50 protein-coding genes (1 of these 50 running past the window's edge) are annotated in these 57053 nt (G+C 71.9%); 18 read left to right on the top strand and 32 right to left on the bottom strand.

The window, feature by feature from the left end:
- A protein-coding gene (locus O3X23_RS02035; RefSeq protein WP_269269285.1) for a hypothetical protein crosses the window boundary here: on the bottom strand, positions 1-317 show its 5' portion. It extends 112 nt beyond the left edge of the window; only the first 317 of its 429 coding nucleotides appear in the window; the start codon lies at positions 315-317; its stop codon lies off the left edge, out of view.
- Between the two features lie 126 nt (positions 318-443).
- Here O3X23_RS02035 and O3X23_RS02030 point away from each other — a divergent pair, with 126 nt between their 5' ends.
- The 4 genes from O3X23_RS02030 to O3X23_RS02015 all read left to right on the top strand — a co-directional run bounded on the left by O3X23_RS02030 (position 444) and on the right by O3X23_RS02015 (position 3156).
- Complete coding sequence (locus tag O3X23_RS02030) at positions 444-1604, top strand: helix-turn-helix domain-containing protein (protein ID WP_269269284.1); 1161 nt, start codon at positions 444-446, stop codon at positions 1602-1604.
- Between the two features lie 14 nt (positions 1605-1618).
- A complete protein-coding gene (locus O3X23_RS02025) occupies positions 1619-2065 on the top strand; it encodes a GNAT family N-acetyltransferase (protein WP_269269283.1) in 447 nt (148 codons plus the stop codon).
- A 77-nt stretch (positions 2066-2142) separates the two neighbouring features.
- Complete coding sequence (locus tag O3X23_RS02020) at positions 2143-2694, top strand: hypothetical protein (protein ID WP_269269282.1); 552 nt, start codon at positions 2143-2145, stop codon at positions 2692-2694.
- Between the two features lie 162 nt (positions 2695-2856).
- Positions 2857-3156: a 4a-hydroxytetrahydrobiopterin dehydratase gene (locus O3X23_RS02015; RefSeq protein WP_269269281.1), complete on the top strand. Its 300-nt coding sequence runs from the start codon at positions 2857-2859 to the stop codon at positions 3154-3156.
- A 60-nt stretch (positions 3157-3216) separates the two neighbouring features.
- Here O3X23_RS02015 and O3X23_RS02010 read toward each other — a convergent pair whose 3' ends face one another.
- From O3X23_RS02010 to O3X23_RS01995, 4 genes are read right to left on the bottom strand one after another with little or no spacing between them, the layout of a single operon-like run.
- A complete protein-coding gene (locus O3X23_RS02010) occupies positions 3217-4203 on the bottom strand; it encodes an NADPH:quinone oxidoreductase family protein (protein WP_269269280.1) in 987 nt (328 codons plus the stop codon).
- Positions 4204-4218: 15 nt separating this feature from the next.
- Positions 4219-4818 carry a TetR/AcrR family transcriptional regulator gene (locus O3X23_RS02005; protein WP_269269279.1) on the bottom strand — a complete coding sequence of 200 codons (600 nt, stop codon included), beginning with the start codon at positions 4816-4818 and terminating at the stop codon, positions 4219-4221.
- A 55-nt stretch (positions 4819-4873) separates the two neighbouring features.
- The gene (locus tag O3X23_RS02000) at positions 4874-6523 is read right to left on the bottom strand and encodes a class I adenylate-forming enzyme family protein (protein WP_269269278.1); all 1650 of its coding nucleotides are present in this window, start codon (positions 6521-6523) and stop codon (positions 4874-4876) included.
- Positions 6520-7296 carry an SDR family oxidoreductase gene (locus O3X23_RS01995; RefSeq protein WP_269269555.1) on the bottom strand — a complete coding sequence of 259 codons (777 nt, stop codon included), beginning with the start codon at positions 7294-7296 and terminating at the stop codon, positions 6520-6522. The genes O3X23_RS02000 and O3X23_RS01995 overlap by 4 nt, the downstream gene beginning before the upstream one ends.
- Before the next feature lie 175 nt (positions 7297-7471).
- Here O3X23_RS01995 and O3X23_RS01990 point away from each other — a divergent pair, with 175 nt between their 5' ends.
- Positions 7472-8800 carry a serine-threonine protein kinase gene (locus O3X23_RS01990; RefSeq protein WP_269269277.1) on the top strand — a complete coding sequence of 443 codons (1329 nt, stop codon included), beginning with the start codon at positions 7472-7474 and terminating at the stop codon, positions 8798-8800.
- A gap of 38 nt (positions 8801-8838) precedes the next feature.
- On the opposite strand, the gene O3X23_RS01985 is transcribed toward O3X23_RS01990, so the two are convergent.
- The 3 genes from O3X23_RS01985 to O3X23_RS01975 all read right to left on the bottom strand — a co-directional run bounded on the left by O3X23_RS01985 (position 8839) and on the right by O3X23_RS01975 (position 14195).
- Positions 8839-11664 carry a penicillin acylase family protein gene (locus O3X23_RS01985; RefSeq protein ID WP_269269276.1) on the bottom strand — a complete coding sequence of 942 codons (2826 nt, stop codon included), beginning with the start codon at positions 11662-11664 and terminating at the stop codon, positions 8839-8841.
- A 154-nt stretch (positions 11665-11818) separates the two neighbouring features.
- Positions 11819-12607, bottom strand: coding sequence for an aminotransferase class IV (locus O3X23_RS01980; protein ID WP_269269275.1), 789 nt, complete (start codon positions 12605-12607; stop codon positions 11819-11821).
- Between the two features lie 13 nt (positions 12608-12620).
- Positions 12621-14195 carry a hypothetical protein gene (locus O3X23_RS01975; RefSeq protein ID WP_269269274.1) on the bottom strand — a complete coding sequence of 525 codons (1575 nt, stop codon included), beginning with the start codon at positions 14193-14195 and terminating at the stop codon, positions 12621-12623.
- A gap of 181 nt (positions 14196-14376) precedes the next feature.
- Here O3X23_RS01975 and O3X23_RS01970 point away from each other — a divergent pair, with 181 nt between their 5' ends.
- Together O3X23_RS01970 and O3X23_RS01965 are read left to right on the top strand one after the other, a co-directional pair.
- The gene (locus tag O3X23_RS01970; protein WP_269269273.1) at positions 14377-15810 is read left to right on the top strand and encodes an amidase; all 1434 of its coding nucleotides are present in this window, start codon (positions 14377-14379) and stop codon (positions 15808-15810) included.
- A 118-nt stretch (positions 15811-15928) separates the two neighbouring features.
- Positions 15929-16390, top strand: a complete 462-nt coding sequence (locus tag O3X23_RS01965; RefSeq protein ID WP_269269272.1) for a MaoC family dehydratase — start codon at positions 15929-15931, stop codon at positions 16388-16390.
- 37 nt (positions 16391-16427) lie between these two features.
- On the opposite strand, the gene O3X23_RS01960 is transcribed toward O3X23_RS01965, so the two are convergent.
- Together O3X23_RS01960 and O3X23_RS01955 are read right to left on the bottom strand one after the other, a co-directional pair.
- Entirely contained in the window at positions 16428-17045 is a 618-nt protein-coding gene (locus O3X23_RS01960) for a TetR/AcrR family transcriptional regulator (protein ID WP_269269271.1), read from the bottom strand.
- 72 nt (positions 17046-17117) lie between these two features.
- A complete protein-coding gene (locus O3X23_RS01955) occupies positions 17118-18266 on the bottom strand; it encodes an acyl-CoA dehydrogenase family protein (protein WP_269269270.1) in 1149 nt (382 codons plus the stop codon).
- 52 nt (positions 18267-18318) lie between these two features.
- Between O3X23_RS01955 and O3X23_RS01950 the strand changes: the two genes are divergently transcribed.
- Positions 18319-18978 carry a TetR/AcrR family transcriptional regulator gene (locus O3X23_RS01950; protein ID WP_269269269.1) on the top strand — a complete coding sequence of 220 codons (660 nt, stop codon included), beginning with the start codon at positions 18319-18321 and terminating at the stop codon, positions 18976-18978.
- Positions 18971-19477: a DUF402 domain-containing protein gene (locus O3X23_RS01945; RefSeq protein WP_269269268.1), complete on the top strand. Its 507-nt coding sequence runs from the start codon at positions 18971-18973 to the stop codon at positions 19475-19477. Before O3X23_RS01950 ends, O3X23_RS01945 begins: the two co-directional genes overlap by 8 nt.
- 155 nt (positions 19478-19632) lie before the next feature.
- Here O3X23_RS01945 and O3X23_RS01940 read toward each other — a convergent pair whose 3' ends face one another.
- The 4 genes from O3X23_RS01940 to O3X23_RS01925 all read right to left on the bottom strand — a co-directional run bounded on the left by O3X23_RS01940 (position 19633) and on the right by O3X23_RS01925 (position 25275).
- Positions 19633-20715 (bottom strand): Zn-dependent alcohol dehydrogenase, encoded by a 1083-nt coding sequence (locus tag O3X23_RS01940; RefSeq protein WP_269269267.1) that lies wholly within the window; start codon positions 20713-20715, stop codon positions 19633-19635.
- Positions 20716-20806: 91 nt separating this feature from the next.
- Entirely contained in the window at positions 20807-22207 is a 1401-nt protein-coding gene (locus O3X23_RS01935; protein WP_269269266.1) for an aldehyde dehydrogenase family protein, read from the bottom strand.
- 135 nt (positions 22208-22342) lie between these two features.
- On the bottom strand, positions 22343-24553 hold the full coding sequence (locus O3X23_RS01930; RefSeq protein WP_269269265.1) for a molybdopterin-dependent oxidoreductase: 2211 nt from the start codon (positions 24551-24553) through the stop codon (positions 22343-22345).
- 128 nt (positions 24554-24681) lie between these two features.
- A complete protein-coding gene (locus O3X23_RS01925) occupies positions 24682-25275 on the bottom strand; it encodes a TetR/AcrR family transcriptional regulator (protein WP_269269264.1) in 594 nt (197 codons plus the stop codon).
- 120 nt (positions 25276-25395) lie between these two features.
- Here O3X23_RS01925 and hmgA point away from each other — a divergent pair, with 120 nt between their 5' ends.
- The 3 genes from hmgA (at position 25396) to O3X23_RS01910 (ending at position 28895) form a co-directional block, all read left to right on the top strand.
- Positions 25396-26703 carry a homogentisate 1,2-dioxygenase gene (gene hmgA / locus O3X23_RS01920; RefSeq protein WP_269269263.1) on the top strand — a complete coding sequence of 436 codons (1308 nt, stop codon included), beginning with the start codon at positions 25396-25398 and terminating at the stop codon, positions 26701-26703.
- Positions 26700-27446 (top strand): GntR family transcriptional regulator, encoded by a 747-nt coding sequence (locus tag O3X23_RS01915; RefSeq protein ID WP_269269262.1) that lies wholly within the window; start codon positions 26700-26702, stop codon positions 27444-27446. The genes hmgA and O3X23_RS01915 overlap by 4 nt, the downstream gene beginning before the upstream one ends.
- A 132-nt stretch (positions 27447-27578) precedes the next feature.
- Entirely contained in the window at positions 27579-28895 is a 1317-nt protein-coding gene (locus O3X23_RS01910) for a type ISP restriction/modification enzyme (RefSeq protein ID WP_443047678.1), read from the top strand.
- 174 nt (positions 28896-29069) lie between these two features.
- Here O3X23_RS01910 and O3X23_RS01905 read toward each other — a convergent pair whose 3' ends face one another.
- Positions 29070-29333 (bottom strand): hypothetical protein, encoded by a 264-nt coding sequence (locus O3X23_RS01905; RefSeq protein ID WP_269269261.1) that lies wholly within the window; start codon positions 29331-29333, stop codon positions 29070-29072.
- 266 nt (positions 29334-29599) lie between these two features.
- Entirely contained in the window at positions 29600-30394 is a 795-nt protein-coding gene (locus tag O3X23_RS01900; protein ID WP_269269260.1) for an SGNH/GDSL hydrolase family protein, read from the bottom strand.
- A gap of 243 nt (positions 30395-30637) precedes the next feature.
- On the opposite strand from O3X23_RS01900, the gene O3X23_RS01895 reads away from it, so the two are divergent.
- Positions 30638-31828: a DUF5925 domain-containing protein gene (locus O3X23_RS01895; protein ID WP_269269259.1), complete on the top strand. Its 1191-nt coding sequence runs from the start codon at positions 30638-30640 to the stop codon at positions 31826-31828.
- 95 nt (positions 31829-31923) lie between these two features.
- Here the strand turns inward: O3X23_RS01895 and O3X23_RS01890 are convergent, their stop codons facing one another.
- The 4 genes from O3X23_RS01890 to O3X23_RS01875 all read right to left on the bottom strand — a co-directional run bounded on the left by O3X23_RS01890 (position 31924) and on the right by O3X23_RS01875 (position 37585).
- A complete protein-coding gene (locus O3X23_RS01890) occupies positions 31924-32298 on the bottom strand; it encodes a GntR family transcriptional regulator (RefSeq protein ID WP_269269258.1) in 375 nt (124 codons plus the stop codon).
- A gap of 152 nt (positions 32299-32450) precedes the next feature.
- Positions 32451-33077 (bottom strand): CGNR zinc finger domain-containing protein, encoded by a 627-nt coding sequence (locus tag O3X23_RS01885; protein WP_269269257.1) that lies wholly within the window; start codon positions 33075-33077, stop codon positions 32451-32453.
- Positions 33078-33156: 79 nt separating this feature from the next.
- Positions 33157-34668, bottom strand: a complete 1512-nt coding sequence (locus O3X23_RS01880) for a carboxyl transferase domain-containing protein (RefSeq protein WP_269269256.1) — start codon at positions 34666-34668, stop codon at positions 33157-33159.
- A 40-nt stretch (positions 34669-34708) separates the two neighbouring features.
- The gene (locus O3X23_RS01875; protein WP_269269255.1) at positions 34709-37585 is read right to left on the bottom strand and encodes an NACHT domain-containing protein; all 2877 of its coding nucleotides are present in this window, start codon (positions 37583-37585) and stop codon (positions 34709-34711) included.
- A gap of 213 nt (positions 37586-37798) precedes the next feature.
- On the opposite strand from O3X23_RS01875, the gene O3X23_RS01870 reads away from it, so the two are divergent.
- Complete coding sequence (locus O3X23_RS01870) at positions 37799-38818, top strand: lytic polysaccharide monooxygenase (RefSeq protein ID WP_269269254.1); 1020 nt, start codon at positions 37799-37801, stop codon at positions 38816-38818.
- A 72-nt stretch (positions 38819-38890) separates the two neighbouring features.
- Here O3X23_RS01870 and O3X23_RS01865 read toward each other — a convergent pair whose 3' ends face one another.
- Complete coding sequence (locus tag O3X23_RS01865) at positions 38891-39319, bottom strand: MarR family winged helix-turn-helix transcriptional regulator (protein WP_443047675.1); 429 nt, start codon at positions 39317-39319, stop codon at positions 38891-38893.
- A 103-nt stretch (positions 39320-39422) separates the two neighbouring features.
- On the opposite strand from O3X23_RS01865, the gene O3X23_RS01860 reads away from it, so the two are divergent.
- Positions 39423-39797, top strand: a complete 375-nt coding sequence (locus O3X23_RS01860; protein ID WP_269269252.1) for a cupin domain-containing protein — start codon at positions 39423-39425, stop codon at positions 39795-39797.
- Here the strand turns inward: O3X23_RS01860 and O3X23_RS01855 are convergent.
- From O3X23_RS01855 to O3X23_RS01820, 8 genes are all read right to left on the bottom strand, one after another.
- A complete protein-coding gene (locus tag O3X23_RS01855) occupies positions 39790-40650 on the bottom strand; it encodes an esterase/lipase family protein (RefSeq protein WP_269269251.1) in 861 nt (286 codons plus the stop codon). The genes O3X23_RS01860 and O3X23_RS01855 overlap by 8 nt on opposite strands.
- Before the next feature lie 109 nt (positions 40651-40759).
- Positions 40760-42010 carry an MFS transporter gene (locus O3X23_RS01850; RefSeq protein WP_269269250.1) on the bottom strand — a complete coding sequence of 417 codons (1251 nt, stop codon included), beginning with the start codon at positions 42008-42010 and terminating at the stop codon, positions 40760-40762.
- A 71-nt stretch (positions 42011-42081) separates the two neighbouring features.
- Positions 42082-43086, bottom strand: coding sequence for a slipin family protein (locus O3X23_RS01845; protein ID WP_269269249.1), 1005 nt, complete (start codon positions 43084-43086; stop codon positions 42082-42084).
- 159 nt (positions 43087-43245) lie between these two features.
- Positions 43246-44214 (bottom strand): helix-turn-helix transcriptional regulator, encoded by a 969-nt coding sequence (locus O3X23_RS01840; protein ID WP_269269248.1) that lies wholly within the window; start codon positions 44212-44214, stop codon positions 43246-43248.
- A 140-nt stretch (positions 44215-44354) separates the two neighbouring features.
- Positions 44355-45383: a S1 family peptidase gene (locus O3X23_RS01835; protein WP_269269247.1), complete on the bottom strand. Its 1029-nt coding sequence runs from the start codon at positions 45381-45383 to the stop codon at positions 44355-44357.
- A gap of 223 nt (positions 45384-45606) precedes the next feature.
- Positions 45607-46344, bottom strand: coding sequence for a DUF1684 domain-containing protein (locus O3X23_RS01830; RefSeq protein ID WP_269269246.1), 738 nt, complete (start codon positions 46342-46344; stop codon positions 45607-45609).
- A gap of 142 nt (positions 46345-46486) precedes the next feature.
- Positions 46487-47422 carry an LLM class flavin-dependent oxidoreductase gene (locus O3X23_RS01825; protein WP_269269245.1) on the bottom strand — a complete coding sequence of 312 codons (936 nt, stop codon included), beginning with the start codon at positions 47420-47422 and terminating at the stop codon, positions 46487-46489.
- 494 nt (positions 47423-47916) lie between these two features.
- Positions 47917-49089: a DUF5685 family protein gene (locus O3X23_RS01820; protein WP_269269244.1), complete on the bottom strand. Its 1173-nt coding sequence runs from the start codon at positions 49087-49089 to the stop codon at positions 47917-47919.
- Positions 49090-49379: 290 nt separating this feature from the next.
- Here O3X23_RS01820 and O3X23_RS01815 point away from each other — a divergent pair, with 290 nt between their 5' ends.
- Together O3X23_RS01815 and O3X23_RS01810 are read left to right on the top strand one after the other, a co-directional pair.
- Positions 49380-49823 carry a cell division protein SepF gene (locus tag O3X23_RS01815; protein WP_269269243.1) on the top strand — a complete coding sequence of 148 codons (444 nt, stop codon included), beginning with the start codon at positions 49380-49382 and terminating at the stop codon, positions 49821-49823.
- Between the two features lie 233 nt (positions 49824-50056).
- Positions 50057-50812, top strand: a complete 756-nt coding sequence (locus tag O3X23_RS01810; RefSeq protein WP_269269242.1) for a polysaccharide deacetylase family protein — start codon at positions 50057-50059, stop codon at positions 50810-50812.
- Positions 50813-50845: 33 nt separating this feature from the next.
- On the opposite strand, the gene O3X23_RS01805 is transcribed toward O3X23_RS01810, so the two are convergent.
- From O3X23_RS01805 to O3X23_RS01795, 3 genes are all read right to left on the bottom strand, one after another.
- The gene (locus tag O3X23_RS01805) at positions 50846-52048 is read right to left on the bottom strand and encodes an acyl-CoA dehydrogenase family protein (RefSeq protein ID WP_269269241.1); all 1203 of its coding nucleotides are present in this window, start codon (positions 52046-52048) and stop codon (positions 50846-50848) included.
- A 53-nt stretch (positions 52049-52101) separates the two neighbouring features.
- A complete protein-coding gene (locus O3X23_RS01800; protein ID WP_269269240.1) occupies positions 52102-53826 on the bottom strand; it encodes an MFS transporter in 1725 nt (574 codons plus the stop codon).
- Positions 53827-54038: 212 nt separating this feature from the next.
- Entirely contained in the window at positions 54039-55694 is a 1656-nt protein-coding gene (locus tag O3X23_RS01795) for a glycosyltransferase family 39 protein (protein WP_269269239.1), read from the bottom strand.
- Positions 55695-56070: 376 nt separating this feature from the next.
- On the opposite strand from O3X23_RS01795, the gene O3X23_RS01790 reads away from it, so the two are divergent.
- On the top strand, positions 56071-57053 hold a 983-nt coding region (locus tag O3X23_RS01790), incomplete at its 3' end, for a phosphatase PAP2 family protein (protein WP_443047672.1).

The following is a 57053-nucleotide window of genomic DNA, read 5'->3' as shown; positions in this document are numbered from 1 at the left end:
TCCGCGTAGAGGAGCCGGCCGGGTCCAGAGGCTCCAGGCCGGAGCCCGATGGGTACGGCCGCCGGGGTGAGGATCGCGTCGTGGCAGTAGTGACACCACGCGTGCGGCTCGGCGACGACGCTCGCCTCGCAGGACGGCTCGCACGCGTACAGCTCGACGTGGTCGGCGTGCACGCCCGTACCCATCGGGAACGATCCGAGCAACCGGGCACGGCGGAGACGCGCCCTGCAGAGCGCGCAGTTCAATCCCTGCAACTGGTTGATCGCCAGCCGTTCCGGGTCGATCGCCGGCGGCTGCTCGATGTGTTCCGTGCCCACGACTTCTCCCTGTCACCATGAGTGATCGGCTTATGGGAGTAGCGTGACGTTCACGGACGGCAGGGCCTAGGAGATGCGCGTCCGCTGCCGTCCGCACCCCTGCGGACACTGCGGACACCGAGGGCGATGATGAACGAAGAGACGTTCGGGCAGGCACTCCGTCGGCTGCGCGGCAGCCACTCTTTACGGGATGTCGCACAGCTTGCCACCTGCGGGAAGTCCTACGTGGCCGATCTGGAGACCGGTCGGCGCCGTCCGACGGAGGCCATCGCCGTCGCCCTCGACACGGCCCTCGACGCGCACGGCGAATTGATCGCCCTCGCCGCTGTCCGCGCGGACATGCCCGTCCTCGCCCAAGCCGCGGCCCTGCAACGTGGGTTGTCCGACGCTCTCGCCGCAGGACCCATGACGGACGCGGGCCTCAACGAGTGGGAGTACACCGTCGCGCGGCACGGGCGGGCGACACGGTTCCGGCCCGAGGGCGAACTGTTACCCGAGCTGCTCAGCGATTTCGCCGACTTGCAAAGGCTCCTCGGGCACCGCCATTCCGTTCACGTCCGGCGTCGGCTCACGCTGGCCGTGGCGCACATGTCCGGGCTGATGGCCCTCACCCTGCTCAAGCTCGGCGACGCTTCGAGCCGCGACTGGTGGCGCACCGGCCGGGCCGCCGCGGCGGCGGTGGAGGACCGGGAGGCCCTGTCATGGATGTACGCGCAAGAGGCGTACCAGCACTACTACGGCGGTGACATGGAGGGTGCCGTCGAGCTGGCGTGTCGCGCGCAGCAGCTCGCAGGCGGCCTGCCGTGCGTCGGGCCCGCCCTCGCGGCTCCGCTGGAGGCCCGCGCTCACGCACTGCTCGGCCGCCGAAAGGAAGCCTGCGCGGGGCTTGCAGCAGCGGAGACCGCGCTCGGTCGGCTCGATCCGGCCCACCGGATCGGTAGCGCCTTCGGGTACAGCGAGTCGCAGTTCCGGTTCCACAGCGGCAACGCCTGGACCCACTTGCGGGAGACATCACGTGCCGGTGAGCAGCAGGCCCGCGCGCTGGAGCTGTACCCCCTCGGCGACCACACGGACCGCGCGCTCGTCCACCTTGATCAGGCCGTGTGCCTCGCAGCCGCTGGAGACCCCGCGGGGGCCGCCGTCCTGGCGACCGACACCATCGTGACCCTGCCCGTGGACCACCGCTCCGCGCTGATCATCTACCGCGCCCGGGAGCTGGCAACTAGTGTTCCCGAGGCACGGGAAGTACGGGCGCTGCGCGAGGCGTTGGCGCTGCCCCCCCGGTGAGAGGGACAGCTGACATGGTGACCATCGAGCGGGCGACCGCAGCTGACGCCGAGACGATCTCCGAACTCCTCGGTGAGATCGAGGCGTACTACGGCGGCGAGGCAGTACCCGGCGACATCGGACAGATTCACGCGGCGCTGTTCAGCGCGCAGCCCATGGCTACGGTTCTGCTCGCGCGCGATGGCGGCGATGTCGTCGGCCTGGCCAGCTACTCGTTCCTGTGGCCTGCGGCCGGCGCTGATGCGTCGCTCTATCTGAAGGAGTTGTACGTCCGGGAGACGGCCCGCCGCCGTGGTGTGGCTGGTGCGTTCATGGCCAAGCTACGTGAGGCTGCCGACGAGTCCGGCTGCACCCGGGTCGAGTGGACGGCCGACCGGGACAACCCGCCTGCCCTAGAGTTCTACGCCGCGTTCGGTGCGGAACCCCGAGACGGAAAGGTGTTCTACCGGTGGGGGAAGTGATGTCACGGTCCGACCAATGAGCCGCCGGGTGCTCGCCTCGTCGATAGCGTGAGGTGCTCACCAACCGTGGGGGAACCGTGCGCAGTATCGCCATCGCTGTCTCTGCCGTACTCACAGCCAGCGTTCTTGCCGGGTGCAGTTCGCCGAGCACCGGCGAGCCGAATCACCCGGTCAGCACGACCACAGGCCAGCAGGCGCCTGGTGCCGAGAAGTCGGCCGGCCCGCAGACGGCCGAGCAGGTCACGACGGCACTGATCAAGGCCGTGCCGAGCGTGAGGACGCTCGTCGTCTACAACGAGACGACCGACCCGAACCACGCAATGGGCCGGCCACACCAGTACGTGAGCAAGACCGCTTTCGCGGATTCACGGATCAATCGCGCGGAGGCGAAGAAGGACGACCGTGGCCGGTCCGACGCAATCGCCTACGGCGGGACCGTCGAGGTCTTCGCCAACGAGGCCGACGCGAAAGCGTGGGCCGACAACATCGACAGGCTGTCGCAGGCCGTCGGCGGACTCATCACCCCCGACTACCTCTACCGGTCCGGCCAATACGTGATCCGCGCGTCCAGTCACCTGATCCCGACGCAGGCACGGCAGTATCAGGCTGTACTGACCAAACTCGTTTGAAAGGACCGGCCGCACGAGCCGGATCGACGACATCGCGGCCACGTACGAAGCCACCTGCGGCGCCGCCCCAGGGTGCGTCACAAATTGCGCCGCGGGACAAGCTGCCTCGATTGGCCGGGACCTGGCTGAGGTGCTGGCACCAGTCGGTGGGAGGAATTGACCGTGGCTGAAGCGCTGTGGACGGAGGAGATCCAGGAACGCATCAAGGACTTGGCGGGCTGGACGACCGACGGCCGCAAGGTGGAGCGCTCGTACTCGATTCCGCACATCCAGGGCGCCGCGTTCATCGTGCACATCGCCGCTATTCAGGACGAGCTGGGCCACCACTCGGACGCGACGCTCGGCTACCGGACCGTGCGGGTGTCGTTCAGTTCGAGCGACCTTGGCGGATATGTCGCGGAACACGACATCGAGCTTGCGCGTCGCATCGAGGCCGCGGCGGCCGGTCACGGCGCCCGGTAGACCCCGGGCGTCCGCCGAGGTCCCGCCCGTGGGGCGGGACCTCGGCGGACGGTCGGGTCATCAGGCGTTGACGACGACCACGCGGCCCGTCGTCTTGCCGTCCGCCACCCGCTGGACGGCTTCCGCCGCTTCGGTGAGGGGGACGCGTTCGCTGATGTGGGGCTTGATGCTTCCCTCGGCGGCGAGGCGGGTGAGGGTTTCGTGGGCCTGGAGGACCGCTTGGGGGTCCTTGGTGTTGTAGAGGCCCCAGTGCAGGCCGAGGATCGAGTAGTTCTTGACGAGGGCGTGGTTGAGGCCGGGGGTCGGGACCGTGCCGCTGGTGAAGCCGACGATGACGATGCGGCCCTCGAAGGCGATGCACTTGGTCGACTTCGTGTAGGCGTCGCCGCCGACCGGGTCGTAGACGACGTTCGCGCCCCGGCCGTTGGTGGCCTCCTTGACGACGGCCACGAAGTCCTCGCTGTAGCGGTCGACGACGATGTCGGCGCCGAGGTCGCGGGCGACCTTCGCCTTGTCGGGGCCGCCGGTGACGCCGATGACGGTGGCGCCCGCGGCCTTGCCGAGCTGGATGGCGGCGCTGCCGACGCCGCCCGCGGCGGCATGCACCAGGAGGGTCTCCCCGGGCTGGAGGGCGGCCCGGCGGTGGAGGCCGAACAGGCCGGTCTGGTAGCCGATGTGCAGGGCCGCGGCCTCGGCGTCGTCGAGGGCCTCGGGGGCCGGCAGTGCCGACGCGGCGCTGATGACGGCCAGTTCCGCGAACGCGCCGTGCGGCAGGGAGGCCGGGGAGATGATCCGGGCACCGATGTCGAGGCCCGTCACCCCCTCGCCGAGGGCGAGGACCTCGCCGCACAGCTCGACGCCCGGGGTGAACGGCAGCGGCGGGCGGATCTGGTACTGGCCGCGGCACAGCAGGGCGTCGGGGAAGTTGATGTTCGCGGCGCGTACCCGCACCAGCACCTCACCGGGGCCGGGCTGCGGGTCCGGTACCTCGTCGAGACGCATCGCCTCGCGCGGCTCCCCGTTCTCGTGCACGCGCCATGCCTTCACCAGGTACCTCCAGGGTTATCGGGGCTGCCGCACCGAGTGCAGCAGCATGTCTGCGAAGTCCTCGGCGACCGTCGTGGCGGACAGCGGGCCGTCCGCGCGGTACCAGGTGCCGAGGTGGTGCACCGAGCCGAAGAAGTAGTCGACGACGAGGTCGGGCCGCAGCTCGACGCGGAAGATCCCCTCGCGCTGGCCCTCCTCGATCAGGGCCCGGAACTTCTCGTGGTAGCGGCGGCGCTCGGCGCGTACCGCCTTCTGCTTCTCCGGGCTCAGCTGGTGCATGGACCGGAAGAAGATCTTGGTGTCGTCCAGGTTCTCGATGCTGGTGACGACGACGTCGGCGGCGGCCTCGGCCAGCCGGGTGGAGACCGGGGCTTCCTGGGCGGCGATGGAGTCGAGGCGCTCGGTCTGCAGGCTCAGGACGCGGCCGTAGATCTCGTGCAGCAGGTCGTCCTTGGAGCCGAAGTAGTGGTACAGCGCTCCCTTCGTCACCCCGGCCGCCTCGACGATCTCCTGCACCGAGGTGCGGTCGTACCCGCGCTCGGCGAAGAGGCGGGTGGCCTCGGCGAGCAGCCGCTCAGGAACTGCGGTCGCCTTCGTGGTCGTGCTGCGTGCCATGGCCTGCCCTTTCTCCGCACCGATGCGCCGGCCGACATTCCGACCGGTATGGACCCTATCCGGCCCGGGCCTTCAATTCGCGCCGGAGGATCTTGCCGGTTGCGGTCTTCGGCAGCTCCTCGATGACCTCCACCTCGCGCGGGTACTTGTAGGCGGCGAGCCGCTCCTTGCAGTACGCGATGAGATCCGCGGGTTCGGCGGCCAGGCCGGGGCGCAGGCTGACGTACGCCTTGACGCTCTCGCCCCGGTAGGCGTCGGGGATGCCGACGACGGCCGCCTCGCGGACGGCGGGGTGGGTGTAGAGCACGTCCTCGACCTCGCGCGGCCAGACCTTGAAGCCGGACGCGTTGATCATGTCCTTCTTACGGTCGACGACGTACAGCCAGCCCGCCTCGTCCATGAAGCCGATGTCTCCGGTGCGCAGTTCCCCGCCGGGCAGGGATGCGGCCGACTCCTCGGGGCGGTTCCAGTAGCCGGGGACCACCATCGGGCCGCGTACGCCGATCTCGCCGTGCGTGCCGAACGGCACCTCCGCGCCGTGTTCGTCGATGATGCGCACCACGGTGTCGGGGCCCGGGACGCCGACGGACAGGGTGCCGGACTCCGGGTCGACGGGTGCCTCCTGGCCGGCCGGCACGCTCGCACAGGGCGCGGTGCACTCGGTGAGGCCGTAGCCGTTGCGGATGTAGGGCCCGAACCGCTCGCGGAAGCCCTCGACGATGGCGGGCGGCAGGGGTGCGCCGCCGGAGTAGATGTAGTGGAACGACGTGAAGTGGTCCGGGGTGGCCTCCGGGCGGGCCATCAGCGCCATGAAGGCGGTGGCGGGGCCGACGGTGTAGGCCGGGCGGTACTCCTGGAACGCCTCCAGGACGACGCCCGCCTCGAAGCGGTTGGTGAGCGCCAGGGTCGCGCCGTTGGCGATGGCCGAGGAGAGCTGGGCGACCATGCCGGTGATGTGGAAGAGCGGCGCCAGCGCGAAGATCACCGAGCCGTCGGGCAGGGCGAGCATGACGCGCTGCCGGTCGGCGTTGTAGGCGATGTTCCCGTGGGTGTTCATCGCGCCCTTGGGGGCGCCGGTGGTCCCGGAGGTGTAGCTGATCAGCGCGGTGCCGTCGCGCTCGGGAAGCGCCGTGGGCTTCGGTCCCACGGCGGCGCGGGCCGCGTCGAGCAGGTCCTCCGCGTCGGTGGCGGGGAACCGGCCGGTGGGCAGGACGCGGCGGTCGTCGCGCGTCTGCAGGTCCAGCTCGCTGGTGACCAGCGCGATCGTGGCCTGCGATCCGGCGACGGTCTGCCGGACGTAGCCGTCCCAGGCCCGGTCGGAGCAGACGACCGCCCGGACCCCGGCGTCGGCGAGGATGTGGGTGAGCTCGTGCGTCTTGTACATCGGGTTGACCGGCACGACCACGCCGCCGGCCTTCCACGCGCCGAGCAGGCTGACCACGAACTGCGGGATGTTCTGCAGCATGACCGCGAGCCGGTCGCCGGGTGCGAACCCGCGTGCCGCCAGGTGGTTCGCCAGACCGTCGGAGAGTTCGTCGACCTCGCGGTAGGTCAGCCGCCCGTCGAAGTAGGCGAGGGCGGTCCGGTCCGGGACGCGGGCGGCCGAGTCCCGGAACGCGTGCAGCACGCTCGGCGGGGCGGCCGGCAGCGCGCGCTGCTCCTCGGTGAAGTGCCGGAGCCACGGCTTGGCCGCGTACGAGATCACGCGCGGTCCCCGTTCTCCGTCGCGCGCTCCAGTTTCTTCTGCAGGCGGTTCATGCCGTCGATCCACTGCTCGGGGTCGGCGGCGCGGGCCGCGTAGTACTGGGCGACCTCGGGGTGCGGCAGGATCAGGAACTGCTCGGCGGCGATGCCGGCCATGACGGCGTCGGCGAGCTCCTCCGGCTCGATCGCGGTGGGCGCGAGCACCAGCTCGCCCGCGGCGCCGGCCGCCCGCATCATGTCGGTCCGCACGCCCTGCGGGCAGACCGCGTGCACGCGGATGCCGCGGTGCCGGTAGGTGAGCGACAGCCACTCGGCGTAGGCGTAGGCGCCGTGCTTGGTCACCGAGTACGGCGCCGCACCCACCATGGTGAGCAGCCCGGCGGCGGAGACCGTGGCGACGAACCGGCCGCTGCCGCGCTCCAGCCATTCGGGCAGCAGCGCGCGGGCCGCCCGGACGTGGCTCATGACGTTGACGTCCCAGGAGCGTTCCCACTCCTCGTCGGTGGCGTCCGGGCCGCCGGTGCCGATGCCGGCGTTGGCGCAGAAGACGTCGATCGTGCCGCCGAGCGCGTCGCGCGCCTTGCCGACGACGTCGGAGGCGTCGCCCGGCACCGCGATGCCGCCGATCTCGTCGGCGACGGCCTGCGCGGTTCCGGCGTTCAGGTCGTTGACCACGACCCGCGCGCCCTCGGCGGCGAATCTGCGGGCCAGCGCGGCACCGATGCCGCCACCTGCCCCGGTGACGACCACTCGGGCATCGCGCAGGTTTTCCACGGCCACGATCGTGTCTCCTTCGACTCGACTGGGTACGGCTCGGTACGACTCCTTCGCATACTAAGCGGTCGGTCAGGCACACGGAAGGGCAAAATCGTATGCGCGGGGTATAGCCGGTCTCCTCCCTGTTCGGGATGATGCGCGCACATGGCGCGGATCGAAGAGGGGAACCGCCGTGACAGTGACGAGTGTGCGGCCGTACTGGGAACTGACCTTCGACGCGGACGGGGATGTCGACGTGCGGCAGCGTGATCAGCTGCTGGCGGGCGCGACCGCCGCGGGAGTCACCGATCTGGTGATGTTCGCGCACGGCTGGAACAACGACCAGTCCATGGCGAACTGGCTCTACGACCGCTTCTTCGCGCCCTTCCCGGGGCTGCTCGGCTCCGGCACCCGCGTGCGGCTCGGTTACGTCGGGGTGCTCTGGCCCGCGATGCGGTTCAGCGACGAGCCCATCCCGGACTTCACGCCCGCGCTGACGATCGCCCCCGACCCGGCCGGACGGACGGAGCTGAGCGAGGAGACGTGCCGGGCCCTGACCACCATGTTCCCCGAGCAGGGCACGACGGTGGGGCGGCTGGCGGAGCTGCTGCGGGAGTGTCCCGACTCCCCCGAGGCGTTCGCGGAGTACGTACGCCTGGTCCGCGAGCTCGTGGAACTGCCGGAGGGCTGCCCCGCCGCCGGGTTCGCCGCCGACTCCGACGACGGGTCGCAGTCCGACCCGGCGATCCTGCTGGACGACCCGGTCGCGCTCTGCGCGGAGTTCACCGCCGCCCTCCAGGAGACCGGCGTCGACTGCGGTTCCGACGGGCCCGGCGAACCGCAGCTGTTCGGCGGGCTCCGCAGGCGGCTGTGGAACGGCGCGCACGAACTGCTGCGGCAGGCCACGTACTTCGCGATGAAGCGGCGGGCGGGCACGATCGGCCAGCGCGGCCTCGGCCCGGTGCTGGGCGGGCTGGCGCAGACGGCGACCCCGGCACGCGTGCACCTGGTGGGGCACAGCTTCGGTGCCCGGCTGGTCTCGTTCGCCCTGCTCGGCCTGCCCGCCGCGGCGCACAACGTGAAGTCCGTGACGCTGCTCCAGGGCGCGTTCTCGCACTACGCGTACGCGCGCCAACTGCCCGGCGACGCCTCGCGCTCGGGGGTGCTGCGCGACGTCGGGAACCGGGTGGACGGGCCCGTGGTGTCCTGCTTCTCCCGCCACGACACGGCACTCGGGGTGATCTACCCGCTCGCGTCGCGGCTGTCGCGCGACGACTCCTCGCTGCTCGGGCTCGGCGACCGCTGGGGCGCGATGGGCCACGACGGCATCCAGGCCGTCGCCGGCACCCGGCGGGCGACGGTCGAGGACGCCCGCACCGGCCGGTTCCCGGTGTCCGGGTGCGTGAGCGTGGACGTGTCGGCCGTCGTGCGCAGCGGCCCGCCGCCGGCGGGCGCGCACAGCGACATCTGCCACGAGGATCTGGCGCGCGTGGTGCTCGCCGCGGGACGGGTCTCGCACTGAGTCCCGTCCCGCGGCACGCGCCCGTTCACCGTGAGCCGCTACCGGTGTGCGGGGAACTCCACGACCTGCTGGAACGTCGGCCGGTTCTGCCAGCTGATCTTGTCCTGGGTGATCCCGCCCAGCGGTCGCTGGATGATCGTGTCGGAGCACCACTGGTCGCCGGCCGAGCAGCTGGCGTCGCCCGGGTAGACGGCGCTCGCGGGCTTCGCGACCGCCTGCTTCAGCGTGGCCAGCAGCACGTCACGGCAGCCGCCGATGGTGCCGCCGCCACAGAAGGCCTGCGGCGTCCAGCCCTGCACCGGGTCGCCGAGGACCTTCCGCAGGTCCTTGTCCGCGTAGCCCCACCAGCCGTACTGGAACGCGCTGCCCGCGTGCGCCCCGGTCGGTCCGTGGCCGGCCGACGGTGACTCGTCGATCCACAGGTTGGAGGTCAGCGCCGCGTACAGGCCGTCGCCGAGACCGGGCCGGAACGCGCCCTCGATCAGCAGCGGCCACCACGCGTCCATGGTGCGGACCGCGTCCGCGTCGGCGTACACGTGGGAGCCCGCCGCGGTCTCCCTGCGCTTGCTGCCCGCCGCGCCCCAGTCGGACAACTGCTGCACCGCGGTGACCAGTTGCGGGTCGGTGACCGGCGCGCTGCGCAGCACGCGCAGCAGCTCCGGCAGGACGTCCTCACCGCGCAGGTCGGTCAGCGCGGCGTCGGCCATCGCCTTGGTGAGCGCGGACCGGGTCACCCCGCCCGCGGCGACGAGCTGCTTCACCCGGTCGTTCAGCAGGTCCCCGCGGTGCACGGGGCCGTTGCCGAATCCGGCCGAGGCGAACTCCTTGGCCTGCTTGTTGTTCCACGAGATGTAGTAGTCCTGGTCGACGGATTGCGGGTGCTGCGCGGGCGGGGTGTAGGTGGCGGTGTTCGTCACCGGGTTCCAGCCCTGCCACTCGTAGGCGGCTTCCGCCTTCACCGGGAACGAGGGGTCGACGCCGGCGGCGCGCACCGGATTCGTCCCGCTGTTGAAGTAGGCGGTCTGCCGGGAGTCCGCGTAGAACCAGTTGAAGGTGTAGTTGATGTACTGGGTGGCCTGCTGGAACGAGGCCGCGTCATGGACGTAGCCGGGGTCGTTCAGCATCTGGAACCCGATGATCGAGTCGGCCTCGTGCCGGTACGAGCTGCGCAGCGTGGTGTACGCGACCGCCCTGCCGCCGACCGTCGCGCGGTACGACACCGGCCCGTACGCCGTGCGGTAGACCTGCATCCGGTAGGAGCCCGCGGCGGTCGAGTCGGCGACCGTGGGCTTCCAGGAGTTGACGCGCTCCAGCTTCTCCATGGCCGTGCAGACGCCGTGGTAGACGTAGTGCACGGCGTCCTGGCACAGCTCGACGGCGTAGGTGTCGGTGATGTCCTGGCCGGCCGAGGTGGCGCTCCAGGCGTAGTCCTGGCCGCGGCCGAGTTCCACGTACATCCCCAGCCCGGCGAACGAGGCGCCGCGCGCGCTGATCCCCGGGCCCTGGAGCTCCTGGAGCATCAGCAGCTGCGGTGCGAAGTAGCCGGTCTGCGGGCCGAACACGGCGAGCGGATGGCCGCTGGCGGTGTGCGCGCCGCTGACCACCAGTGCGTTGGACATGCCCTTCTTCGTGGAGAACAGGTTCGCCGGCAGCGCCCCGTCGTCGAAGATGCCCTGCGCGGCCTTGAGCGGGCCGGCCTTGACCGGTGTCTTCGCGGCGGTCGCCGCGCCGCCCGTCTGGTCGTAGACCAGCGGTTCCGCGACGACCGTTCCGGGCGCCGGCAGCGCCGCGCCCTGCGGGTTGGCGGGCTTGCCCGCGTACGGGAAGCTGGATCCGTCGTGCAGCGTCAGTGTGGCCTCGGGGTCGTTGCGCTCGCGGAACGTCTCCCAGACCGCGGTCCCTTGCGTGACGCCGTACTTCTGCTGGGCGGCGAGCAGCGAGATCGCGCTCTCCACCTCACCGCCGCCGCCGGAGCCGAACAGCGCGCCGATGACCGAGCCGAGCGCGATCAGGTCGGTGAGCTTGAATGGCTGGATCTCGCCTGCGTTGGTGACCGCGTCGATCTGGCCGGTCAGCACGTACTCGCCGGGGAAGTACCGGCCGTTCTTGGACGCCGTGATGTAGGCGTTGATACCGGCCACGTACGCGGTCACGTCGGCCAGCGCCTGCTGTCCGCGCGGGCCGCTGTTGGCCGTGAGCTGGTCCACCTGGGCCTGGAGGTCGGCCTCCGTGTACGGGGCGGCCCGCCAGAACTGCTGCTCCAGTTCCCGGTTGGCGGCCGCGCCGCCCGCGAAGGACGACAGCTGGCCGCGTCCCACGTGCCGGAACAGGTCCATCAGCCACAGCCGGTCCTGAGCTGCCGCGTAGCCCGCGCCGAACTCGGTTCCGTCGCGGGTGGTGCCCTTGATGTGCGGGACGCCGGTCTTCTTGTCGCGGGTGATGGTGACGTCGGCGCGGGGTGTGGTCACGGACGCGACCTGGCCGGAGGGGACGCCGAAGGAGGCGTCGTTGAAGAAGGAGGTGATGGAGGCGTCGGTGAGCGACGGATAGCCGGTCGCCAGGTTGGCGTACGGCCCGAGTTGGTCGGCGGCGTGCGCGGGGCGGGTGCCGAAGACCTTGTGGGCCAGGATGTCGGCGAGCGTCGCGTTGCCGTTCTCCCCGGCCGGCAGGATGTCGCCGCACCGGCCCTGGCAGTAGTCGGTGACGGGGTCGGCCGCCTGGGCCGCTTGCGGCAGCGGTACGACGAGGGTGACGCCGAGTGCGAGCAGCGCCGCGGCGGTCACCGTTCTGAACTTGCGGGTGACTGCCTTGCCCTTGCGGGCGCCTACCTTGCCGGTGCGTAGTTTGCCGGTGCGTTGTGGCATTCCTGCTCCTCCCGGAGGCCGATGCGCCGGAGGTTACCGCCGGTACGGCCAGGCCGGAAGGTGAACATGCGTCACCTTTTTGTTCGGCTTTTCCCATCGGCAACGGGTTTACCGGCACCGGAAGGCCGTCCCCGCACGTCCGCCGCCCACCGGCTCACAGCGCGTCCCACGGAGCGGACTCGAAGAGCGAGATCACCCGCTTCACCAGATCCGAACCCGTGGGCAGGATCAGCTCGTCCAGCCGCCCGACCGGAGCGATCCCCCGCGAGTTGCAGGCGAAGGCGCCGTCGAACGAGGCCACCTCGGCCACCGTGACCCGCCGGTGCCGCCACGGCACTCCGGCCGCGTCCATCTCCCGCTGGATCACCCGCATCGTGATGCCGTGCAGGGCGGGCGCGTCGGGCCAGACGACCGTGTCGCCGTCCGCGAAGCCGACGTTGGTGATCGACCCCTCGGCGATCACGCCACCGGGCCCGACGAGCAGCGCCTCGTCGAACCCGGCCTCGCGCGCCGCGTTGCCGAAGTACCCCTGGGCGAAGCCTCCGACGTGCTTCACGTGGGCCACGGGCCGCTGGTAGTCGACGGACAGCAGGCTCTGCGGCCCGCCCGGTCCGGGCCCCGGACCCCGGACCGACACCAGGAGGGAGACGTCATCGGCCCCGTCGGGGCGGAAGACATTGACGCGCACCGACGCGTCGACGTCGTCACCCAGCGCGTGCCGGACCGCGTCGAGCACCCGGCCGCCGTCCAACCCGGTGCCGAACAGCTCCCGGGTGGCGCCGGCCAGCCGCTCGAGATGGAAGTCGAGCCCGCGCACCGCCCGCCCCCTGACCTGCATGGCGGTGAAGTGCCCATAGCTGCTGACCATGACGAACCGCGACAGGTCCTCGGCGGTGGCGGCGCGGCCGTCGATCTCGATCCGGAAGGCAGGAGTACCAGTCATACCGGCCACCCAATCACGCCGTCCCCGTGGGGCGCCGGGAGCGCGGTCGCCAGCCGGCCGCCGGGGCTCCGGGCAGCCAGCCGTCGATCAGCCGCTCCATCACCGCCGTGGGAAGAGCGCTGTTCTCCGCCGCACCCGAGGCCACGTCCCAGTCGGGGTGGCCCAGCAGTTCCACCAGAACCTCCGCAGGCAGTGCGGGGTGCCGAGCGGCGAACCAGCATCCGTCGCGGTGCTCCAGACAGAGCAGCAGCGTCTCCGCGGTGGCCGATGGGTGGCGGGCGATCGGGCCCAGCGCCTTGCGGACCGCGTGCGAGTCGAGCGCCATCCGGTGCAGCAGATCGGCGGGGCAGTGCGGGTTGGTGGCGACCGCGCTGTAGACGGAGAGGCCGTGCCGTTCCACGATGGCCAGCAGATGGTCCGCGGTGAGGGACGGGTGGGGGGCGATCCGCTTGGCCACGCCCGCGTCCGGGTCCGCCGCGAACCCGGTGAGCAGATCGGCCGGAAGGTCCTCCCTGACGGCGGCGAGCGCGCGCACCTGAGCGACGGGGGACGCGGCGAGCAGCCGCAGTTCGTTTTCGGACGCGGCGGCGATCCTCGGGGGGATCTCCCGGACGAAGCGCTGACGGGCGGCGAGCGACACGAGCAGGTCCAGGGTGACGGCCGGATTGTCGCTGAGCCCGCGCCGGACCTCGGGCGCCGGGTCGCCGGCGAGGCGTCGCAGCAACGGTCCGGGGACGGCGGGGTTGAGGGCGAGAGCCCGCCGGACCAACGGGTCGGCGTCGTCGGCCAGCGCGGTGTACACCTCCTCACCGAGGCCGGAGCGTTCGGCGATGAAGGCGCGCTGCCAGGGTTCCGGCAGGGAGACCAACGCCGCCATGCCGTCCGGCGGCGTCGCGGGATTCTGCAGTGCGGAGAGCCGGACCTCGAAGATGCCGGGTCCGTGATCGCCGCACTGGGCGCGGCGCGCGTCAGGGTCCGCGACGGTGCGGCACGAGCCGCACATGGTGGGCGGCGGGCTGCCGCCGTCGGCGAGCAGCCCGGCGAGGATGCGGGCGGGAACCTGGTCGTTGCGGGCGAGCGCGGACCGTACGGCTGTGCTCGGATGCCGGGCGAACGTCTCCATCAGGTCGGAGGGCAGCGCCGCGTTGAGGGCGAGTGCTTCCAGGACGCCGTGGTCCGGGTCATCGGCAAGGACGTAGAACGTTTCGCCGAGATCCCGCTCCAGGTCCGCCACCTCCCAACGGACGTCGCGGTCGGGGCAGACGGCGAGCTCCGCCGCCCAGGAGAGCGGCGCCAGGTCGCTGACGAGGGCGGCGAGTGCCACCTTGGGGTCGTCCCGCGGCACTTCCTCCAACGGCAGGCATCCGGCCCAGATCAGCCGCTGCCGCACCCAGCCGCCACCGCGCTCGACCAGCGCGTGCCGGAGCTCGGGCCCGAGGTCGGTCCGCGTGGCGAGTTCGCCCAGGAGGTCCTCGTCGGCGCGAGCGATGAAGCGGGCGAGCAACTGCCGCGGCAGGGCTTCGTTCTCGGCGAGGCCGCACAACTGGGCCCCGTGTTCCAGAGCCGGGTGGCTCACCGCTTCCGTCACCTGTCCTCCGTGATGTCGGCCCGCGTACGGGCGCCCCGGAATCATGACCTATTGCCACTGGTCGGCGCGCGGCCGATTCCGTCGGTCGGACGCCTACGGGGTCTGGCTGGCTACCGGCGGGTAGTGCGAGGATCGCGGCGCACGGTGACGTGATGCCGAACGAGCAGAGGACGGGACAGCCATGGCGCAGCTGCACGATCTGACCGCGGTGGAGCAGGCGGAGGGGGTACGGAGCGGATCCGTTTCGCCGGTCGAACTGACCGAGCACTATCTCGACCGCGTCGAGCGGCTGAACGAGAGCGTGGGCGCGTACATCACCGTGACCCCCGAGATCGCCCGCAAGCAGGCGGCCGACGCGGAGAGCGAGGCGCTGTCCGCGCGCCGCGAGGGGCGGGAACTGCCGCCGCTGCACGGCGTTCCGGTGCCGGTCAAGGACCTCAACTTCGTGGCGGGGGTGCGCTGCACGCTCGGCTCGCGGGCGTACGCCGACCACGTCCCGGACATCGACGACCACGTGGTGACCAGGCTCCGCGAGGCGGGGACGATCCTGCTCGGCAAGACCAACACCCCGGAGTTCGGGCTGCCCTGCTACACCGAGAACCAGCTCGCGCCGCCCGCCCGCACCCCGTGGGACCTGGAGCGTTCCGCCGGCGGTTCCAGCGGGGGCGCCGCCGCGGCGGTCGCGTCCGGGCTGGCGCCGATCGCCCAGGGCAGCGACGGCGGCGGCTCGATCCGCATCCCCGCGTCCGTCTGCGGGCTGTTCGGCATCAAGCCGAGCCGGGGACGCGTCAGCGGCGGCCCCGTGCAGCACGATGTGAGCGGCCTGAGCACGTCGGGACCGATCGCCCGCAGCGTCGCGGATGCCGCCACGCTGCTCGACGTCCTGGCCGGCCCGATGCCGGGCGTCCCGTACGGCGCGCCCTCGCTGCCCCAGGGCGCGAGCTTCGCCTCGTACGCCGGGGCCGAGCCCGGGAGGCTGCGGGTGGTCGCGCTGCCGACCCCGCCGGTTCCCGGGGTCGACCTGCACCCGGACTGCCGGGCGGCGTACGACGGGGCGACGCAGCTGCTGCGCGATCTCGGCCACCAGGTGGACGAGATGGAGCTGCCGGTGGACGACAGCATCCGCGACGCCTTCAGCAGGGTGTGGGGCGTGATGTCGACCGTCTACCCGGTCGCCCCGGAACACGAGGAGCTGCTGATGCCGCTCACCCGGCACCTGCGCGAGCGGGGCAGCCGGGTGACGGGGTCGGAGTTCGCGGGGGCGCTGTACGCGTTCCGCGCGCTGGGGCAGCTCATCGCGGACGCGCTGCTCTCCTCGTACGACGTCATCCTGACCCCGACGCTGGCCCAGCCGCCCGCCCCGGTCGGCGGGCTGCGGAACGACGGCGACCCCGAGGCGGAGTTCGCCGGCCTGGCGGCCTTCACACCGTTCACCCCGCTCTACAACGCCACCGGCCAGCCCGCGGTGAGCGTCCCCCTGCACTGGACGCCGGCGGGCCTCCCGATCGGCGTGATGTTCGGTGGCCGGTACGGCGACGAGGCCACGCTCATCTCCCTCTCCGCACAGCTGGAGGCGGCCCGGCCCTGGGCGCAGCGCCACCCCGCGATGTGGTGAACGGGGGACGCTGATTCCTCCGGTGTCCGCCGTCCGGGCGTTGACAGGGCCGACGACCCGAACCATGCTGAGCAAGCGCTTAGTAACCCGTCGGACAGTTGGGCACAGGAGGCATCAGATGTCGCAGGCCAGGATCTTCGCATCGCTGGACGATCTCCGGGCGGCGGTGGGCGAGCAGCTCGGCACGACCGGCTGGATGGAGATCGACCAGAAGCGGATCGACCTGTTCGCGGAGGCCACCGGCGATCACCAGTGGATCCACGTCGACCCGGAGAAGGCCGCACAGGGACCGTTCGGCACCACCATCGCGCACGGCTTCCTGACGCTGTCGCTGATCCCGTCGTTCACGCCCGACCTCTTCCGGGTCGAGGGCGTGAAGATGGGCGTCAACTACGGCGTCAACAAGGTCCGCTTCCCCGCACCCGTCCCGGTCGGCTCGCGACTGCGCGCCACCGCGCAGATCGCGGAGGTCACCGAGGTCGGCGGCGGCGTCCAGCTCGTCACCAAGGTGACGATCGAGCGCGAGGGCGGCGACAAGCCGGTCTGCGTGGCGGAGACGGTGGCTCGCTTCTACCTCTGAGAGCGGGCGGGCCTGCCCCCGGAGGGGGCCTGTGGCCCTACGTCTGCCGGGGGCCGACCATGCGTCCGACGAGGTCGGCGTAGAGCACGCCGACGTCGTCGGGCGTACGGCGTCCGTCGGGGTTGAACCAGCGGGCGACGTCGATGCAGAGCGACAGGATGGCGAGGGCGGTGCCCGCGACGTCCGGCACGTCGAACTCGCCGGTCCGCACGCCGTCCTCGATGATCGAGCGGACCGCGCGCTCGGACTTGCGCCGCAGCGCGACGATCTCGGTGTAGTGGTCCGGAGCGAGGGCGCCCAGCTCGTACTGCACGACCCGCGCGGTGGTGTGCCGATCCGCGTGCCAGCTGACGAAGGCCCGCACGGCGACGGCGAGCCGCTCACCCGGCTCGCCGACGCCGTTGGCGGCCTCTTCGAGCAGGCCGACGGAGCGCAGATGGCCGACCCGGCTGATCTGGTAGAGCAGCTCTTCCTTGGTCTTGTAGTGGATGTAGAGCGCGGCGGGGCTCATCCCGGCGCGTCCGGCGATGTCGCGGGTCGTCGTCGCGTGGTACCCGCGCTCGGCGAAGGCCTCGACCGCGGCGATCACCAGCCGACGGGCAGCATCGGGGGTGACGTCGCTCCACGTGTCGGGCGTTACTGCCTCCACATCCATGGCCGTCACCCTACAGCCAAGGTGAGCAAGCGCTTAGATACCGGCCGGTCGGTCAATAGGACCGGCCGGGGCTCAGAAGGCGGACACCCCGGTCAGGGCGCGTCCGATGAGCAGCTTGTGGATCTGGCTGGTGCCCTCGTACAACGTCATGACGCGCGCGTCCCGCAGCAGCTTCCCCGCCGGGTACTCGTCGATGTACCCGTACCCGCCGAACACCTGCAGCGCGTTGTTGGCCGCTCGCACCGCGGCCTCGCTCGCGAAGAGCTTCGCCACCGAGGATTCGGTGGCGAAGGGCAGCCCGCGGTCGATGTGGTCGGCGACGCGCCAGGTGAGCAGCCGGGCGGCGTCCACGTCCACCGCGATGTCGGAGATCAGTTCCTGCACCAGCTGGTGGTGGGCGATCGGCTTGCCGAACTGCTCGCGCTCCCCCGCGTACGCCACGGCCGCGTCCAGGCACGCCTGGGCGATCCCGACGCAGCCCGCCGCGACCGACATCCGGCCCTTGGCCAGGGCGGACATCGCCACCGAGAAGCCCTTGCCCTCGGGCGCGATCATGGCGGAGGCCGGCACGCGGACACCGTCGAGCACCAGCTCCGCGGTGGCCTGGCCGCGCAGCCCGAGCTTCCCGTGGATCTCCCGGCGGCTCAGCCCGGGGGTGTCGGTCGGCACGAGAAAGGCGCTCACGCCCTTGTGCCCGGCGTCACCGGTCCGCGCGAAGAGCAGCACGACCTCGGCCCAGGTGCCGTTGGTGATGAACATCTTGGAGCCGGTGATGACGTACGAGTCACCGTCGCGCACCGCGCGGGTGGTCAGATTCGCGGCGTCCGAGCCGGTCCCGGGCTCGGTCAGTCCGAAGCAGCCCACCGCCTCACCCGACGTGAGGCGCGGCAGCCACTCCCGCTTCTGGTCCTCGCTCCCCCAGTACGCGATCGACTTCGCGACGAGCCCCAGCGACACCGAGACGATGCCGCGCACCGCGGAATCCCCCCGGCCCAGCTCCTCGGTGACGAGGCAGTACGCGAGGTGGTCCCCGCCCGAGCCGCCGTACTCCTCGTCGATCGTGAGCCCGAGGAACCCGAGCGCGCCGAGCTTCTTGACGATCCCCCGGTCCACGCTCTCGGCACGGTCCCACGCCACGGCGTGCGGCGTGATCTCGCGCTCGGTGAAGTCCCTGGCGAGCTGCCGGACGGCGGTCTGCTCCTCCGAGAGCGCAAGGTCCACGGGGCACCTCCCATAAATTAGCACCGCTAGTTTTTAGTACGCAGGCCCTACTATGCGTGCCATGGCCCGCCCTCGCAAGCCCCTCCTGAGCCGCGAACTGATCGTCGCCGCCGCACTCGCCCTTCTGGACACGGAGGGGCTGCCGGCGCTTTCGACGCGGCGGCTCGCGGCCGAGCTCGGGGTCAGCGGGCCGTCGCTCTACAACCACTTCAAGGACAAGGACGACATCCTCGACGCGGTGGCCGACACGGTCGTCTCCCAAGTCGACCTGTCGATGTTCCAGGGCAGCCCCGACTGGCGGACGGCACTGCTGGCATGGGGCCGCTCGTACCGCGCGGCCCTGGCCGCACACCCGAACATCGTCCCCTTCCTCGCCCAGGGCCCCGGCCGCCGGCCGGCCGGGCTGCGGATGGCCGACGCCGTCTTCGGCGGCATGGTGAACGCCGGCTGGCCCCCCGCCCACGCCACCCGGATCGGCGCCCTGATGCGCTACTTCGTCGCGGGCTCGGCCCTCGGCTCCTTCGCCCGCGGCTTCGTCGACGACGCCGGAGCGTACGACCCGGCCGACTACCCCCACCTCGGCAGCGCGCACCTGCTGGCGGAACACCAGCAGCAGGTGGACGAGGGCGCGTTCGAAACGGGCCTTCGCGCACTCGTGGACGGCCTCGCGATCCAGTACAAGGACGGCGGTTACGATGCCCCGCATGTCTGACGACGTACAGGTGAAGTACCGGAAGTACGACGGATCGCTGCACTGGAACATGACCATGCGCCGACTGGGCGAGGACGAACACGGCGTCTGGCTCGGGGTGCCCGCCGACAACGTGATGCGGAAGGGACACGGCCCGGACATCGCGTTCCCCGACGCATATGTCCTGCTGTTCCCGCACCACCAGTGGTGGACCGCCACGTTCAACGCGGCCCCGCGCTCCACCGAGATCTACTGCGACATCACCACTCCGCCGCAGTGGGTCTCGGAGACCCACGTCACCATGATCGACCTGGACCTGGACGTCGTCCGCAAGCGCGGCGAGTCGGCGCCGCGCCTCATCGACGAGGACGAATTCGCCGAGCACCAGGTGCGCTACGGATACCCGGCCGACGTCATCGACCAGGCCGCCGCAGCCGCGGAATGGCTCATGCAGCAGATCGCCGCCGGCGCCGAGCCGTTCACCACGGTCCACCGCGCGTGGCTGACGCACGTCGAGTAGAACGGTCCGAACGTGAGGGGGCCGGGGCCGCAGGGGGTGGGTTTCGAAATGCTGCCGAGCTAGTGGTGGGCCGCCAGGCCCGTAAATAGTGGATTTCGAAGCCCACCCCCGGAGGGCCCGGCCCCGACCCCCCGACCTGACGAGGTCACGTTCCGCTAGAAGATCACCAACGCCCGCCCGCCACGCCCATCCACCATCGCCGAGAACGCCGCCGGAATCTCCTCCAGCCCGATCCGTTCCGTCACCATCGCCCCCAAATCCAGCCGCCCCGCACGAATGTGCTCCGCGAGCACCGGCAGATCCCTCGCCGGATCGCTGTTCCCGTACACGCACCCCGACAGAGTGCGGCCGAAATAGAAGAGTTCCAGCGCGGAGAACGTGACGACCTGGTCCGCCCCACCGATGCCGACCACCGTCGTCCGCCCCCCGCGCCGTGTGGCCGACCACGCCGTGCGGATCGTGTCGGCGCGGCCGACGCACTCGATGGCGACGTCCGCCCCGTACCCCCCGGTGAGCTTGCGGATCTGCTTGGCCGTGTCGTCGGAGGCGAGCAGGAAGTCGGTGGCGCCCGCCGCCCTCGCCAGCTCTTCCTTCGCGGGCGAGACGTCCACGGCGATCACCGGCCCGGCGTCCGCGATGCGCGCGGACTGCAGCACGGAGAGCCCGACGCCCCCGACGCCGAAGACCGCGACCGACTCACCGCCGCGGACCCGGGCGGCGTGGTGGACCGCCCCGTAGCCGGTGAGGACCGCGCAGCCGAGCAACGCGGCGTCGGTGAGCGGGATGCCGTCCGGAAGCGGCAGGATCGCGTTCTCGGGGACGACCGTCTCCTCGGCGAAGACGGCGGTGCCCAGCCCCGCGTACAGCTCGCTCCCGTCGGAGGCGAGCTTCGCGTACGGGGCGGTGGAGCCCGCACCGGCGTTGGCGCAGAGCCACGGCTCGTCGAGGGCGCAGAAGTGGCAGGCACCGCAGGAGGGCGCCCAGTTGAGGACGACGCGGTCGCCCGGCGCGACCGCCGTGACCCCCTCCCCCACCTCGATGACGGTCCCGGCGCCCTCGTGCCCGAGGACGGCCGGGACGGGCTGACGCAGCGTCCCGTTGGACAGCGACAGGTCGGAGTGGCAGACGCCCGCGGCGGCGAGGCGGACCCGGACCTGGCCGGGGCCCGGTGCCGGGATCTCGATCTCGGTGACGGTCAGGGGCTGGTTGACGGCGGGAAGGACGGCGGCGCGGACCACGGGGTTCCTCTCGGACGGGTAGAACTACGGAGCACCGGCCTGCGGCCGGGCACTGAGCCGGCCGGCCGCAGGCCCGCCCGCAGACCGGACCTCAGAACTGGAGCGACTTCGTCTGCAGATACTCCGCCAGCCCGTGCGCACCCAGCTCGCGCCCGACGCCCGACTGCTTGTAGCCGCCGAACGGCGCCAGCGGGTTGAACCGGCCGCCGTTGATGTCGACCTGCCCGGTGTCCATGCGGCGCGCGAAGGCCACGGCCTCCGCCTCCTCGCCGGCCCACACCGCGCCCGCGAGCCCGTAGACGGTGCCGTTGGCGATGCGCAGCGCGTCGTCCTCGTCCTCGTACTTGAGAATCGCGACGACCGGGCCGAAGATCTCCTCCTGGGCGATGGTCATGTCCGGGGTGACGTCGGCGAAGACGGTCGGCCGGACGTAGTAGCCGTCGTCGAACCCGTCGGGGGCGTCGGGTCCGCCCGCGACGACCCTGGCCCCCTCCTCGATGCCGCGCCGGATGTAGCCGCGGACCCGGTCGCGCTGCTTGGCGTTGACGACGGGGCCGAGCCGGTCGCCCGGCACGTACTTGGCGGCGGCGGCCGTGGCGATCTCCACGGCCTCGTCGTACCGGCCGGCGTCGACGAGCATCCGCGTCCACGCGCTGCAGGTCTGGCCGGAGTTGGCGAAGACGTTGCCGAGGCCCACGTTGACCGCCTTGGCGAGATCGGCGCTCGGCAGGATGACGTTGGCGGACTTGCCGCCGAGTTCGAGGGCGACGCGCTTGACGGCGGCGCCGGCGGTGGCGCCGATCTGCTTGCCGACGGCGGTGGAGCCGGTGAACGAGACGAGGTCCACGTCCTCGTGGGCGGCCAGCGCCTGGCCGGCGACCGGGCCGAGGCCGGTGACGAGGTTGAACACCCCGGCGGGGATGCCCGCCTCGTCGACGGCCTCGGCGAAGAGCTGCGCGGTGAGCGGGGTGTCCTCGGCGGGCTTGAGGACGATCGTGCAGCCGGCGGCGAGCGCCGGGGCGACCTTGGCGACGATCTGGTGCAGCGGGTAGTTCCAGGGCGTGATGGCGCCGACGACGCCCACCGGCTCCTGCAGCACGGTGGAGTTGCCGACCTTCTCCTCGAAGGCGTACGACGCGGCGAGCTGCGCGTACGAACCGGCCACGGCGATCGGCAGGTCGGTGTGGACGGCGGCCGCGAAGCCGAGCGGGGCGCCGAGTTCGGCGCTGATGGTCGCGGCGATCTCCTCGCGGCGGGCGGCCAGCCGGTCGCGTACCGCGCCGATGAGGGCGGCACGGTCGGCGGGCGCGGTCGCGGCCCAGCCGGGGAGCGCCGCCCGGGCGGCGCGTACGGCGGCGTCGACGTCCTGCGGGGTGCCGGCCGGCACGGAGGCGATGACCTGCTCGTCCGCCGGATTGACCACCTCGATCGACTCGTGCCCGGCGGCGGGGCGCCAGGCCCCGCCGATGTACATGCCGTCGTGAGCCTTCACGTCGTCGTCCTCCCGGTAGGGGGCGGGTCTGCCTGACCCGCCCAAACTAGCGCCGTTAGTTTTCGCACGCCAGAGGCTTTGCCGTGCTCTGGCTCACGTACCGGCAGGCGTCCGCGCACCGTACCGGGGGCCGGATCATCTGCCGCCCGGCAACGCCGACACCTGCACCGGGAAGCCGTTGAGCACGGCGGTCCCGGAGAGCGGGTCGAGGCGGCTGCCGTCGAGGAGCTGGTTGACGTTGGCTCCGGGCCGCAGCCCGGCGGTGGCGAGCCGTGTGCCGTCGCGGTCGTGCCCCCAGCCGTGCGGCAGGCTGACAACGCCGGGGCGTACGGCGTCGGTGATCTCGACCGGGGCCTCGATCTCGCCGCCGTCGCCCTTGATCAGGGCGGTCGCGCCGTCGGCGAGCCCGAACCTGGCCGCGTCCTCGGGGTGGACCTGCAGCGTGCACAGGTTGGTGCCGCCGGAGAGCGCCGGCAGGTTGTGCATCCAGCTGTTGTTGGAGCGCAGGTGGCGGCGTCCGATGAGGACGGGTCCCGCGGCCCGTTCGGTCAGCGAGCGCAGCAGCCGCGGCACGTCGGCCGCGATCGGCGCCGGGGCGAGTTCGATCCGGCCCGACGGAGTGCGCAGGACCTCGGGGACGCGGGCGGCGAGCGGGCCGAGGTCGATGCCGTGCGGCTGGGCGAGGACCTTGTCGAGGGTGAGGCCGTACGGGCCGAGCCGGAGCATGAGGTCGATCCGCCGCTCGTATCCGGTCCTGCCGTCGAGCCGGGCGGCCAGCTCCGCCGGGTCGCCGCCGTGCAGCGGCGAGTGCGGGTCGGCGGTGGCGCGGGTGAGCAGTCGGGCGATCGCCTGCTCGTCCACGGCGGCGGGGTCGGCGTCCGGCGCCGCGCCGGACAGGATCTGGACGAGCCGGGCGTAGATCTCGGGCTCGCCGGGGCGGCCGTCCTCCAGCTCGACGGCCGGGCGGCTGTAGCGCACGGTGTTGCGGACGGCGAGCGTGGAGAAGGCGAAGTCGTAGTGCGCGCTCTGCGTCGGCCGCGGCGGCGGCAGGACGACGTGGGCGTGCCGGGAGGTCTCGTTGAGGTACGGGTCGACGCTGACCATGAAGTCCAGCCCGGCCAGCGCCCGGTCGAGGCGGTGGCCGTCGGGCGCGGAGAGCACCGGGTTGGCGGCGAGGGCGATGACGGCCCGGACGCGGCCCTCACCGGGGGTGTCGATCTCCTCGGCCAGCGCGGCGCTGGGAAGTTCGCTCTTCACCTCGGGGTGGCCGGATACCCGGCTGTGCCAGCGGCCGACGGTGAAGCCCTTGCCAGGGGCGGCGGGCCGGGGTGCCCGCGCGGTCGGGGAGAGCGGGAACATGGCGCCGCCGGGCCGGTCGAGGTTGCCGGTCAGCACGTTGAGCACGTCCACCAGCCAGCTGCACAGGGTGCCGAACTCGACGGCGGTGCTGCCGAGCCGCCCGTAGACGGCGGCGCTGGGCGCGGCGGCCAGTTCGCGGGCGAGGGCGCGGATCTCGGCGGCCGGCACCTCGCACACGCCCTCGACGGCTTCCGGGGTGAAGGCGGCGGCGAGCTCGCGCACCTCCGCCACGCCGGTCACGTGGTCCGCGAGCGCGCCGAGGTCGGTGAGGTCCTCGGCGAACAGCACCTGCACGACCGCGAAGAGCAGCGCGGCGTCGGTGCCCGGCCGCAGCGGGACGTGCCGGTCGGCGACCTCGGCGGTGCGGGTGCGCTTCGGGTCGATGACGGTGATCCGTCCGCCGCGCTTCCGCAGCGCCTTCAGTTTGCCGGGGAAGTCGGCCGCGGTGGCGAGGCTGCCGTTGGAGACCAGCGGGTTGGCGCCGATGATGAGCAGGTGGTCGGTGCGGTCCAGGTCGGGGACCGGGATCGCGTTGGGGTCGCCGAAGAGGTAGCCGCACGCGACGTGCTTGGGCATCTGGTCCAGGGTGCTGGCGGAGAAGATGTTGCGGCTGCCCAGGGCGCTGAGGAGCTGCGCGGGGTAGAGGCCGCCCGCGACGGTGTGGACGTTGGGGTTGCCGAGGACGACGCCGACGGCGTCGGGCCCGTGGGCGGCCGTGACCGCGCCGAGCCCGGCGGCGACGGCGGCGAACGCCTCGGCCCAGCCGGTTTCGACCAGCCGGCCGTCCTTGCGGACCAGGGGGCGGCTCAGCCGGTCGGGGTCGGCGTCGAGAGCGCCGAAGGTCGCCCCCTTGGGGCAGATGAAGCCGGCGCTGAACACGTCGTCGCGGTCGCCGCGGGCGCTCGTGACCGTGTTCTCGTCGAGGGTGAGTGTCAGACCGCAGGTGGCCTCGCACAACGGGCAGATTCGCAGGGCGGTACGGGTCATCGGACTCTCCTGGGACGACGGCAGCGCACGTACAGGCGAGCATACCGACCGGTATGCATGTGTGAACCCCCAGGAGGACCCCAATCGGCCGGGACCGGCAACCTTCTTCGGCCGCCACCGGCAACCTGCTATCGGGCGAGGTACGCGCGCAGCAGCCGCTTGGTCTCCGCGATCACGGCCGGATCCCCGGCCGGGTCGGTACGGAAGGCCAGCTGGAGCAGGGCGTCGGCGGCTTCCACGCTGATCACGAAGGTGAGCCGGGCGTACGCGTCCGCCGGGTCGAGCCCCAGCCGCCCGGCGAGCAGCTCCAGCAGCCGGTCGGCGACGTGCAGATTCGGCTCAGACTCCCCGGGAATGCCGAAATCGACGAGCTCGAAGCCGGGCGTGGTGCCCTTCATCGCGATGTACTCGTCGACCACCACCTCGACGACCACGTCGAGCGGCAGCGACGCGTCACCCTCCGGTCCCGCCAACCGGGCCGTGACGCGCTCCAGGTACCGGTCGAGATTCCGCTGCGCCAGGGCGTCCGCCATCGCCCGCTTGTTGGAGAAGAAGCGGTAGACGGAGCCGATCGGGACCCCGGCGCGGACGGCGACCGCGCGGGTGCTGAGGCTCTCGTAGCCGGCCTCGTCCAGCAGTTCGGCGCAGGCGTCAAGGATGCGGCCGAGACGTTCGGTGCTGCGCTGCTGCACCGGCGTCCTGCGAAGCCCTTGGCCGGTCACGGCACACCCCCCTCTTTTCAGGTCACCCTAGCGGCGGCCCGCCTCAAGGTCATTGACGGTTTGCCGGTCTCATTCCTATGGTCGACGATAGGAATAGGACAACGGCACCGGGAGCGCGCGATGGGCAGCACACACGGCACGGACCTCACGTACTCCCCCGGTTTCGGGAACGAGCACGTCAGCGAGGCGGTGCCCGGGGCGGTGCCGATCGGCCGGAACTCCCCGCAGCGCGCCCCGCTCGGCCTGTACGCGGAACAGCTCAGCGGCACCGCGTTCACCGAGCCACGGCACCAGAACCGCCGCAGCTGGCTGTACCGGATCCGCCCCTCGGCCGCGCACCCACCGTTCCGCAGGGTCGACAACGGCGCGCTGCGCAGCGCGCCCTTCCTCGACGTGGAGCCGGACCCCAACCGGCTGCGCTGGAGCGCGCCCCCGCTGCCGGACGTCCCCACCGACTTCGTCCAGGGCCTGGTCTCCGTCGGCGGCAACGGTGACGTGCTGCGGCGCGAGGGCATCGGCATCCACTGGTACGCGGCCAACACCTCGATGACGGACCGGGTCTTCTCGTCCTCCGACGGCGAGTTCCTGATCGTGCCCGAGCACGGCACCCTGCTGCTCCGCACCGAGCTGGGCCTGCTCCAGGCCGGCCCCGGCGAGGTCGCGCTGATCCCGCGCGGGCTGCGGTTCCGGGTGGAGCTGCTGGAGGCCTCGGCGCGCGGCTACGTCTGCGAGAACTACGGGCAGGCCTTCCGGCTGCCCGACCTCGGCCCGATCGGTGCGAACGGGCTGGCCAACGCCCGGGACTTCCTGGCACCGGTGGCCGCCTTCGAGGACCGCGAGGAACCGGTCGAGGTGATCAACAAGTTCGGCGGCAACCTCTGGGCCGCGACCTACGACCACTCGCCGCTCGATGTCGTCGGCTGGCACGGCAACTTCGTCCCGTACGTCTACGACCTGCGCCGGTTCAACGTCCTGGGTTCGCTGAGCTACGACCACCCGGACCCGTCGATCTTCACCGTGCTGACCTCCCCCTCCGACACCCCCGGGCTGGCCAACGCCGACTTCGTGGTCTTCGCGCCGCGCTGGCTGGTCGGCGAGGACACGTTCCGCCCGCCGTACTTCCACCGCAACGTCATGAGCGAGTTCATGGGCCTGATCGAGGGCGCGTACGACGCGAAGGCCGAGGGGTTCGTCCCCGGCGGCTCGTCGCTGCACAACATGATGTCGGCGCACGGCCCGGACCGCGCCACCTTCGACAAGGCCAGCGCCGCCGAGCTGAAGCCGCAGAAGGTCGACGACGGGCTGGCCTTCATGTTCGAGACCCGCTGGCCCGTCGTGCCGACCGCCGGCGCCCTCGCCGCCGATCACCGGCAGGAGGGTTACGACGAGGTGTGGAAGGGCCTCGAGCGGCACTTCAGGACGTCATGACCGCGTTCGCCCCGGACTCGATCGTCCTCAACCGCAAACTGCCGCTCTGGTACCAGGTCTCCCAGTCGCTGCGCGCCTCGATACTCGGCCGCCGCCCGGACGCCCCGCTGCGGCTGCCCACCGAGGACGACCTGGCCGGCCACTACGGCGTGAGTGTGCTGACCATGCGCCAGGCGCTCAAGGAACTGGAGACCGAGGGGCTGATCAGCCGGCACCGGCGGCGCGGCACCTTCATCGAACCGACCGCGCTGCGGGGCGCGCCGGTCCGGCTGCTGGGCTCGGTCGACGCGATCGTGGCCCAGCAGTCGGGTGAGCACACCGCCGTACTGGCGCACGGGACCGCCCCCGTTCCGCCGTGGGCCGCCGAGCACCTGCCGGATCTGACGGAGGCCGCGTTCTTCCGCCGGCTGCGGTGCGAGGAGAGCGGCGAGCCGACCAACTGGGCGGAGAACTTCGTCCGTCCGGAACTCGCCGGCCGCATCGACCTGGCCGATCTCGAACGGTGGCCGATGACGAAGGTCCTGCGGGACGCGCTCGGCGTGCGCATCAGCCGGATCACCGACACGGTCGAGGCCCGGCTGGCGGACCCGGAGACCGCGCGGCTGCTCCAGGTCCCGCTGCTCAGCCCGATCCTGCACTACACCGGGGTGACGTACGACGAGTCGGGCCGCGCGGTGGACGTGGTGCGGATCCACTACCGCGGGGACCGGTTCTCGTTCACCGTGACGATGGAGGCACGCTGATCCCGCCGGCGCGCCGACGCCGTCGTACCGCCGCCCGCGACCTGGATGGCGGTGCGGCCGTCACCCGGGCTCAGTACGATGCCCTCGGTGGGAAGCGCATCCGCGAATCCAGGCGCTGGGGAGGCCCGTGACGTGACACCGCCACGAGCCGCCGGCTCCGACTCCGGGCCGGGCCGGGGCGCTCCCGTGCTCGCCGATCTGATGCCGTGGTCCGTGCCGCCGCTGGTCTACGGGCGGTCGTGGGCGGTGGCGCCCGACGCGAAGGCGCTGCGGGCCCGCTGGGACGCGCTGCTGGGGGCGGCCGACGACGCGGAACGTGAACGGCTGCTGCGTCCGAGCCGCGCCCGCGGACTGCACACCCCGGCGCCGCAGCTCGCGGTCCCGGGACGGGAGGGGCGGCCCGCCGCCACCACCCGGCTCGCCCGCGAGAACGGCCGGTGCCCCGACCCGGTCCGCGTCCTGCACGGCGCCTTCGACCTCCAGTGGCTGATCCCCGACCACCGGCTCATCGACGCCGCCCGCCCCGAGCTGTGGCGGGTCGCCGACGAGCGCCAGATCTTCGCCGTGGAGCAGGCCAGGTTCCTCAACGTCCTCGGTCCCGCACTGTCGTTCGGCGCCGTCCTGCCCGACGGTCGCTCGCCGGCCGGGAAGCCGGGCAGGATCCGGCCGCTGTACCGGCGGCCCGGCGGGCAGGACCCCAACATCGCGCCCGGCCTGACGGAGCTGCTCGGCGAGCTCCTCGGCCTGCCGGTCGGCGCCGAGGACGTCCTGGCCTGGATCACCGTCGCGGGCCTGCCGGCCCGGGACCCGCGCGACGGTGTCGTGGTGCCGCTCACCCGCGACCCCGAACTGTGGCTCGCGGCCGTCGGGCTGGGCCGGACCTCGATCTGGCTGCACACCCGGGGCGAGCGCTGCGCGGATCCGGCCGCCGGCCGGCCCGGCGGCCATCCCCGGCTGCCCGGCGGCCGGCGCCCGTACGTCCGCGCCCCGCTGCCCGCCGTGCCGCGGGCCGGGGAACTGGCGTACGACCCGGAGGAGGAGGCGCTGCGGATCGGGGACGGGCTGATCTCACCGGTGCCGGCCACCGCGTGGGAGTTCCACGCGGGCGGGGTGCGGGTGCTGGAAGCCTGGTACGAGCGGCGGACGGCCGTCGCGGCCGCGGGAACGCTGGAGGCGATGCGGCCCGCGCGCTGGACCCGGGAGACCACCACGGAACTGCTCGAACTCGTCTCCGTGCTGACGCTCCTGGCCGCACTCCGTCCGGAACGGCGGAAGCTGGCGGAGCGACTGGCGGCGGAGCCGGGTTCGCGACGGGCGCGCGCGGCGGGGATCTCCGCCGACGCGCTGCGCCTGGCGGGGGTGCTGCCCGCGCCCGCGGGGGCGCGGCGTCCCGCCTCGGTGCTGGACCATCACGAGGAGGGGCCGGACGGCCAGTTCGCACTCCTGTGAACCGTGGGCCGTGACCGTTGCACGTCCGCTAAGGACGCTGCGGGTGTACCAACGCATCGGAAGCGTCTCCACGCACGTGGACGCGCGTAGAGCTCCTGCCGTTCACGGCGAGCACACCGTAACGCCGCTGGCCGCAGCGTTGTGCCGGGACGGTGTGACCGCCGGAAGGTGGGATCAGCCGCGGCTGCCGAACAGGGAGCGCCGCAGGCGCCGCAGAGGCGCGAACAGGGACACCCGTGCACTGCGGCTCGCCTTGGTGCGCGCCGAATCCCGCGAGGTCAGCTCGCGCATCAGCAACGTCGCCTCCGCACTCTCACGGTGCGGGACGGCGGGGCCGCCCAGTATCGCGAGATGACGGTCCAGACGCGTGCTGGTCGTGCTGCTTCCGCAGTTGATGGCAGGCACTCTCGGCCTGCTTCGCATAACTATCTGATCCATGACACTCCCCACCCGTACGAGGGCACCCGGCCCGGGCAGGGTAACCCTATCGCCCCGACGCGTCACCTGCGCATCCCAGGCCCCGGATTGACCCTCCGGCCCTGGGCGTTGACGACTGAACAGCGAATTACCTTCGCTCGCAAGGAAGTTGGCGAACGGGCAACAAGGGGAGCCTACCCCTCCTCCCGCTCCTCCGCTCATCGCCGGAACCGGCCGCCGCCGACGTCCGGCACGACGCCGGCGGCGGCCGGGAGGAGCGGTACGGATCAGGCGGCGGAGCTGAACGCGGGCAGGTAGCCGCCGGACTGGCCGGCCGCCTTGGGGTGGTACGACTCGTCGACCGGGAAGGTCAGGCTGTTCAGCCAGGGCGAGCCCGAGCAGAGTTCGTGCCCGGTGAAGGTGCCGCGCACATCGGCGAAGCTGAACCCGTGGTCGGCGGCGCGCTTGGCCGTCACCGTGTCGAGTTCATCGGCCGCACCGTTGATGGCGGTGCGTGAGCGGTCGCTGAGGCCGGCCCAGCAACTGCCGCCGATCTTGTAGAAGTGCGGGTAGCCGACCACCACCACATGGGCGTTGGGGGCCTTCGCGTGGATGGCGTTGTATACGTTGTCGAGGAGGCCGGGGAGGGTGTTGTCCGCGTAGGTGCGGGCCTGCGCGATGCGGGCCAGACAGGTGCTCTCGGAGTTGAGCACGCAGGTGGTCATGACGTCGGCGAAGCCCGCGTCATTGCCGCCGATGCTGATGCTCACCAGTCCGGTGGACGCGTTGAGCGGCCCGAGCTGGTTGTTGAGCACATCACCCGTCCTGGCGCCGGAGCAGGCGGTGAAGGCGAATGCGGACGGGGCGTGAGCCGCCGCCCAGAGCACGGGATATGCCTTGGTGCTGCGCTTGCAGGCACCGCTGGAGCTGTCGTAGCTGCCGGCGCCGACACCCGCGGAGTACGAGTCTCCGAGGGCTGCGTACGAGGGCGCCGCGGCGTGCGCGGGGGCCGCGCCGATGAGCGCGAGGCCAGTGGTGAGGATCAGCGCGGATACGGCTGACACCAACCGGGACAGTCTCATGGAACCTCCCTGGGCAGGATCTCTGCGAGACCTGTTGTACCGGCCGGTAACCCTTGGGGGAAGTACCCTGACCACGAATTTTTGTCGTGTCCATTGCGATGATATGAAGAGTCCGTAATGGCTCGACCCCACGCCGACCGATCCGCGTTCAAACCTCTTCCAGGCCTCGTTCCAGCCGCGTCCGCGCCTCCTGCCCGCCTCCTCGGCCGGAGCCGCTTTCCCACCCGGAAAAGCACTGGGCGGATGCGGCTCCCGTGCCGGATCATGGGCCGCATGTCCGCGAAGCCCCATGACCCGAGGAGGCCTGTGCCGCAGAGCCTGCCCGATCCCGCACCCGCCCGGCACACACCGCGCCCGCCGCACCGAGCGGTACCCGTCCATCTGCGCCTGGACGACAGCGATTCACCGTCCGACGTCGTCGACGCGCTCTTCCTCGGACGCTTCACCTCCGGTGAACAGCCGTACTCGCGCGGGGCGTCCCTGGAGAACGTCAAGTCCGGCCTGACACTGATCCCGCCGGACGCCGCCGTGCTGCGCCAGGCCCGCGACAAGGACCGCAGCGCCACCCTCGCCGAGGGCGACGGCTGGACGATCCTCATCTCCCGCTGGAACCGCGGCGCGGACGTCACGGTCGCCGCCGTCACCGACGATCTGGCCGAGCAGGTGCTCGCGCGCGCCGTCGAGAACGCCGAGGACGAACCCGAACCCCAGCCCGAGACGGTGACGATGGGCTTCTGGTACGTCTCGCCGCGCCGCGGCCCGCACCGCACCACCCGGCAGATCTCCGCCGCCACCTGGGACGAGCTGCGGGGCAACTACACGGCCCCGGTGGCCGAGGCCATGGACGGCCTGATGAAGCTGTCCAAGGACGACATCACCGGCCGGCTGCTGCTCCTGCACGGCCCGCCCGGCACCGGCAAGACCTCGGCGCTGCGCACCCTGGCCCGCTCCTGGCGCGACTGGTGCCAGGTGGACTGCGTGCTGGACCCCGAACGGCTCTTCAACGACGTCGGCTATCTGATGGACATCGCCATCGGCGAGGACGACGGCACGGCCGGCGGCCGCTGGCGGCTGCTGCTCCTGGAGGACTGCGACGAACTGATCCGCGGTCAGGCCAAGCACCAGACCGGCCAGGCGCTCTCCCGGCTGCTCAACCTGACCGACGGCCTGCTCGGCCAGGGCCGCAACGTGCTCGTCGGCATCACCACCAACGAGGACCTGGAACGGCTGCACCCGGCCGTCGTCCGACCGGGCCGCTGCCTGTCCCGTATCGAGGTCGGTCCGCTGACCCGCGACGAGTCCGCCGCCTGGCTCGGCACCACGGAGGGCATCGGGCGCGAGGGCGCCACCCTCGCGGAGCTCTACGCGCTGCGGCGCGGCGCGGGCTCCACCATCCCGGCCCCGGCACCGGCGTCGGACGGGCTGTACCTCTGATCGGTACCGGGTTCGGGTGGGGGTTCGTCCGGGTGTCGCGGACGTCGCAGGTGCGGCGCCCGCTCCGGGACGAGGACCTGCCCGCCGCGGACGACCTAGCCGTCGTAGGCGGCGCGCAGCGCCTCCTGGACGGCGGCGAGGGCGGCCGCGCGGTCCAGTCCCAGGCGGTGCGCGCGCTGCGCGAACTCCGCGGCGGCGGCAGCGGCCTGGCGCTCGGCGGCATCGCCCGCGGCGGCGACGAAGGTGCCGTGCCGGCCCCGCGTCTCGACCACTCCGTCGGCTTCGAGGGCGCGGTAGGCCTTGGCGACCGTGTTGGCCGCCAGGCCCAGCTCCTCGGCGAGGCCCCGCACGGTCGGGAGCTTGTGGCCGACGGGGAGCCGCCCGGTGCGGGCCTGATCGGCGATCTGCTCGCGCACTTGCTCGAAGGGGGCGGTGGCCGCGTAGGCGGCGACGGTGATCCTCAGGCTCATGGCGGCGATCCTGGCACAACGGACACGGCCGGCGGGCCCACGGGTCCTGGCCGGATCGCGCCGGGTCAGGTCGCACCGGGCGGGGTCACTCCGGGTCGGACCGTCCCGGGTCGGGTCACGCCGGGTCAGGTCACGTCGGCACGGGTCGTCCGTCAGCCGCGGGCCGGATCCGGGTCCCCCTCCGCACCGGTGCGCGTGCGCTGATAGTGCCGGGCGACCCGGGCCCGGTTGCCGCACGCCGGCTTGCACCACTCCTGCCGGCCGTGCCCCTTGACGAAGTAGCGGACGCAGCGAGGGGCCGTGCAGGCCCGCAGCCGGTCCCGTTCCGGCCCGGCCAGGAAGTCGATGGCGGCCCGGGCCAGACCGGCGAGGATCCGCACCCCCGGGTCGTCCTCCGTGGACAGCGGCCGAACGGCCGGGGTCCCGCCCCGGGGCCAGACCAGCTGCGGGGCGACGGGCTCGGCGGCGGCTGCGGAGTTGAGCCGGTCGAGGGCCAGGCCGGCGGGGATGAGGCGGTCGGCGTCGGCGCGGCTCGGCGGCTCCGGGCTCACGGCCAGGGCGAACAGTGCCCGGACCGCCTGGCGGAGGGCGACGACACGGTCTCTCAGCTCCTCGTCCGCGGCGAACTCCCCGCCGTCCGCGGCGGGTCCGGGGAACAGGTCCGCCCGCTCCCGGATCCAGCGGGTCGTCTGCTCGACGGTGACGAGGTCGTCCGCGACGCCGCCGTCCCCGTCGTGCCGGACCGTGCCCACCAGCTCCAACGCCAGCTGTCGCTCCATGGATCTCCCGCCCTCTGCCGCCTCGCTCCAGCCTACGACCCCCCGATGAGAGGAACGGCCCCTCGCATCGGTGCCCCTCCTACAGTCCGAGGTTCCGGTACCTGGCCCGCCGGGCGGCCAGCCGTTCACCGCGGTCGCGGGCCCGCAGGGCCGCCAGCTCGGCGCCGAGCAGACCGCCGAGCCGGCCGAGGAACGCGTCGGGGTCGTCCGCCGCGTCGGGGGTCTCCTCGACGATGGTGTCGACGATCCGGTTGGTGAGCAGATCGGCGGAGCTCACGCCCTGCCGCTCCGCGACCTCGAACGCCCGGTCCGTCGTCCGGTAGAGGATCGCGGACGCGCCTTCCGGCGGCAGCGGTGAGAGCCAGGCGTGCCGGGCGGCGATGACGCGGTCGGCGGGCAGCAGGGCCAGCGCGCCGCCGCCGGCACCCTGACCGAGCAGCAGGCAGAGCGTCGGGGCCCGGAGGGTGACGAGGTCGGCGAGGCAGCGGGCGATCTCCCCCGCGAGGCCGCCCTCCTCCGCCTCCCGGCTGAGCGCCGCGCCCGCGGTGTCGATGACGGTGAGCAGCGGCAGGTCGAGTTCGGCCGCGATCCGCATGCCGCGCCGCGCCTCCCGCAGCCCGGCCGGACCCAGCGGGGCGGGCCCGGCCTCGCCCGGGCGCCGGTCGTGACCGAGCACGACGCAGGGCGTCGCCCCGAACCTGGCCAGCGCGAGCAGCAGCCCGGGGTCGCGCTCCCCCGCGCCGGTGCCACTGAGCGGGGTGACCTCCCGCCCGGCTCCTTCCAGCAGCGCCCGCAGCCCCGGCCGGTCCGGCCGGCGCGAGCGCCGGATCGAGTCGGCGGTGGAGACCACGGGTCCCGCCCCCGGCGTCCCGGCCTGGCCATCGCCGGCCGGGACGTCGTCACCCGCCTCCCCGCACAGCACGTCCAGCGCCCGCGCCGCGACCTCGGCCAGCTGATCCGCCGGGAGTACCGCGTCGACGAGGCCGTTGGCCAGCAGGTTCTCCGCGACCTGAACGCCGGCCGGGAACGGCTCGCCGTACAGCGCCTCATGGACCCGCGGGCCGAGGAACCCGATCAGCGCCCCCGGTTCCGCCGCGGTGACATGACCCAGCGATCCCCACGACGCGAGCACCCCGCCGGTGGTGGGATGCCGCAGGTACACGAGGTAGGGCAGCCGCTCCGCCTTGTGATCGGCGATGGCGGCCGCGACCTTGACCATCTGCAGGAACGCGATGGTGCCCTCCTGCATCCGCGTTCCGCCGGAGGACGGGGAGGCGAGCAGCGGCAGCCGCTCCCTCGTCGCCCGCTCCACCGCGGTCACCAGCCGGGTCCCGGCCGCGACCCCGATCGACCCGCCGAGAAACCCGAACTCCCCCGCGATCAGCGCTACCCGCCGCCCCCGGATCCGTCCCTCACCCGTGACGACGGACTCGTCCAGTCCGGTACGCAGCCGCGCCTTCTCCACGTCGGCCCGGTACTCCTCCGCCTCGGGCAGCACGGTGACGGGCTCGTCCCACCGCCGCCAGCTCCCCGCGTCGACGGCGGCCTCGATCAGTTGCAGCGCGGCAGGCCGTCGGCTCGTCTCAGTCATCCCGCCACCCTGCCACGGGGTGCCCTCGCGGGCGGCGGTGTCAGGACACGACGACGTTCGGATCGTCCCAGTTGAACAGGGACGTGTCCCCGTCGGCCCACGACCTGATCCGATGGACGTCCGCAGCGTTCAGCCGCGACATTCCGCGCGGGAGGCGCTCGGAGTTGGCGGATCTCCGGGCCCACAGGAAATCGCCGACCACCGGGACGGGGCGGATGACGTCGATCGACTGCGGTTGATGCTCCACCACGATTTCGCAGAACGCCATCGCCAGGTAAGCCAGGCCCGACGCCGCTTCGGGCGAGTACCGTGATGAGCGGAGCAGCGATCGTGAAAGATTGCCGACCACGCGTTCCTCCGGCTGGAACAACGTGTACGGCGGAATGGGCGGCTCGCTCGTCTCGAAGCGGTACCGGGCCTGCGCTGTCAGCCCCTCCAGGATACGGAGGCAGCGGTCGACAACCGCGGCGTCGGTGGTGGGCGATGCCATCCGGCCGAACAGCCACGTCGCGGTACACGCGGCGCCACCCCCGCGTATCGTGTAGAGACTGCCCTCGTAAAGACGCAGTAGCTCCATGTTGACCGAGTTCCTGGTATCCAGGTCCACCAGGCCCTCGCGGAGGCATATCTCCCATATCCAGGGATGCCGCAGGACGGTCTGGGCAAAGGTTACCGGGCTCTCACGGTCAAGACGCAGCAGAGAATCCCCTATCATTCTCTGGATGGCGTCGGCGTGCCGGAAGTCCCAGCGCATCAGGTGCTTCGCAATGGAATATCCGGACACCCGCGTCATGGTGGAGATCACCCCGTCCGCGACCAGCTGCAACGCCGAGCCGTTGAGCATCACGATGTCCGAGCTTTTGGCCAGGAACTCGATGACGGCGTTCCTGCGGGACGGCGGACTCGCCTGTTCGGCTTTCAGGCAGTGCGTATAGACCTTCGAGGCGCCGTAGGGAAACTTCTCCCCGGCGAGCGAAAGGCAGATCTGCGAGAAGATCTCCAGCCGGCCGGCAGCGATGTTCGTCCGGATCTCGGTCGCCACCTCTTCCGACGTCTCCGCATGCCTGACCAGGTACTGCGCGGCGAAATACTCCTGGAAACTCTGGTGCGTGAAGGAGAAGCGCTCCTCTCCGGGGGCTCCCCCTGCCATGTCCGTGAACATCCAGGCCCGGCCACGGCACAGCGCGAGCATGCGACGCGCCAGTTGTCTGGCTTTCGCAGCGTCCGGCACCGCTTCCCCCAGGAGGTTCTCGGTGGCCAGGGCGAGCACCTGCGGCTCGGTCACACCATCCCGGTACTCCGGCTTCAGCAACGTGTTGTAGGCGATCTCCGCGAGCACGACCTCGAAGGCTTCGAGGTCCCATGTCGATTCGCCGATGCCCCGGTGTGAATCCCACGTGCGGAGGAGGAGTTCGACGCACTTCTTGTAGATCTTCGGCCGACTTCTCGGAATTTCGTTGTAGCCCGCGTGCAGGAGGCAGATGACGGCCAGCATGAGGGGGTTCTCCCGGAGGTCCGGGATCGTGTCGCTGTGCTCCATGAAGTTCGCGACCAGTTGCGGCACGGTCTTGTCATGATGACCGGTGCGGGTCCGCCGGGTGAACCACTTCGTCGAGTACTCCTCCACCTGATCGTCGGTGAACGGCTGCAGGACGTAGTCACAGAAGATCTCCTGGTCCAGACGGACGGCGGAGTATCCGAGACGGCGGGACGTCACGAGGATCCGCGTGAGGGGATAGGCCATACCGGCGGCCTCGATGACTTCGCTGACGTCCCTGCCGCGCACCGTCACCGGAAGCTCGTCGAGTCCGTCGAAGATGACAAGTGCGGAGCCGTTGAGCAACAGCTCCTCCACCATCCCCGGCGGAGCCGGCTTCTGGTAGACATCGGTCAGCACCCGCTCGATCTCGGTGACCACGTTGAAGCCGTTCCGGCGGAAACGCATCTGCCGCACCTTGAGCAGGAAGGCGATCTGTTCGCCCTCCTCGCTCCATTTGCAGGCGAGCACCTGGCTCATCGTGGACTTTCCCGCCCCCGGGTCACCGAGGATGACCGTGCGGTCCAGTTCACCGAGAAACTCCTGGAAACTGCTCTTCCATTTCGGGCTCTGCACGGCAGAGCCCTCGACGTCGCCGAGGTGCTCGATGTTCAGCAGCGCGAGCGCGGGTGCGACGAATATCTCGGAGTAGTGGATGAGCGTTCTGAGCTCCAGGTCGGGCAGCTCGATCTTCTCGTTCCGGATCCGGAACGATTCGACGTAGTCCTTCCGCCAGCGGTCGCCGTCCTTCTTGCTCGCGCGCTCCGGATTCGCCACCAGAAAGGCGTGCCGCTCGATGCTCGCCAGGATGGGCAGGGCAAGGGTCTGGCTCGCCCAGGTGAACCCGTCGTGCGACTCCGCGAGAGCCTTCTTCATGAGAACCGAGGTCTCACGGCATGACTTGTCCACAGTTGCGTAGAAGGACCGAAAGAAGGAGAGGAACTGCGGCGACTCCTCCGCAGCCAGGGATTCGGCGAAGAACACCCGCATCGCCTCTTCGATGCGATTCCCGTGCTCCTTCCACGGCTGCCCCAGATCCTCGACCGCGCGCTCCTCACGGTTCTCCCCCTGGCGCCAGTCGTCGTCGGCGCAGAGGTGGACCGCGATGAGCTGACGGGTGAGGGCGGTGAACGTGGGCTTGCTCGCGACCTCTTTGAGCTGGGCGTAGGTGACGCCCGCCGGCAACTCGGCGACCAGCCCCAGCGCGTTGATCTCACCTCGGTGCACACCGCTGACCTGAGCCAGGATGCCGGAGACGTCACGTGGCTTGGCGATCTTCCGCTTCACCAACTCGCGCCGGAGCCGCCCGGTCAGGGGTCTGGCGGCCTCACCGGCGAGCCTTCCGGCAAACGACGCGAGAACACCGGTAACAGGATCCATGACTCCATCATGGGACGGGTGTCGGCGCCTGTCAGGCGGTCAGCGGGACGTGATCCCGCAGCTGTCGCGCGTCCTACCTTTGGCGACGCATAGCGACGGCTTAACGCGCCCATAAAGAAACGGTTTTCGCAGCTCGCGCGGGGATTTCGGCGGGTGGGCGGGGCTAGCGTGCTGGTCGTTGGGACCGTGTCACCGTCGAAGGAGATCCCCGGAATGACCGTACGTCGCAGGGCTGCCGCAGTCGCTGTCGTGGGCTTCGTGCCGCTGGTGCTGACCGGGCTGGCCTCCGCTCCCGCGAGCGCGCACGGCTCGATGTCGAATCCGGTCAGCCGGGTGTCCGCCTGCTACGCGGAGGGTCCGGAGAGCCCGAAGTCGGCCGCGTGCAAGGCCGCCGTCGCGGCGGGCGGGACGCAGGCGCTCTACGACTGGAACGGGGTGCGCGACGGTGAGGCGGGCGGCCGGAGCCGGTCCAAGGTGCCGGACGGGCAGCTGTGCAGCGCCGGCAACGCGGAGTACAAGGGGCTCGACCTGGCGCGGGCCGACTGGCCGGCGACGGCCATGAGCGGTGGGTCGTTCACCTTCAAGTACCGGGCAACCGCCCCGCACAAGGGCTCGTTCGACCTCTACATCACCAAGGACGGCTACGACCCGTCGAAGCCGCTCAAGTGGTCGGACCTGGAGACGAAGCCTTTCGCGTCGGTCACCGATCCCACGCTCACCGACGGCAGTTACGTGTTCTCCGGCAAGGTGCCGCAGCGCACCGGCCGTCACCTGATCTACAGCGTCTGGCAGCGCTCGGACAGCCCCGAGGCCTTCTACACCTGCTCGGACGTGGTCTTCGGCAAGGACAGCGGCGGTTCCGCCCCGACGTCGGCCACCCCCTCGCACGGCGCTTCGCACAGCGCGCCGGCCACCGCAGGGGCGACACCGGCCACGGCCGCGCCGTCCGCGCTCTCCGAGGCGCAGATCGCCGCGGGCGCCTCGAAGTCCACCGTCCACCACGACCACACGGCGGCCCCGACCACCCCCGCCGCGGCCGGTGACGCGCCGAAGGCCGACGGCTCCGCCGCGCCCGTGGCGAACGCGGAGGACACGAAGCTCGCCGAGACCGGCAGCTCCAGCAGCACGGGCCCGCTCGCCGTCGGCGGGGCCGCGGTGATCGCGGTCGGGGCCTCGGTGCTGCTCGCCACCGTGCGCCGCAGGGCCGCCACGGCGGGACGCCACCGCTCCTGACGATCGCCCCCCTGAACCGGTGCCGCTGTCACCCCACGGGCAGCGGCACCTTCGCGTTCCGGGCGCCGGGGGCTACCAGTTGGGCCGGATCGGGCCGCCCGGTGCCAGCCGGGCCAGATCGTCCCGCAGAGCCCGCAGCCGGCGCTCACCGAGAAGAGCGGCCCAGGGGCGTACGGCGTCGGCGGCCGCCTCTTCCGCGGCGCGGGTGCAGGCCCAGCCGCGGTCGGTGAGGACGACGAGCCGGGCACGGGCGTCGTCCGGGTGCGGACGGCGCTCCACGTAGCCCTTGCGGACGAGTTCCTCGACCATCTGGCTGGCCGCCTGGCGGGTGACCCCGAGATGTTCCGCCAGGTCGGCGGCGGTCGCACCGAACGGCGCGAGACGGGCGAAGGCGAAGCCGTGGGCGGGCCGGATGTCGTCGAAGCCCCGGGCGACGACACCGTCGTTGATCACGGCGGTGAGACCGCCGGCCGCGGCGAGCAGGTTCGCGGTCAGGCTCATGGCGTCAGCATTGTTCACCGGAGCAGCTTGACACATTGCGCAAGCTACTTGACTATATAGACAAGTAGCTTGCGCAAGTGACTTGACCATCAGGAGATGACGCATGCCCTTCGTTACCGCCACCGAAGCCGTCGTTCACGAGATGCACGGCGTCCGTTTCGTCTCGTACATCCTGCCCGCCCGCGGCAGCGAGGAGCTGTGCGCCTGGCGCGGCGAGATACCCGCCGGCACCGCCGGGCCCGCTCACACCATCACCCGCGAAGAGGTCTTCCTCGTCCTGAGCGGCTCGGTGCGGTTCAGCATCGACGGCGAGGTGTCCACCCTGGAGCCGGGCGACGCCGCGGTCGCGCCCGCCGGTTCCTCCCTGAGCGTCAGCAATCCCACGGAGGAACCGGCCACGATGTGGGTCACCACCAGCGTGGGCCTGCGGGCCGTGCTCGCCGACGGCACCGCCATCTCGCCGCCATGGGTCAGCTGAGCACGGAGAGACAGGTCGTGCGGGTCGCGTGGGCGGGGTCGAGGGCGTTGGCCGCCTCATGGAAGGCGATCCGGTCGATGAGGCCGATCGCGACGTGCTCGGAGAGGTCCACCGGGCACAGGTCCTGCAGCAGGACGTTGCGGACGTCCGGCCCGGACAGGAACTGCGACGCGTACGGCGTGACGACCTCGTCGTACCGGGTCGCAATGACGGTGTAGCGCACGCCGGGGACGGTGTCGCCGCCGGCGTTGAGGGCCTGCATGAAGGCGGATCCGGCCACCTGGTCGGCGAGCCCGGGGACGATGGAGTGGATCGCGTCGGCCGCCCCCGGGAAGTACGGGAGCAGGTTGGCGAGGCCGTTGAGGCTGGTCCCGTGGTTGTCGGGAGCCAGGCCGACCAGGGCGTTCACCTTCGACGCCCCGCCGAGGAACTTCAGGTACCAGCGCGGCATCATGCCGCCCTGGGAGTGCCCGACGAGGTCCGCCTTCGGCGCCCCGGTGGCCGCCAGCACCCGGTCGGTGAAGTCCGCCAGCTGCTGCGCGGAGTCCGCGACCGGGCCGAGCCCGTCGAAGAACGGGACGCCCGGCAGCTGGCCGTAGTCGAACGAGTAGACGCAGTAGCCCCGCACCACGAGGTAGGGGGCGAATCCGAGCCAGTTGTCGGTGCCGTTGCCGAACGTTCCGTGCACGAGCACGACCGGCCGGGGGTGCGCGGCGGAGGGCCGGCACGAGAAGTCGTTCCATCCGCTGGACGGGGCCGAGTGTGCGGTCGCGGCGGTGGCCGCGGTCGGGGTGACCGCCACCGCGCACGCCAGGGCCAGCGCGGTGAGCATCCGCTTCCAGGGCAGCCTCATGTGATCTCCTCGCAGGTCAGGGGAGTTGCAGCACTCCACCCACGCTGTGATCCGGATCATGACTTGTTACGTTCACGTCAACTTACGCGCCAGTAGCAAGACCTGCTAGTTACGCGTCGGTAAAGAATTGACCACCTTGGGACGGCACGGCGCCCACCCCGTCCGCCATCCCGTCCGTCTCCTCGGCCGGAACCGTGCGCAGGCAGTACGCGGCGGTCAGCACTCCCGCCGCACCGACGGCCACGAGCAGCAGGCGGTGGTCGACGACCGCGACGAGGCCCGCGCCCACCAGCCCGCCGACCGCGGTGGGCGCGAAGACGAGCGTGCTCGCGGTGGCCGCGACCCGGCCGATCAGTTCGGCGGGCGTCTCCCGCTGGACGGCGGTCAGCGCCGTGATCAGCACCCACGGCAGCCCGACCCCGATCGCCGCGCCACCCGCGAGGGCGGCGGAGGTCCACGGCGTGGCGCGGACGGCGATCCCGAGGGCGAACAGCAGCATGCCGGTGGCCGCGAAGACCCGTTCCGGCATCCGCCGCAGCAACGCGCCCGCGACCACTCCCCCGACGACGGAGCCCGCGCCCTGCACCGCGTACAGCACGCCCACGAAGGCGGGCGGACGGTGCAGGCCCGCGTCGACCACCGCGTAGATCGCGGAGCTGGCGAGCGCGGACAGCAGCATCGCGATCGAACCGACGGCCACCAGCCGGCGCAGCAGGGGGTGCCGGCGCAGGTGACGGACGCCCTCGGCGGTCTGTTCACGCCAGCCCGACGCCGCCGGCGCGGGCGCTTCCTCCCGCACCCGGACCCTCGCGAAGACGGCCGCGGCGAGGGCGAAGGTGACGGCGTCGAGGAGGGCGACGGAGCCGCCTCCGTAGCGGACGTACAGACCGGCGCCCGCGAGGGGGGCGAGGAGCTTCATGGCCTCGTTGGCGGTCATCCGCAGCCCGTTGAAGTCGCCGCGCAACCCCTCGGGGACGGTGGCGGTGACGACGGCGGCCTCGGCCGCGTCGCACAGCACCGACGCGGTCCCGTACAGGACCAGCACGGCGAACAGCAGCCAGACCAGGTCCGCGGTACGGACCACGAGCAGCAGCGGCAGCAGGGCCGCCATCGCGGCGTTGACCAGGATCAGCAGCGGACGGCGGCGGACCCGGTCGACGAGGGTGCCGAGCAGCGGCCCGGCCAGCGTCGGGGCCCACAGGCAGACGCCGACCAGCGCCGCGAGGCTGCTGGAGCCGGTCAGGGACTTCACCCAGATGCCGGCTGCCAGCATCATCGCCGAGCTGCCGAAGCCGGAGACCAGCACCCCGCCCAAGTACGTTCCCGCGTCGCGGTCGCGCAGGACCCCCCATGCCGTCATGACTCCCAATCTAATGCTTGGGGGTCACGGCGGCAATCAGCGGGCGGCGGCGCGAAGGCGTACGGGCGGCGTCACTCCCCTTCCCGTGCCGGGGAGTTGCTCTCGATCGGGCTCTCGATCGGGACCGGCGTGGACACCGGCGGAGAGACGGGCGCGGGGTCGGCGGCGGGCACCACGGCGGGAGGCGCCGGCGCCGCGGTCGCGGCCTCGGGAGCGGCCAGGACAGCGGGAGCGGTCGATGCGGCGGGAACGGCGGGCGTGGGGGCGGCAGGCGCGGCGGGAACGGCGGGCGTGGGGGCGGCAGGCGCGGCGGGAACGGCGGGCGTGGGGGCGGCGCGCTCCAGGAAGCGCAGCAGTTCGACCGGGAAGGGCAGCACCAGCGTCGAGTTCTTCTCCGCCGCGACGGCCACCACCGTCTGCAGCAGCCGCAGTTGCAGGGCGGAGGGGTTGTCCTCCATCTGCATCGCGGCCTGGGCGAGCACCTTCGACGCCTGCAGTTCGGCGTCCGCGTTGATGATGCGGGCGCGGCGTTCGCGCTCCGCCTCGGCCTGCCGGGACATCGACCGCTTCATGGCCTCCGGCAGCGACACGTCCTTGATCTCGACGCGGTCGATCTGCACACCCCAGCCCAGCGCCGGGCTGTCGATCATCACTTCCAGGCCCTCGTTCAGCTTCTCCCGGTTCGACAGCAGCTCGTCCAGATCACTCTTGCCGATGATCGAGCGCAGCGAGGTCTGGGCGACCTGGGACACCGCGAAGCGGTAGTCCTCGACCTGGATGACGGCGTCGACGGCGTTGATCACCTTGAAGTACACGACCGCGTCCACCTTGACCGAGACGTTGTCGCGAGTGATCCCGTCCTGCCCCGGGACGGGCATCGTGACGATCTGCAGATTGACCTTCCGCAGCCGGTCGACGAACGGGATGATCATGGTGTAGCCGGGGGCCTTGGGTTCCGATCTGAGCCGGCCCAGCCGCAGCACCACACCGCGCTCGTACTGCCGCACGACCCGGGACGCGGCCGCCAGATAGACGACCCCGGCCGCGAGGCCTGCGGACACCAACTCCACGATCATCGCAACCCCCTGCCGTATACACGTGCAGTTCCTCCAGCGTACTGCCGGAACCCCCGCCGGGCGCCGGTCGTACGGGCGCGGTGGCGCACGGCAGGGGCGCGGGAGCGGCACGGGACGGCGCCCCCGCAGGAGGCCGACCCCCTGCCGGCCCGGCATCCGTCAGTTCCGGGGCGTCCGGTCCGCGGCGCGCAGCATCCGGGCGGCCACCGCCCGCAGCCGGTCGGCGAGCTCGGCCGGCTCGTGCACCTCGAACTCGGCGCCGAGCATGGCGATGAAGACAGCGAGGGCTTCGAGGGACTCGGCGCCCGTCCGCAGTTCGCAGGTGCTGTCGTCGATCGCCTCGATCGTGCCGAAGCCCGTCCAGCCGAAGTCGGCGACCTCCCCGGCCGACATGTGGAGGGTGATCCGCGCCTGGTGGCGGTAGGCCCGGGTGGTGACGCCCTTGGCGACGTACGCCGCCGCGTCCTCCGGCGGCTCGCGCGGGGTGAAGCGCGGCCCGCTGGGGGACTTGGGGTCGATCCGGTCGACGCGGAAGATCCGCCAGTCCTCACGGCTGGTGTCCCAGGCGAGCAGGTACCAGCGGCGCCCGTGGTTGACCAGGCGGTACGGCTCGACCGTGCGGCGGCTGGAGGTCCCGCTGTGGTCGCTGTAGTCGAAGCGCAGCCGTTCGCGGTCACGGCAGGCCGCGCCGATGACGGTCAGCACGTCCTGGTCGACGGTCGCCCGGCCGGGCAGCGGCGTGTGGACGGTGATCGCCTGCATCGCCTGGACCCGGTGCCGCAGACGCGACGGGAGCACCTGCTCCAGCTTGGACAGCGCCCGGACGGAGACCTCCTCGATCCCGGCGACGGTGCCGCCCACGCCGGTGCGCAGACACAGCGCGACGGCGACGGCCTCCTCGTCGTCCAGGAGCAGCGGCGGCAGCGCGGCGCCGGCGCCGAGCCGGTAGCCGCCGGCCGTGCCGGGCGCGGCGTGCACCGGGTAGCCGAGGGTCCGCAGCCGGTCGACGTCGCGGCGCACCGTCCGGGCGGTGACGTCCAGGCGTTCCGCGAGGTCGGGGCCGGTCCAGTCCCGCCGGGACTGGAGGAGCGAGAGCAGACGCAGCAGCCGCGCCGAGGTCTCCAACATGCGGTCAGTCTGCCAGGCGTCGCGGACAGCTACTGACCGCATGTGCCGACGGTTCCCGGACACGGCAGAGCCCCCGCCGGCAGGTCGGCGGGGGCTCCGTCCTGTCGCTGCAGGCCGTTGCCAGGGTCGGTTCGACCGCGTCAGTAGACGCTGACTCCGTAGGCGCTGAGCGCTTCGGTGACCGGCTGGAAGTACGTCGTCCCGCCGGAGGAGCAGTTTCCGCTGCCGCCCGAGGTGAGGCCGACCGCGATGGAGCCGTTGTAGAGGGAACCGCCGCTGTCGCCCGGCTCGGCGCAGACGTTGGTCTTGATCATGCCGTAGACGACGTCGCCGCCGCCGTAGTTGACGGTGGCGTTGAGCCCGGTCACCGAGCCGCTGTGGATGCCGGTGGTGGAGCCGCGGCGCTTGACGGGCTCACCGACGTAGGCGTTGCCCGCGCTGGCGATGTCCTGGCTGCCGACGGCGCCGGCGTGCGCGATCGAGGTGTTGGTGTAACGGACGATCCCGTAGTCGTTGTTCGGGAAGCTGGTACCGGTGGTCGGGCCGATGGAGGTGCCGCCGGATGTGGTCCAGGCCGGGGAGCCCTCGGTGCAGTGCCCCGCGGTGAGGAAGTAGTACGTGCTGCCGCTGCGGACGTTGAAGCCGACCGAGCAGCGCCACGAGCTGGTGTAGACGGCGTCGCCGCCGGAGAGCAGCTTGCTGAACTTTCCGGCCACGCGGTGGATGGTCACGGCGTCGCCGTAGCTCGCGGTGGCCCGGGTGAGCTGGGCCAGCTGGGCGGCGGTGACCCGGCTGTCGACGCTCACGTCGAGCTTGTTGGTCAGCGGGTCGACGGACCATGCCGTGCCCGCGATGTCGGCGGACTTGGCGGCCTCGCCGGCCTTGTTGAGCACTGCCGAGCTGAATCGGACGGTCCGGGGCGTCGCCCCGGCGGCCCGTACGGCGTCGGCCGCACCGGCCGAGGTGACGTTGACGACGGTGCTCTTCGACGCCGCGTCGTAGTAACTGCCCGCGGTGGCGGTCGCGCCGAGCGAAGTGGCGACCGCGGCGGCGGTCTCCGGTGATGCCGTGGCCGTGGGGGCGGCGTTGGCGGCGGGCAGGGTGAGCGCGGTGACGGCCACCAGGCCGGACGTCACAGCGATCAGGCCGGCGCGTCGGGTGATTTTCATTTGTTCCTCCTGTGGGGGGTGGAGGTCAGCTCGGCCTGTCGGCGTCGACACCGATTAACGAACTCGACGTGACCCTGACAAGCACTGGACGGGAGTATTCAGAGCCCGCGCGGAACACACAAGGGCGCCTTTCGGCCGCGCCGGTCCGACGCGAAGGCGCCCCGCGGACCCGGCGGACCGCCGGAGCACACCCGGACTGACAACGGTTCGGCCGCCGTGCGGCTCAGCGGGTGAGGACGCGGCTCTCGCCCGCTTCGAGCGCGAACGGCAGCGTGTTGCCGGGCGGCGGGAACGGGCACACGAACGCGTCGGCGAAGGCGCACGGCGGGAGCAGCGTCCGGTTGAAGTCCAGCACCACGCGGCCGTCCGCGGCGGGCGCGTGGGTGCGCAGGAAACGGAAGCGATAGCTGCTCCTTCCGCTGGTCGCGTCGGCGATGACGCCCCAGAGCGTGCCGTCCTGCTCGACCGCGACGGCGAGCGAATGCTCCGTGCCGTCCACGGTGAACGTCAGTTCGCCGCTGACCCCCAGGCCGCGCTCCCGGCCGTCGGCGTGCGGCACCAGCACGGCGCGGCCCTCGGGGTACGGGCGGAAGACCGCGGACAGCACCCAGCGCTCGTCGTAGTCGAACGCGTCGATCCCCGCGAACCCACGCCGCGCCTCCGCGGCCGGGTCCCAGATCCGGACGGCCAGCAGCCCCTCGCGGTCGATCGCCACGATCCGCTTCTCGCCGAACAGCACCGGCTCGCCCTCGGGTTCCAGCCGCCCCAGGACCCCGTCGTTCTGGTGGACCACCGAGCCGTCCTGCTCCCGCCATTCCCCCGGCAGCCCGGGGATCCTCCCGTCCTCGGCGTCGGCGAGCCAATACGTGCCGGTCAGGGCCAGTGGCCCGTACGGTGCGGCGACCGACTCGGCGCGCCGCTCGCGCCAGTTCTTCCAGTCCTGCTCAGTCTCGGTACTCATGGTCATCAACCTTCCATAGCGGCTGCCGCAGGCCGGGCTGCTCGCGCGGCGTCGTGCCCCCCGTACTCCGGTCGGCGGCTGCTCTCCGGCCTGGGGAGTGGGGTGGTGGCCGGAATTGACCCGTCCGGATCGCCGAGCGCGGTCACCCCACCGAACGGCCCTCCGCCCGGCCGGCCGGCCGGCTCACCGCACGGCTCACCGGCTGGTCGAGACCGAGGTGTTCGCGCAGCGTCGTGCCGGGCTGGAAGCGGCGGAACAGTCCGCGCTGCTGGAGCACGGGCACGGTCGCGTTCACCAGTCGGGCCAGATCCCGCCGCGGATCGGCGGGCCGTACGTGGAAGCCGTCGATGATCCCGTCGCGGCGCCAGTCGCCGAACAGGTCGGCGAGGACCACGGCGTCGGCCGGGTCGAACAGTTCGACGGCGAGCGAGGCCAGCACCGTGAGCCGGTCCGGGTCCCGGCCGTAGGCCGCCGCCCGGCGGCGCAGGTCGGTGCGGGCCTCGTACGCCATCCGCTCGGAGTGCGGGCCGCCGACCCGTACGTACGCCACGTCCGCGTGCCGCGCGGCCGTCTCGCGCGGCCCCTCCAGCGTCGCGTCGACCGCGATCACCGGCCGCCCCTCCGACGGTTCGGGTCCGGCTGACGTGACGTCATGGAGCCCGGCGGCGTTCTCGGGGCCGTCCCGCGGCGGGGTGGTCGCAGCGGCCGTCCCGGGGTCCGGGACCAGCGGCGTCCAGCCGGCCCGGCCGCGGCTGACCCGGTCGAGGAGCACGATCCCCGCCGGGACGGGGACCGGCCCGGGGTGCGGGGCGGTGACGGCCGCCACCAGACCGATCCGGTCGGTGGCGGGGGCGACCTGGGTGAGGACGGCGAGCGCGTCGAACCGTCCGGCACTGCCGCCGGCCGGCGGCGGGGAGTCGTCGAGCGTGACGAAGTCCAGTGCGCCCCGCTCGGCGAGCCGGGCGAGTTCGACGTAGTAGGGGACTTCGTACCGTTCCCGGTGCTGAGCTCCGCCGTCGACCGCGAAGGCCAGGTGCAGCGGGCGGATGGGCCGATGGCTCGGAGGGATTTCTGACATGCGGGAGACTCCGTGGACACACAGAAGGAGCACGGGAGTTGCCTTCACGCACGCCGCGTCCCTCAACGCGGCCGGGCCGTCACGACCTTGCCCGAGGCTAATCCCCCAGCGTCACCCACTGTCAAGGGTGTCCAACTGGTGGGCACCGCGTCTCAGCCTGGTTGACGGATGGGGACGGCTGCTGTTCCACTGGCCGCATGCGCAGCTGTCAGTTGGTGACCCGCGACCACATCGACTTCGGTCGGGTGTGGTCGGCCTCGTGTTGTCGCTGACCTCGTAGGGCCCGCTCGGCCGGTCCTGGCTCCGCCCCCGCCCCGCGCACATCGCGCCGCCGCGGCCGCCCCACCTCGAGCCGCCCGCGGCTCTTCCGCAGCTCCCCCGTCAGCCCGGTCTTCCTTCACGTACGCGCACCGCCTTCTCTCCCTCCCTCGTACGCACCTTTCGAGTTCGAGAAGGACCCGCAGCCCCCTGCTCCTCCTACCTCTTCGACACGCTCAACACCCGCAGTCACAACCGCAATCGCAGCAGTCGCACCCATCACAGCAATCGCAGGAATCGCAGCAGTCGCAGTCGCAGTTCGAGCACCAGCCCTCGCGTCGGCTGCCGTTCCACGGATCCTCGTAGTGGTCCCGGCAGCACAGTTGGCAGGTGCAGCAGAGACCGCTCCACACCGCGCACCCGGCGATCAGCCCCCGTCGGCGCGGCGGCTCGGGCGGCGGGAAGTTGTTGGGCGGGAAGCCCGGCCCGCCGGGCGCGTACGGGCTCTGCCCGGGACCGTACGGATTCCCGCTCGCGTGCGCGCACGAGCCGCCGAAGGCGCGGTCCACCGAGCGCCGCAGCTCATGGGCGAGCAGCAGGTGCACGAGCCGGCCGTCGGTGAACTCGGCGTCCTTCAGCGCGAGCCGCACCCCGTGGACCGCGTCGTCGCACAGCCGCCGCGCCTCGTCGCGGCCGGTGCCCGTCGCCGTCAGCGGGTTCCACGCGCCCGACGCGGCGTCGGCCGTCTGGTCCTCGACCGCGTCCAGCAGGTGCGCCAGCCGGCCGAAGAGCCGGCCGGCCTCCTCCAACGGCACGCGGTTCCCCGGCCGTCCGGCGAGGACCGCCGTGTAGCCGAAGGCCGCCGCGGTCGCCGTTTCGGTCGGCTCGGTGACGGTCAGCAGCGGAGTGCCCGTCCTGGCCAGCGCCTCGATCCCGCCCTGCCGGTCCACCGCGTCCACCAGGACCGCCGTGTCGAACCCGAGCCCGCCGCCGGTCCGCGCCCCGGCCCGGTCCCAGCGCCGGGCGACGGTCCGCGCCGCCGCCGCCACCGGCCGCCGCGCCATGGCGCCGTCCCGGTCGTCGATGTGGTCGCGCATCTTCGCCGACGCGAGCACGAGCGAGACGGCGGCGGCCAGCCGTGCGCCCTCGCCCGTCGCCACCGGCGCGGTGCGCATGCCGCGCAACGGACAGGGCCCGGCGGTCCGCCGCCACTTCGCCGACGCCTCCGCGCCCGGGACCTGGGCCTCGACCAGCGCCGAAATGATCAGACCGTCGTAGTTGGTGGCCATCCGGGCCAGCTGCCCGTGGTCGTCGCGCAACGCGAGGCACAGCCCGCACAGGTGCGCCATCCAAGAAGTGGCGAGTCCCTCCGACATCCGGTGGCGACACGGCCTGATAATTCCGAACAACGCTCCCCCAGCGACTTCATCGTACGATCGGCCCGACATGCTATCGATGGAACGATCTCATGACCGGCGTACCGCCGTCCGGCCGCGGCCCGTCACCCGGAAGAGGGGAGCGCTCCCATCACTTCGTCACCTTCCGTACGCCTATGGCTCCCTGACTTCCCGACACCTATCTTGTGCACCAGTACCGTCACAAGTCCCCGGGGTGGCGGCTATCCGCTTGGCGCATCATCGGCATCATGGACGACCATAGGGGTACGGGCGATATCGACCGTGTGTGAAAGGAGGCGTCCATGGGTTCGGTTCGACGAGCGAGTGCCTGGCTGGGCCTCGTCGACGACAACGGCGACGAAAGCTACTACGACGAGGAGTACGCCGACTACGGCGAGGGATCCGAGCGCGGCGACACCTGGGTGACCGACCCCAGGGTCCAGGTGGCGAGTGAGACGGCCGAGGAACAGGGCCGCCAGATCGCCACGGTGACCCCGGACGGTTTCCGGGACGCCCGCGGCATCGGTGAACTCTTCCGCAAGGGTGTCCCGGTGATCGTCAACCTCACGGGTATGGAGTCGACCGACGCGAAGCGCGTCGTCGACTTCGCGGCCGGCCTCACCTTCGGGCTTCGCGGCTCGATCGAGCGCATCGCCACTCGTGTCTTCCTGCTGACCCCCGCCGACTACATGGTCCTCAACGCCGAGTCCAAGCGCGGCGCGGACGGCTTTTTCAACCAGAACTGATCAACCACGCTCAGCACCACGGAAGCACGGTATGGACAACGCTGTGAGCAGCCTGGGAGCCGTCGTCAACGGTCGTTGGTAGTCGTCCTTGGTCATCCTCGGACGGCCCCCAGGCGGCCCTGCGGTGAAGCTGCATCCGGCGGCCGGAGCCTTGGCGTGAGTCTTTTCCGGCACCGTGACCACACCGGCGCGTCCGTCATCGAGCCGGGCAGTCGCCCGCGCAGACTGGCCCCATGCCAAAGACGCCCTGTTCGCTGCCCCGCCGCCGCTTCCTTTCCGTGAGCGCCACAGCGCTGCTCGGTTTCGGTGCCGCGGGGGCGGCGCCGGCGGCCGCGCGGGCCCGGCGGGTCCCCACGCCTGAGACCACGATCGACGCCGGTCCCCTGGTGATGGCCCTCACCTTCGACGACGGCCCCAGTCCGCAGTACACACCGCAGGTGCTGGACGTCCTGCGCGGCCACGGCGTCCATGCGACGTTCTTCGTGTGCGGCGACAACGTCGGGCTGTACCCGGACGTCGTGCGCCGCATCGTCGCGGAGGGACACGTGGTGGGAAACCACAGCTGGTCCCACCCCCACCTCAGCGACCTGTCCGCGGCGGAGGTGCGCGACCAGATGCAGCGCACCCAGGACGCCGTCGCCAAGGTCGGCGGGCGGGCGCCGGTGCTGTTCCGTGCCCCCTACGGCGACTTCGCGGACGCCTCCCTGGCCGTCTGCGCCGACCTCGGGCTGCGCCCGATCTCCTGGTCGGTGGACCCGGCGGACTGGGCCAACCCCGGCTCCGCCACCATCGCCGACCGGGTCGTCGCCGGTGCCGCCACCGGTGCCATCGTGCTCCACCACGACGGCACCGAGGGCGGCGACGACAATCCCGAGCCCGGCAGCGGCGGCGACCGCTCGCAGACGGTGACCGCGCTGAAGAGCTACCTGCCACGGCTGATCTCGGCGGGCTACACGTTCACCACCCCTGACGCCCACCCGCCACGTTAGAACGGGGGCGCCCTTCCGCTGAGCCGGGCAGGCTCAGCGGAAGGCGTCGAGTCCGGTGAGCGCCTTGCCCAGGACCAGCTGGTGCATCTCCACGGTGCCCTCGTAGGTGAGCACGGACTCCAGGTTGGTCGCGTGCCGCATCACCGGGTACTCCAGCGAGATGCCGTTGGCCCCGAGGATGGTGCGCGAGGTGCGGCAGATCTCGATCGCCTCGCGCACGTTGTTGAGCTTGCCGAAGCTGACCTGCTCCGGGCGCAGCCGCCCGGCGTCCATCCGCGTGCCGAGGTGGTGGGCGAGCAGGATGCCCTTGTGCAGCTCGACGGCCATGTCGGCGAGTTTGGCCTGGGTGAGCTGGAAGCCGCCGATGGGCCGGCCGAACTGCTCGCGGGTCTTGGCGTACTCGCGGGCCGACTCGAAGCTGCTGCGGGCCGCGCCCATCGCGCCCCAGACGATGCCGTAGCGCGCGTGGCTCAGACAGCTGAGCGGGCCCTTGAGCCCGGCCCCCTCGGGGAGCACGGCGTCGGCGGGCAGCCGCACGTCGTCCAGGACGAGTTCGCTGGTGACCGAGGCGCGCAGGCTCCACTTGTGCTTGATCTCCGGCGCCGAGAAGCCGGGGGCGTCGGTGGGGACGACGAAGCCACGAAAGCCTGGATTGTCGGGGGCGTCGTCGGTGCGGGCCCAGACCACCGCGACCCCGGCCACCGAGCCGTTGGTGATCCACATCTTGCGGCCGTTGAGCACCCAGTCCGTACCGTCGCGCTTGGCGTGGGTCCGCATCCCGGCCGGGTCGGAGCCGTGGTCGGGCTCGGTGAGACCGAAGCAGCCGATGACCTCGCCGGAGGCCATCCTCGGCAGCCACTCCTGGCGCTGCTCCTCGGAGCCGAAGCGGTGGATGGCGTACATCGCCAGCGATCCCTGCACGGAGACGAGCGAGCGGATCCCGGAGTCGGCCGCCTCCAGTTCCAGGCAGGCCAGGCCGTACTGGACGGCGCTGGCGCCCGCGCAGCCGTAGCCGGTGAGGGACATGCCCAGCGCGCCGATCGCGCCGAGTTCGCGGGCGAGTTCCCGGATGACGGGCAGCTCGCCGGCCTCGTACCAGTCGGCCACGTACGGCAGGACGCGGTCCGCGGCCCAGTTCCTGACGGTCTCGCGCACCGCGCGGTCCTCGTCACTGAGCAGATCGTCGATCCCGAGCGGGTCGTACGGGTCGAACGGCGGCAGCGCGCTCCCGGACATGGCGGTCTCCTGGGTGAGCTCCGAAGGGTGATCTACAAAGGTCGGGGACGACGCTACGTGCGTGCACCCGCCACGTAAAGACCCGCCTGCTGTTCACTCGCGGACACCAGTCGTTCGGCGTCGGGGGCGTGGTGCTGTGCGGGCACCAGGTGGTGGTCCGGGTGCTCGGTGAGGGGCGGGCGGCGCCCGTCGGCGGGCACCCCGGCTCCCTCCGCTTTCGCCAGGAGGGCGCCGCAGTCCATCACGCGCGGCAGCCGGAGCGCGGCGAGCGCGCCCAGCAGGAGCAGTCCCGCGCTGACGACGAGGGTGATGTGCAGCCCGTTCACGAAGGAGTGCCGGGCGGCCTGCCGCAGCGCGGCGCCCGTCGGGCCGCCGAGCCGGCCGGAGACGTCGTACGCCTCCCCGAGCGAGTTCCCGGCGGCGGCGCGGTCGGCGGACGGCACTCCGGGGACGTGCGCCATGCCGGGACCGTACGCGGCGTTCATCACGCTGCCGAGCAGCGCGATACCCATGCCCGCGCCGAGTTGGTAGGAGGTCTCGCCGATGGCCGCGGCGCCGCCCGCCTGAGCGGCGGGGGCCTCGCTGAGCATGGATTCGTACGCCCCGAAGATCGTGGTCTCCAGGCCGAATCCGAGCAGCACGAAAGCGCCCGTGAGCAGCATCGGCCGGTCGGTCTGCCCCATCAGGGTCAGCGACAGGACGGCGACGGCGGTGAGCACGAAGCCGATGCCGACCATGGCGCGTGGCCCGAACCGGTGCAGCAGGCGCGAGCCGCACAGTCCGGCCGCCATCGCGGCGAAGGTCAGCGGAAGCAGCCGGAGCCCGGTCGCGAAGGGGCTGAGGCCGAGTACCAGTTGCAGGTACTGCACGGCGATCAGTTCGAGGCCGACGAGCGCGAGCATGGCCAGGACGATGCAGCCGACGGAGGTGCTGAACGTCGGGCGGGAGAACATGCCGATGTCTATGAGCGGGTGTTCGCGGCGCTTCTGCCGGCGCACGAAGAGCACCATCAGGACCGCGCCGACCACGAGGGGACCGAGCGCCCCGGGGTCGAGCGGGCTCGCCCCGCCGCCGAAGCGCTTGACCCCGAGGACCACGCCGAGGACGCCGAAGGCCGCCATGAGGGCGCCGAGCACGTCCCACGGGCCGCAGCCCTCGCCCTTGGACTCCGGAAGCAGCCAGCGCGCGAACGGCAGGATCACGACCATCAGCGGGATGTTGATGAGGAAGACCGATCCCCACCAGAAGTGCTCGACGAGGAAGCCGCCGAGCACCGGCCCGATCGCGGCGCCGACCGCGGCGACCGCGCTCCACACGCCGATGGCGACCGCGCGCTCGCGGCGGTCGGGGAAGACCTGGCGCAGGATCGACAGCGTCGCCGGCATGATCATGGCGCCGCCGACCCCGAGCAGCGCCCGTGCGGCGATCAGGACGTGCGCGCCGGTGGCGAACGCGGCGAGGGCCGAGGCGACACCGAAGAGCCCGTAGCCGATCAGCAGGATCCGGCGGCGTCCGACGCGGTCGCCGAGGGTGCCGAAGAGGATCAGCAGGGAGGCGGCGACGAGCGGATAGGCGTCGACGATCCACAGCAGCTGTATCGCGCCGGGGTGCAGGTCCTCGCTGAGCGCGGGGACCGCGACGTGCAGCACGGTCGCGTCGAGCGCGACGAGCAGCAGGCTCACGCACAGCACCACCAGGACGGTCCAGCGCCCGGCCGGACGCTGATGCGGTGGGACGGCTGCCGGCCTCACCGAGCCGACCGTTGTCGTCCCAGTCATCTACGTACCTCCCAGCGGGGTGCTCTCACTACCTCGGAACTGGACGTCGCTGCACCATTCCGGTTGACCGGCGGTGAAGGCGAGTGAGACGACAGAGTACGCCAGGTGGAGGTCTGGTCATGTGGGCCACCTCACCTTGACGGAATGTCCCGCTCCGGGGGCGGCCGGGGCGGCGGTGGCACGAGGCCCTGGGGGGCCTGGGCGGGAGCGGGTCAGCGCAGGGTGATGACGGTGGCGGTGCCCAGCGATCCGGTGGTGCGGATGGTGCGGGTGGTGACGGAGCGGCCGCCGATGAGTTCGCGCAGCGCGGCGGCGCCGGGCTGCAGCCGGCCGTGCCGGAAGAGGACGAGGCTCACCTCGGTGCCCGCGGGGAAGCCCCCCTCCGCCGCGATACCGGTCTCGGCGGCCTGGGCGTACGTGATCGCGTCGCACCCCGAGTACCAGCCCATCTCCGGCTCGTATCCGGTGACCAGCAGGCAGGGACGGTCCGAGGCGAGTCGTTCCGCCACCGGGATCGTCGACTCGCGCTCCGCGTTCGGCGCGGGCATCGCCCCGTGCGCCACCGACATGGCGGTCGCCGGGACGGTGACGGCGGCGAGCAGCGCCACGGCGGTCAGCACGTGTGCGGACCAGCGGCCGGTCAGCTCGGCGACGGCCTGCACGCCGAGGATGGTGAGCAGCACCACCGACAGGTAGATGAAACGCGGCTCTCCGTCGGTGGCCACTCCGAGCAGGACCATGACAAGCACGGCCGTCGCCCCGAGGAACACCTTCCGGCGGGCCGTCCGGCCCTCGGCCCCGGTGCTCCGGCGCCGCCGGAGGGCGGCACCCGCCGCGTAGAGCCCGGCCGCCATCACCACCGCGCCGAGGTCGCCGGCCAGCCGGTACGGGAAGATGCCGAGGTAGTAGACGAATCCGTCGCCCACGTAGGCGCGGTTCGCGTGCGAGGTCGCGGAGAAGACCAGCCCCAGCGGCCAGCCGGCGACCTTCGTCGCGTAGACGAAGTGCGGCACCAGGCCGGCGAGGAAGACGGCCGTGGCCACGGCCAGCCGACGGCGCTGCGCCAGCCAGGCGCGCGGTCCATAGGCGGCGAGGGCGGCGATCGCGATGGCGACGAGGTTCCCGGCGACGCCGTAGCGCAGGTAGAACGCGGCCAGGGCGAAGGGCGGCACCCACAGCAGGGCGCGCGAGGACGGTCGCTCCTGCGCCCTCGTCAGCAGGTACACCACGATCAGCAGCAGGCCGGTGGAGCCGATGTCGTTGAGGAATTCGGGGAGCCGGCGCAGGAAGCCCAGCCCGCCCAGGACCAGCAGCGCCGCGACGGCCGCCCGGCGCGGGGTGGTCCAGCGGGCGGCCACGACGTAGGTGACGGTGAGCGTGAAGAGCGCCAGCACGAGCGCCACCGCCCGGACCGCGCCGACGGTGTCGCTCAGGGCCAGCGCGATCCGGCCCAGTACGGGCAGACCGATCGGCCGGTAGGTGCCCCAGCCCGCGTCCGGGGTGCCGTCCGCCCAGGACCGCGCCTTGTCGGCGTAGACCGCCTCCTCGTGCCCGAGATACGGCTCCTGGTCCTGCAGCGCGGCCCAGACCACGGCGGCCGCCACCAGCACCGCGGCCGGGGGCGCCCAGGACGGGACCCGGTGCAGCCGGACCACGAGCCAGGACAGGGCGTAGGGCGGTTTGCGCCCGGCCGTCGCCCAGGGGCGGGCCAGCACCCACGCGGGAGCGGCCACCAGAAGGAACGGGAGGGGCTGCCACCCGGGCAGCGGGCCGCCGATGCCGATGGCCGGCAGAACCTGCTGGACGACCGCGGCCGCGGTGAACACGACGGCGACGACGAGTGCCGACTGCCTCCCGGGGCGGACCACGGTGTTGCTCCTCTGGTTCGTGGGGCGGCTGTCGCGTGCTTCGATCGTGACGCTGTGTCAGCAAGTGGACCGAAGGCCCAGGTCACGCACCTGCCGCCGCAGCGGCCCCAAACGCTATCGCACGTCCCCGGTCGCATGATCACCGCGGCGTCCCGCCATTCGGACGGGAAACAACGCACATCGTTGAGGGTAATAGCCGATAAAAAGGCGGTTGTGATGTGAGTATCGACACCCGAACATAAAATCCAGAGTTCACAAATTTTCACTGATTCTGTGACCGGCAATGGAACGGGTGAGACGCACTCCACATCACATCGTCATTACAAAGCAGCTCGTTCGGCCGAGCTCTGCTGTCACACGCTGTAACGTCGATTCGGTGCGAACCGATGAGAAGCTCCACCGACCGGCGGAGTACCCGACCACACGCGACCTTCCGCGTATGAGCCGAACACGCCTCTGGCTGTTCGGCTCGACGCTTGCGGTCTACGTGGCCATCGTCGTGGGCGTCGTCACTTCCTCGAAGCTCGTGACGCTGGACTGGCAGGTCATGCTGTGGCGCCCCTACAAGCAGTGGCCCCAGATCCACGCCGCCCTGGACTACTTCGTGGTCCTGGGACAGCGCGGCCCGACGGCCGTGATGGTCGCGGCCTGGCTGGGCTGGCGTGCCTGGCGGCAGCGCAGCCTGCACCCGATGCTGGCCCTCGGCGCCTCCCTCCTGTTGCTGAACATCACCGTTGGCGCCGTGAAGTACGGGCTCGGCAGGCTCGGCCCGCACTACGCCACCGCTGTGGGATCGCCCGAACTCTTCGCCGGCGGCGATATATTTCCCTCGGGACACACCGCCAACGCGGTTGTGACCTGGGGCGTTCTGGCATATCTGGCGACCACCCCGCGGGTGCGCCGGTGGGCCTCGGTCACCGCCGCCCTGCTGGCCCTCGGGGTCGGCATGACGACCATCTACCTCGGTACGCACTGGGTCAGCGACGTCCTGCTCGGCTGGGCCGCCGGCCTGCTGGTGCTGCTCGCGCTGCCCTGGTTCGAGCCCGCGATGGCCTGGGCCGAGGACTTCCTGGTGGCTGCCTGGAACCGGCTCCGGAGTGGTTCCGACCTCGCTCCCGTCCCGGCCAGGGCGTACGGCGGGCACCCCGGCCTGGTGACGCAGCGCACCTCCAAGGGGGGCGCCCAGCCCACCCTGGAGCCCGTCGGCGCCACCGCGGGCGTCCATCCGGTCGCCACGCCGCACGCCCCCGGCCGGCCGCCGACCGGCCGCCACGAGCGCACCCCCGTCACCCCGACGGGCAGCCGCCGGCCGCCCGTCGAACGGCCCTCCCGCCCCATCCCGCTCGCCCACCATCAGGT

Origin of the sequence: Streptomyces sp. H39-S7, assembly GCF_027158205.1 — a bacterium.
Classification (GTDB): domain Bacteria; phylum Actinomycetota; class Actinomycetes; order Streptomycetales; family Streptomycetaceae; genus Actinacidiphila.
The sequence above is the reverse complement of the archived record's forward strand: the minus strand, read 5'-3'. Positions and strand labels throughout refer to the sequence as shown.

Coding starts and splice junctions, on each gene's coding strand:
- O3X23_RS02030 (WP_269269284.1), top strand. CDS start 444: ATGATGAACGAAGAGACGTTCGGGCAGGCACTCCGTCGGCTGCGCGGC.
- O3X23_RS02025 (WP_269269283.1), top strand. CDS start 1,619: ATGGTGACCATCGAGCGGGCGACCGCAGCTGACGCCGAGACGATCTCC.
- O3X23_RS02005 (WP_269269279.1), bottom strand. CDS start 4,818: ATGGCACGCAGCACGACCACGAAGGCGACCGCAGTTCCTGAGCGGCTG.
- O3X23_RS01985 (WP_269269276.1), bottom strand. CDS start 11,664: ATGCCACAACGCACCGGCAAACTACGCACCGGCAAGGTAGGCGCCCGC.
- O3X23_RS01980 (WP_269269275.1), bottom strand. CDS start 12,607: ATGACTGGTACTCCTGCCTTCCGGATCGAGATCGACGGCCGCGCCGCC.
- O3X23_RS01970 (WP_269269273.1), top strand. CDS start 14,377: ATGGCGCAGCTGCACGATCTGACCGCGGTGGAGCAGGCGGAGGGGGTA.
- O3X23_RS01965 (WP_269269272.1), top strand. CDS start 15,929: ATGTCGCAGGCCAGGATCTTCGCATCGCTGGACGATCTCCGGGCGGCG.
- O3X23_RS01960 (WP_269269271.1), bottom strand. CDS start 17,045: ATGGATGTGGAGGCAGTAACGCCCGACACGTGGAGCGACGTCACCCCC.
- O3X23_RS01950 (WP_269269269.1), top strand. CDS start 18,319: ATGCGTGCCATGGCCCGCCCTCGCAAGCCCCTCCTGAGCCGCGAACTG.
- O3X23_RS01945 (WP_269269268.1), top strand. CDS start 18,971: ATGTCTGACGACGTACAGGTGAAGTACCGGAAGTACGACGGATCGCTG.
- O3X23_RS01930 (WP_269269265.1), bottom strand. CDS start 24,553: ATGACCCGTACCGCCCTGCGAATCTGCCCGTTGTGCGAGGCCACCTGC.
- hmgA (WP_269269263.1), top strand. CDS start 25,396: ATGGGCAGCACACACGGCACGGACCTCACGTACTCCCCCGGTTTCGGG.
- O3X23_RS01915 (WP_269269262.1), top strand. CDS start 26,700: ATGACCGCGTTCGCCCCGGACTCGATCGTCCTCAACCGCAAACTGCCG.
- O3X23_RS01905 (WP_269269261.1), bottom strand. CDS start 29,333: ATGGATCAGATAGTTATGCGAAGCAGGCCGAGAGTGCCTGCCATCAAC.
- O3X23_RS01900 (WP_269269260.1), bottom strand. CDS start 30,394: ATGAGACTGTCCCGGTTGGTGTCAGCCGTATCCGCGCTGATCCTCACC.
- O3X23_RS01895 (WP_269269259.1), top strand. CDS start 30,638: ATGCGGCTCCCGTGCCGGATCATGGGCCGCATGTCCGCGAAGCCCCAT.
- O3X23_RS01890 (WP_269269258.1), bottom strand. CDS start 32,298: ATGAGCCTGAGGATCACCGTCGCCGCCTACGCGGCCACCGCCCCCTTC.
- O3X23_RS01885 (WP_269269257.1), bottom strand. CDS start 33,077: ATGGAGCGACAGCTGGCGTTGGAGCTGGTGGGCACGGTCCGGCACGAC.
- O3X23_RS01880 (WP_269269256.1), bottom strand. CDS start 34,668: ATGACTGAGACGAGCCGACGGCCTGCCGCGCTGCAACTGATCGAGGCC.
- O3X23_RS01875 (WP_269269255.1), bottom strand. CDS start 37,585: ATGGATCCTGTTACCGGTGTTCTCGCGTCGTTTGCCGGAAGGCTCGCC.
- O3X23_RS01870 (WP_269269254.1), top strand. CDS start 37,799: ATGACCGTACGTCGCAGGGCTGCCGCAGTCGCTGTCGTGGGCTTCGTG.
- O3X23_RS01865 (WP_443047675.1), bottom strand. CDS start 39,319: ATGAGCCTGACCGCGAACCTGCTCGCCGCGGCCGGCGGTCTCACCGCC.
- O3X23_RS01860 (WP_269269252.1), top strand. CDS start 39,423: ATGCCCTTCGTTACCGCCACCGAAGCCGTCGTTCACGAGATGCACGGC.
- O3X23_RS01855 (WP_269269251.1), bottom strand. CDS start 40,650: ATGAGGCTGCCCTGGAAGCGGATGCTCACCGCGCTGGCCCTGGCGTGC.
- O3X23_RS01850 (WP_269269250.1), bottom strand. CDS start 42,010: ATGACGGCATGGGGGGTCCTGCGCGACCGCGACGCGGGAACGTACTTG.
- O3X23_RS01845 (WP_269269249.1), bottom strand. CDS start 43,086: ATGATCGTGGAGTTGGTGTCCGCAGGCCTCGCGGCCGGGGTCGTCTAT.
- O3X23_RS01840 (WP_269269248.1), bottom strand. CDS start 44,214: ATGTTGGAGACCTCGGCGCGGCTGCTGCGTCTGCTCTCGCTCCTCCAG.
- O3X23_RS01835 (WP_269269247.1), bottom strand. CDS start 45,383: ATGAAAATCACCCGACGCGCCGGCCTGATCGCTGTGACGTCCGGCCTG.
- O3X23_RS01830 (WP_269269246.1), bottom strand. CDS start 46,344: ATGAGTACCGAGACTGAGCAGGACTGGAAGAACTGGCGCGAGCGGCGC.
- O3X23_RS01825 (WP_269269245.1), bottom strand. CDS start 47,422: ATGTCAGAAATCCCTCCGAGCCATCGGCCCATCCGCCCGCTGCACCTG.
- O3X23_RS01815 (WP_269269243.1), top strand. CDS start 49,380: ATGGGTTCGGTTCGACGAGCGAGTGCCTGGCTGGGCCTCGTCGACGAC.
- O3X23_RS01810 (WP_269269242.1), top strand. CDS start 50,057: ATGCCAAAGACGCCCTGTTCGCTGCCCCGCCGCCGCTTCCTTTCCGTG.
- O3X23_RS01805 (WP_269269241.1), bottom strand. CDS start 52,048: ATGTCCGGGAGCGCGCTGCCGCCGTTCGACCCGTACGACCCGCTCGGG.
- O3X23_RS01800 (WP_269269240.1), bottom strand. CDS start 53,826: ATGACTGGGACGACAACGGTCGGCTCGGTGAGGCCGGCAGCCGTCCCA.